The 57,671-nt window shown below is 58.8% G+C and carries 48 protein-coding genes, 3 pseudogenes and 1 riboswitch (1 of these 52 only partly in view); of the genes and pseudogenes, 20 read left to right on the top strand and 31 right to left on the bottom strand.

What is annotated here, in order from left to right; all coding sequences use genetic code 11:
- Positions 1-186: 186 nt before the first annotated feature.
- Together FJV83_RS18100 and FJV83_RS36460 are read left to right on the top strand one after the other, a co-directional pair.
- Entirely contained in the window at positions 187-2,184 is a 1,998-nt protein-coding gene (locus FJV83_RS18100; RefSeq protein ID WP_095775986.1) for a CocE/NonD family hydrolase, read from the top strand.
- A gap of 772 nt (positions 2,185-2,956) precedes the next feature.
- Entirely contained in the window at positions 2,957-3,094 is a 138-nt protein-coding gene (locus FJV83_RS36460) for a hypothetical protein (protein ID WP_179296581.1), read from the top strand.
- A gap of 120 nt (positions 3,095-3,214) precedes the next feature.
- On the opposite strand, the gene FJV83_RS18095 is transcribed toward FJV83_RS36460, so the two are convergent.
- From FJV83_RS18095 to FJV83_RS18040, 11 genes and pseudogenes are all read right to left on the bottom strand, one after another.
- Entirely contained in the window at positions 3,215-5,011 is a 1,797-nt protein-coding gene (locus tag FJV83_RS18095; protein ID WP_245318389.1) for a CocE/NonD family hydrolase, read from the bottom strand.
- 497 nt (positions 5,012-5,508) lie between these two features.
- Positions 5,509-6,510, bottom strand: coding sequence for an ABC transporter ATP-binding protein (locus FJV83_RS18090; protein ID WP_095775987.1), 1,002 nt, complete (start codon positions 6,508-6,510; stop codon positions 5,509-5,511).
- Positions 6,503-7,516: an ABC transporter ATP-binding protein gene (locus FJV83_RS18085; RefSeq protein ID WP_095775988.1), complete on the bottom strand. Its 1,014-nt coding sequence runs from the start codon at positions 7,514-7,516 to the stop codon at positions 6,503-6,505. The genes FJV83_RS18090 and FJV83_RS18085 overlap by 8 nt, the downstream gene beginning before the upstream one ends.
- Positions 7,513-8,352: an ABC transporter permease gene (locus FJV83_RS18080; RefSeq protein WP_245318391.1), complete on the bottom strand. Its 840-nt coding sequence runs from the start codon at positions 8,350-8,352 to the stop codon at positions 7,513-7,515. The genes FJV83_RS18085 and FJV83_RS18080 overlap by 4 nt, the downstream gene beginning before the upstream one ends.
- A gap of 92 nt (positions 8,353-8,444) precedes the next feature.
- Positions 8,445-9,443, bottom strand: a complete 999-nt coding sequence (locus FJV83_RS18075; RefSeq protein WP_095775990.1) for an ABC transporter permease — start codon at positions 9,441-9,443, stop codon at positions 8,445-8,447.
- A 1-nt stretch (position 9,444) separates the two neighbouring features.
- Entirely contained in the window at positions 9,445-11,115 is a 1,671-nt protein-coding gene (locus tag FJV83_RS18070) for an ABC transporter substrate-binding protein (RefSeq protein WP_095776019.1), read from the bottom strand.
- A 178-nt stretch (positions 11,116-11,293) separates the two neighbouring features.
- Positions 11,294-11,885: pseudogene (locus FJV83_RS18065) on the bottom strand (3-keto-5-aminohexanoate cleavage protein); the annotation flags it as partial.
- A 982-nt stretch (positions 11,886-12,867) separates the two neighbouring features.
- Positions 12,868-14,052, bottom strand: coding sequence for a M20 aminoacylase family protein (locus FJV83_RS18055; protein WP_095776020.1), 1,185 nt, complete (start codon positions 14,050-14,052; stop codon positions 12,868-12,870).
- Between the two features lie 40 nt (positions 14,053-14,092).
- On the bottom strand, positions 14,093-15,283 hold the full coding sequence (locus tag FJV83_RS18050; protein WP_095776021.1) for a glycine C-acetyltransferase: 1,191 nt from the start codon (positions 15,281-15,283) through the stop codon (positions 14,093-14,095).
- A gap of 95 nt (positions 15,284-15,378) precedes the next feature.
- Positions 15,379-16,338 (bottom strand): aminotransferase class IV, encoded by a 960-nt coding sequence (locus tag FJV83_RS18045; protein WP_245318394.1) that lies wholly within the window; start codon positions 16,336-16,338, stop codon positions 15,379-15,381.
- 305 nt (positions 16,339-16,643) lie between these two features.
- The gene (locus FJV83_RS18040) at positions 16,644-17,099 is read right to left on the bottom strand and encodes an Lrp/AsnC family transcriptional regulator (RefSeq protein WP_095775992.1); all 456 of its coding nucleotides are present in this window, start codon (positions 17,097-17,099) and stop codon (positions 16,644-16,646) included.
- Between the two features lie 484 nt (positions 17,100-17,583).
- Between FJV83_RS18040 and FJV83_RS37020 the strand changes: the two are divergent.
- Positions 17,584-17,811 (top strand): annotated as a pseudogene (locus tag FJV83_RS37020) (alanine racemase C-terminal domain-containing protein); the annotation flags it as partial.
- 1,369 nt (positions 17,812-19,180) lie between these two features.
- On the opposite strand, the gene FJV83_RS18030 reads toward FJV83_RS37020, so the two are convergent.
- The gene (locus FJV83_RS18030) at positions 19,181-20,089 is read right to left on the bottom strand and encodes a dihydrodipicolinate synthase family protein (protein WP_095775994.1); all 909 of its coding nucleotides are present in this window, start codon (positions 20,087-20,089) and stop codon (positions 19,181-19,183) included.
- Positions 20,090-20,252: 163 nt separating this feature from the next.
- On the opposite strand from FJV83_RS18030, the gene FJV83_RS18025 reads away from it, so the two are divergent.
- The gene (locus FJV83_RS18025; protein ID WP_245318395.1) at positions 20,253-20,960 is read left to right on the top strand and encodes a GntR family transcriptional regulator; all 708 of its coding nucleotides are present in this window, start codon (positions 20,253-20,255) and stop codon (positions 20,958-20,960) included.
- Positions 20,961-21,032: 72 nt separating this feature from the next.
- Here FJV83_RS18025 and FJV83_RS18020 read toward each other — a convergent pair whose 3' ends face one another.
- The 5 genes from FJV83_RS18020 to FJV83_RS18000 all read right to left on the bottom strand — a co-directional run bounded on the left by FJV83_RS18020 (position 21,033) and on the right by FJV83_RS18000 (position 27,429).
- A complete protein-coding gene (locus FJV83_RS18020; RefSeq protein ID WP_095775995.1) occupies positions 21,033-21,875 on the bottom strand; it encodes an ABC transporter permease in 843 nt (280 codons plus the stop codon).
- Between the two features lie 11 nt (positions 21,876-21,886).
- Positions 21,887-22,831 (bottom strand): ABC transporter permease, encoded by a 945-nt coding sequence (locus FJV83_RS18015; RefSeq protein WP_095775996.1) that lies wholly within the window; start codon positions 22,829-22,831, stop codon positions 21,887-21,889.
- A gap of 28 nt (positions 22,832-22,859) precedes the next feature.
- Positions 22,860-24,455: an ABC transporter substrate-binding protein gene (locus FJV83_RS18010; protein WP_095804194.1), complete on the bottom strand. Its 1,596-nt coding sequence runs from the start codon at positions 24,453-24,455 to the stop codon at positions 22,860-22,862.
- 36 nt (positions 24,456-24,491) lie between these two features.
- Complete coding sequence (locus FJV83_RS18005; RefSeq protein WP_095776023.1) at positions 24,492-26,342, bottom strand: ABC transporter ATP-binding protein; 1,851 nt, start codon at positions 26,340-26,342, stop codon at positions 24,492-24,494.
- Positions 26,343-26,412: 70 nt separating this feature from the next.
- The gene (locus tag FJV83_RS18000; RefSeq protein WP_095776024.1) at positions 26,413-27,429 is read right to left on the bottom strand and encodes a dipeptidase; all 1,017 of its coding nucleotides are present in this window, start codon (positions 27,427-27,429) and stop codon (positions 26,413-26,415) included.
- Between the two features lie 143 nt (positions 27,430-27,572).
- Between FJV83_RS18000 and FJV83_RS17995 the strand changes: the two genes are divergently transcribed.
- Complete coding sequence (locus tag FJV83_RS17995) at positions 27,573-28,826, top strand: FAD-binding oxidoreductase (RefSeq protein ID WP_142886645.1); 1,254 nt, start codon at positions 27,573-27,575, stop codon at positions 28,824-28,826.
- A gap of 947 nt (positions 28,827-29,773) precedes the next feature.
- On the opposite strand, the gene FJV83_RS17990 is transcribed toward FJV83_RS17995, so the two are convergent.
- Positions 29,774-30,274 (bottom strand): Mov34/MPN/PAD-1 family protein, encoded by a 501-nt coding sequence (locus tag FJV83_RS17990; protein ID WP_179296583.1) that lies wholly within the window; start codon positions 30,272-30,274, stop codon positions 29,774-29,776.
- On the bottom strand, positions 30,271-31,965 hold the full coding sequence (locus FJV83_RS17985) for a ThiF family adenylyltransferase (RefSeq protein WP_245318397.1): 1,695 nt from the start codon (positions 31,963-31,965) through the stop codon (positions 30,271-30,273). Before FJV83_RS17985 ends, FJV83_RS17990 begins: the two co-directional genes overlap by 4 nt.
- Positions 31,966-32,322: 357 nt before the next feature.
- On the opposite strand from FJV83_RS17985, the gene FJV83_RS17980 reads away from it, so the two are divergent.
- Entirely contained in the window at positions 32,323-32,661 is a 339-nt protein-coding gene (locus tag FJV83_RS17980) for a helix-turn-helix transcriptional regulator (protein ID WP_095776000.1), read from the top strand.
- Between the two features lie 675 nt (positions 32,662-33,336).
- Here FJV83_RS17980 and FJV83_RS17975 read toward each other — a convergent pair.
- The 10 genes from FJV83_RS17975 to FJV83_RS17930 form a co-directional block, all read right to left on the bottom strand.
- Positions 33,337-34,527, bottom strand: coding sequence for a serine hydrolase (locus tag FJV83_RS17975; RefSeq protein WP_095776001.1), 1,191 nt, complete (start codon positions 34,525-34,527; stop codon positions 33,337-33,339).
- Positions 34,528-34,556: 29 nt separating this feature from the next.
- A complete protein-coding gene (locus FJV83_RS17970; RefSeq protein ID WP_095776002.1) occupies positions 34,557-35,486 on the bottom strand; it encodes a MurR/RpiR family transcriptional regulator in 930 nt (309 codons plus the stop codon).
- A gap of 12 nt (positions 35,487-35,498) precedes the next feature.
- Complete coding sequence (locus FJV83_RS17965) at positions 35,499-36,857, bottom strand: amidase (RefSeq protein ID WP_245318398.1); 1,359 nt, start codon at positions 36,855-36,857, stop codon at positions 35,499-35,501.
- Between the two features lie 82 nt (positions 36,858-36,939).
- Entirely contained in the window at positions 36,940-38,604 is a 1,665-nt protein-coding gene (locus tag FJV83_RS17960) for an ABC transporter ATP-binding protein (RefSeq protein WP_095776004.1), read from the bottom strand.
- Positions 38,601-39,452 (bottom strand): ABC transporter permease, encoded by an 852-nt coding sequence (locus tag FJV83_RS17955; RefSeq protein ID WP_095776005.1) that lies wholly within the window; start codon positions 39,450-39,452, stop codon positions 38,601-38,603. Before FJV83_RS17955 ends, FJV83_RS17960 begins: the two co-directional genes overlap by 4 nt.
- Positions 39,453-39,463: 11 nt before the next feature.
- On the bottom strand, positions 39,464-40,402 hold the full coding sequence (locus tag FJV83_RS17950) for an ABC transporter permease (RefSeq protein WP_095776006.1): 939 nt from the start codon (positions 40,400-40,402) through the stop codon (positions 39,464-39,466).
- A gap of 61 nt (positions 40,403-40,463) precedes the next feature.
- A complete protein-coding gene (locus tag FJV83_RS17945; RefSeq protein WP_095776007.1) occupies positions 40,464-42,011 on the bottom strand; it encodes an ABC transporter substrate-binding protein in 1,548 nt (515 codons plus the stop codon).
- A gap of 555 nt (positions 42,012-42,566) precedes the next feature.
- Positions 42,567-42,836 carry a hypothetical protein gene (locus FJV83_RS37015; RefSeq protein WP_245318400.1) on the bottom strand — a complete coding sequence of 90 codons (270 nt, stop codon included), beginning with the start codon at positions 42,834-42,836 and terminating at the stop codon, positions 42,567-42,569.
- Positions 42,833-44,317: an NAD-dependent succinate-semialdehyde dehydrogenase gene (locus FJV83_RS17935; protein WP_142886644.1), complete on the bottom strand. Its 1,485-nt coding sequence runs from the start codon at positions 44,315-44,317 to the stop codon at positions 42,833-42,835. The genes FJV83_RS37015 and FJV83_RS17935 overlap by 4 nt, the downstream gene beginning before the upstream one ends.
- Positions 44,318-44,319: 2 nt before the next feature.
- Positions 44,320-45,600: a 4-aminobutyrate--2-oxoglutarate transaminase gene (locus FJV83_RS17930; RefSeq protein WP_095776008.1), complete on the bottom strand. Its 1,281-nt coding sequence runs from the start codon at positions 45,598-45,600 to the stop codon at positions 44,320-44,322.
- Between the two features lie 147 nt (positions 45,601-45,747).
- On the opposite strand from FJV83_RS17930, the gene FJV83_RS17925 reads away from it, so the two are divergent.
- Positions 45,748-46,560 (top strand): cupin domain-containing protein, encoded by an 813-nt coding sequence (locus FJV83_RS17925; RefSeq protein ID WP_095776009.1) that lies wholly within the window; start codon positions 45,748-45,750, stop codon positions 46,558-46,560.
- A gap of 28 nt (positions 46,561-46,588) precedes the next feature.
- Here the strand turns inward: FJV83_RS17925 and FJV83_RS17920 are convergent, their stop codons facing one another.
- Entirely contained in the window at positions 46,589-46,864 is a 276-nt protein-coding gene (locus FJV83_RS17920) for an IclR family transcriptional regulator C-terminal domain-containing protein (RefSeq protein WP_095776010.1), read from the bottom strand.
- A 176-nt stretch (positions 46,865-47,040) separates the two neighbouring features.
- Between FJV83_RS17920 and FJV83_RS17915 the strand changes: the two are divergent.
- A pseudogene (locus tag FJV83_RS17915) lies at positions 47,041-47,392 on the top strand (Tn3 family transposase); the annotation flags it as partial.
- 244 nt (positions 47,393-47,636) lie between these two features.
- The gene (locus FJV83_RS17910) at positions 47,637-48,029 is read left to right on the top strand and encodes a hypothetical protein (RefSeq protein ID WP_142886643.1); all 393 of its coding nucleotides are present in this window, start codon (positions 47,637-47,639) and stop codon (positions 48,027-48,029) included.
- Positions 48,030-48,125: 96 nt separating this feature from the next.
- Here FJV83_RS17910 and FJV83_RS17905 read toward each other — a convergent pair whose 3' ends face one another.
- Positions 48,126-48,800, bottom strand: coding sequence for a DUF309 domain-containing protein (locus tag FJV83_RS17905; protein WP_245318402.1), 675 nt, complete (start codon positions 48,798-48,800; stop codon positions 48,126-48,128).
- Between FJV83_RS17905 and FJV83_RS37010 the strand changes: the two genes are divergently transcribed.
- The 11 genes from FJV83_RS37010 to FJV83_RS17850 all read left to right on the top strand — a co-directional run.
- Entirely contained in the window at positions 48,725-49,057 is a 333-nt protein-coding gene (locus tag FJV83_RS37010) for an MFS transporter (protein WP_095776012.1), read from the top strand. The two genes, FJV83_RS17905 and FJV83_RS37010, sit on opposite strands and share 76 nt — an antisense overlap.
- Complete coding sequence (locus tag FJV83_RS17895; protein WP_095776013.1) at positions 49,050-50,705, top strand: MFS transporter; 1,656 nt, start codon at positions 49,050-49,052, stop codon at positions 50,703-50,705. Before FJV83_RS37010 ends, FJV83_RS17895 begins: the two co-directional genes overlap by 8 nt.
- 312 nt (positions 50,706-51,017) lie before the next feature.
- On the top strand, positions 51,018-51,716 hold the full coding sequence (queC, locus tag FJV83_RS17890) for a 7-cyano-7-deazaguanine synthase QueC (protein ID WP_095776014.1): 699 nt from the start codon (positions 51,018-51,020) through the stop codon (positions 51,714-51,716).
- Positions 51,716-52,072, top strand: coding sequence for a 6-carboxytetrahydropterin synthase QueD (gene queD, locus FJV83_RS17885; RefSeq protein WP_095776015.1), 357 nt, complete (start codon positions 51,716-51,718; stop codon positions 52,070-52,072). Before queC ends, queD begins: the two co-directional genes overlap by 1 nt.
- A complete protein-coding gene (queE, locus tag FJV83_RS17880) occupies positions 52,069-52,806 on the top strand; it encodes a 7-carboxy-7-deazaguanine synthase QueE (RefSeq protein WP_095776016.1) in 738 nt (245 codons plus the stop codon). The genes queD and queE overlap by 4 nt, the downstream gene beginning before the upstream one ends.
- Before the next feature lie 242 nt (positions 52,807-53,048).
- A riboswitch (TPP riboswitch) is annotated at positions 53,049-53,165 on the top strand.
- Between the two features lie 103 nt (positions 53,166-53,268).
- A complete protein-coding gene (gene thiC / locus FJV83_RS17875; RefSeq protein ID WP_142886642.1) occupies positions 53,269-55,104 on the top strand; it encodes a phosphomethylpyrimidine synthase ThiC in 1,836 nt (611 codons plus the stop codon).
- Positions 55,101-56,102, top strand: coding sequence for a glycine oxidase ThiO (gene thiO / locus FJV83_RS17870; RefSeq protein WP_095775740.1), 1,002 nt, complete (start codon positions 55,101-55,103; stop codon positions 56,100-56,102). The genes thiC and thiO overlap by 4 nt, the downstream gene beginning before the upstream one ends.
- Entirely contained in the window at positions 56,071-56,268 is a 198-nt protein-coding gene (thiS, locus tag FJV83_RS17865; RefSeq protein WP_095775739.1) for a sulfur carrier protein ThiS, read from the top strand. Before thiO ends, thiS begins: the two co-directional genes overlap by 32 nt.
- A 3-nt stretch (positions 56,269-56,271) precedes the next feature.
- On the top strand, positions 56,272-57,045 hold the full coding sequence (locus FJV83_RS17860; RefSeq protein ID WP_095775738.1) for a thiazole synthase: 774 nt from the start codon (positions 56,272-56,274) through the stop codon (positions 57,043-57,045).
- On the top strand, positions 57,042-57,647 hold the full coding sequence (locus FJV83_RS17855; RefSeq protein ID WP_095775737.1) for a thiamine phosphate synthase: 606 nt from the start codon (positions 57,042-57,044) through the stop codon (positions 57,645-57,647). Before FJV83_RS17860 ends, FJV83_RS17855 begins: the two co-directional genes overlap by 4 nt.
- Positions 57,638-57,671, top strand: partial view of a hydroxymethylpyrimidine/phosphomethylpyrimidine kinase gene (locus FJV83_RS17850; RefSeq protein ID WP_142886641.1) — the 5' portion only. The gene runs 728 nt beyond the window's last position; 34 of the gene's 762 nt are visible here — the first part of the coding sequence; its start codon is at positions 57,638-57,640; its stop codon lies off the right edge, out of view. Before FJV83_RS17855 ends, FJV83_RS17850 begins: the two co-directional genes overlap by 10 nt.

Raw genomic sequence — 57,671 nt, 5'->3', positions numbered from 1 at the left:
CTTCTGTGCGCCTTGCCTTATGGAAGTTTACGACCCATCGACTAGCTGTTTCAAAAACATTCAGACCGGCGCACTTTTTGAAACGACAATTGCGCATTCATTATCGGATTGAGCTGTTTCGACCGGAAGACCCTGCGAACAATACCGTGCAGCTTTTGTTCTGTGATTCGCAGAAAGGATCTTAAAATGGCTCTCGCGCCGACTCGGTTCACTGTCATCGAGAATGAGTGGATTCCTCTAAAGGATGGTGCTCACCTTGCCGCGCGTATCTGGCTTCCCGACGAAGCCTATAAAGTGCCGGTGCCGGCGGTTTTCGAATTCCACCCCTACCGGAAACGCCCAGCAAGTAGACGCGACGAGTCCATGTACCCTGCCTTTGCGGCCGCAGGAATTGCGGGTCTCCACGTGGATATCCGTGGGTCAGGGGAGTCAGAGGGCGCTATCGATGGAGAATATACGCCTCTCGAACTTGCTAACGCGACTGAAGTGATTGCATGGATCGCCGCACAGTCGTGGTGCAACGGCAAGGTAGGTATGATGGGACTCTCGTGGAGCGGTTTCAACGCCTTGCAGGTCGCTGTGATGAAGCCTCCCGCGCTGAAAGCTGTTATTTCCGTTGCTTCGTCAGTCGATCGGTACAACGACGACATCCACTATAAAAATGGCGTTCACCTACTCGATCGATTTTCGTGGGCGACTATCATGCTGTCTATTATGTCTCAGGCTCCTGACCCTGAGATCGTCGGAGAACGTTGGCAATCCATGTGGCTGGAGCGCCTCGAAAATGAGCCCTTTTTCATACGGGATTGGCTCTGCCACCAGCGCCGAGACGAATTCTGGAAACATGGTTCGATTTGCGAGAACTTCGATGACTTCACCGTTCCAGCTCTCGTGATTGCCGGATGGTACGACGGTTATCGCAACACGCCCTTAAAGGCGGTCGAGGGAATTCCCGGAAAGGTCAAAGCGCTGATCGGCCCTTGGGTTCACGAGTGGCCGCATTTGGCTCACCCAAGGCCGCGCATGGACTTTGTTACCGAGGCGGTCGACTGGTGGAGCCATTGGCTTCGCGATGAACCAAATGGCGCCGCGGACATATCCCAAGTGCGAGCCTTTATTCTCGATGGAGCGCGGCCAACGGTCAACTTCGACCATGCTCCCGGGTACTGGATTGCTAAAAAGAAGTGGCACGCTCCGGAAACACGTGTCCTTTCGCTCGATACTTCATGCAAGCTAACGACAACGCCTAGTCAAGGTGTCAGCGGACGCGCGCTGTTGCGGTCGCCGCTCGATACAGGGACGGCCGCCGGGCATTGGTATGTGACTAGCGCCGGTTTAGAGTTCCCGGGTGACCAGCGCATCGACGACGGTGGTTCACTGGTTTATGAGAGCAACGCTTTGAATGAGGAATTGGTCCTGCTCGGAGTGCCGAGCTTGCAGCTAGTCCTCTCAAGCGACGCACCGATGGCAAACATCGCAGTTCGCATCATCGACGTCTACCCGGACGGTACAGAGGCTCGAGTATCATTTGGTCTGCTAAATCTGGCCCATCGCCACAGCAATGAGGCTCCCTCCCTGCTTATCCCGGGCCGGGACGAAAGGCTGACCATCTGTCTGGACGCCTGCGGCTACCGTATTGCCCCAGGGCACAAAGTTCGGATAGCCCTTTCAACTGCCTATTGGCCAATGATGCTCCCTCCGCCTTATGACGCTACGCTCAACCTCGACTTGTCCAGCCTCACACTCTCGCTCCCGCTGCTCGGCGATCACGAACGAATTGACGTCCCGGAGCCGGCAAATTTCGATCCAGTTCCAGTTTCTGAAACGATAGCGCCCGGTGAATCCGGACGGCGCATTGAACGTGACCTAGAACAGGGCGTTACCCACTATCGCAAGTTCTCGAAAGGCGCCCGCAATCGCAGTCTCGTCGACAACCTTGTCACTGGTGGCGACTTCGAGGAAAGATGGACAATCGCGGCGAACAACCCATTGTCGATCACCGGCGAATGTCGGCGAACATCGATTCTTTCGCGCGAAGCATGGGAGACCGTGACAAACAGCGTATCTACCCTGTCCTGCACGAAGACTGAATGGATCGTCTCAGAGGAAATTGAGGCGTTTCACAACGGTGAGAATGTTTTTTCTCGCAAACGTAGCGAGCGTATTCCGAGGGATTTTATGTGAGTAAAACTTAAAGACAAACCATTGCGGACCTCTGATGCAGCGCCACAACAATCAAGGGTTCTTCCACTTATTTAGTGCAGGAGGACTCACGTATCCCCGAACAAGCTCATAGATTTGAATCTTAGTCTATGCAGTGGTTTTCTCGTGCTTCAGATTCTCAGCTCGTTCCGCAGAATTTCGGGATTGTGGAGATAGTGCGCAAATGCGGCGCTGTCGTCATTTCGGCGCGGTTGATTTCGGCTTCTTCCCATTGCCCCACCTGCCGCCAATCCAGCGGTCGCATTCACAGTCTACATGCGCCGGCTCGCCGTTCTGCCTTGTCAGGATCAAGTTGCGGAGCTCCGACTTCGCGCCAGGATCTGTTTCGACACAGGCCCGTCGGACCGCACGCCTTACTACGGTGCAAACAGCGATCCGTTTTACGGCAGGAGGCGAGTCCGGCGGTCGCCTATCGCAAAAGCTGGCCATGCCTGTGAGCGACGATACACTTCTGCGAATGGTTCGCTCCTCGCCGCATGAACAGAGTTGGCATCTTTGGCTGCTGGATTAGTCGAGACATCAAGGCCGTCTGCGGCGCGATCAATTATCCATGGACTGCAAGTCCCGTGAAGGTCGGGTCAACCAGCTCAAGACAATCAAGTGCCAGATGTATCGGTGCTCGGGGCACCAGCTCCTGAGGAGCAGGGTGATGCTCGCGGCGTGAAAGCCGCATGCAGGCGAGGCAGGTTGGCGAAACCCTACCGTTGCACCAAATATGCGGAAGAACCCCTGATTGCCGCTGAATTTCACCTTGATTGCCGCTACGCACTGCATCCTGCAAGTTGACGGCTATTCGGCCTATACCGATCTGGCCAAGGCGCGTGCCAAGGGCGGCGCAATGAACCGGTCCAATTCGCGGAGTGCTGAGTAGGTGGGGGGCGTTACCAAGCCCCGCACCTCACAGATCCGGACGTGCAGTAGACGCATCCTCATGACCGGCCTCGCGATCGAATCTAGTCCGACTTCACTGGGATAGCGTCTGATCGAAAGTTCATCGAATCGGCAACCCTCCGGGTACAAAGTCTGTACCCTTCCTACAAGGCTGCGCCCGCAGAGTGCCGCATGGAGGAGCGGGCGCCTGGGCCACCGCCCCCGGGACAATAGGAAGGAGGATCTTCGAGGGATATTTCTCCGAGTGATAAACCCTATTGATGGACGGAGCGCCGGCAGGAATGCTGCCGATATTGCGAAGCGGAATAGGATTTGGGGCTCCAATCGTTAACTCGAGGCTGTGCCCTTGTCGAACAACGTGAGCGATCGGTGCAAGCAACGACATCCTTATCTCATAGATGTTACCCGGGATGAGCTTCTCAAACCTCCGGCACTGGTGGACCACTTCGTCGGCGTATGTCCGAGTTTCGTCGACTGCACGGAGCGACGCACGCAACAGACCCGATTGCAAGAAAAGAACGTTGCCGTCAGGATCGACATCCTTCAGAGTTAGTTGTAGGTCGGCGTCATCTCCATTGTCGATGCTCAAGAACAAAGTCACTTCCGGGTTCCCAAGCAGCACCATGTCCGAGGTGGCTGCGGCCGTCCGGTAATTCAATACACCGTCCTTGTAGGGCTGAATCGCGAACTGCAGATTGTTTCCGTGAAGCTCGGTCCCAGTCGGATAAAGGTATGCGCGTGAGCCTTCATTCGGCTCAGCACTGGGTTTGAGAGGCGAAATCCGGGCGTCTGCTGTGAGATAGTAGGTAGCGCGCTCGACTGAAGTTTCTGGCCATGTCTTGTGCCTTGTGACCCAACCAGCAACCGAATTCTTTGGGTCGCCATCTGGCTCCGAAACCTCCCAATAGACGGTCACAGACGGGTCCTGTTCTACTCCAGTTGGAACTCCCTTGACCCATCGGTCGAGGAATTTCATCCTCTCGTCATCGACTTGGCGATAAGCTTCTGTCCCAGGTTGCCCGATCAAGTGATCGCCGTTCATCAACACGAGTTTTTTATGCTCAACATTCGGCAACAACTGAGTAAATACGCGCGCACTTTCTCTGGCCGCCCCACCGTAAGTGTCCTGCCACGCTGCGATCAGCATGGTTGGTACAGTGACTTTGCCAGCTACTTCATGGCGAGCCAGATAGGCTGAATCCCACCATTCATCCTTCAGCGGATGCTTCCGAACCTCGTCGAAAAATGAGCGCTTGATGACTTGCCGATTGCTCCCACGGATTACAGCGCACTCGGTGTCGCCCGCTCTGATCCGGTCCTCCGCTCCGCTAGCCTGACTGACGAATTCAGCGCCAAGTGACCATCCTGCTGCAGTTTGGAGCTGCAGCATCCCGCCCAAACAAAAGCAATCCTCGTAGCCATCCTCGACGCCGCTCGCTACGATCGCTTTCAAATGCGGAGGTTGCTCCGCTGCGACCCAAAATTGGAGCGTTCCAGAAGATGAATTACCGATCATCCCCACATTTCCGTTGCTCCAAGACTGCTTAGCGATCCATTCGACCACCTCCGCGCCATACAGTCCGACTTTGTGGTCAAAGCCGTCCACCCAAGACTCGATAACGCCTTCCGAGCAGCCGGTCGCTGGAAAGTTTGCACCAACAAAACCATAACCAGCTTCGAGATACGGCTTAGCGAGGCTGAAAGGTGAAGCACTTGCCGTGTAGGGGTCGTACAGGAAGACGGTCGGATAATGGCCAGTTTTCGGGTGATACGATATATAAGCAATTCGTGTTCCGTCCTTCATTGGCACGTAGCCGATGTCCCGCGCTAGGTCAGAATCAGCAAGATCGTCGCTTTCGGGCTTCATCAAATTGTGCATGTTGACCTCTTTGTTCATTCTCCAATCCCACTGTGAGTCTGCTAAGTCCATTACACGAACGTGAAGCAACCGTCGCAGTCGAGGCCGTGTCTGACCTAGGGGCGTTGAGAATACGGCCCCTGGAAGGTCGCTGTTCATCAAAATGCATCGGCTTTTGAAACGGAGACTTGAAATGTCACCGAAGATTGAAATCGCGCGCGAAATTATAACTCGATCATATCGGCGGGCCATAACCCGATCTATTGCTCATCTGTGCCTCAACTACCTTGCTGCATTTGTCCAATTGGCCTGATGAGAGAAGTAGTCTTTGCCCCTTCCACGATCGTCCGCCGCACCGAAACTTCGCCTTTCACTTTCGACAGAAGCCCTAGGCTCGACAGTGAGTGCGTGCGCTAAACAAGCATCTGGCCGTGGAAAGTTCCTGTTCCCCGGCTTGGCAATGATCCCGGCCACACGCGGTAACCTTCAGTGGCAAGGTCAAAGACCGGACAACTACTGTTGAGCAGACACTAACATCATTTTGCCAGCCAGCATGCGGAATGATGCCGCGGCCCCACTTCAATAACCGGCGGCTCTTCTTGACTGCAGCGATCAAACGACTGCGGACATCTGGGATGGAAGCGGCAACCCTTCGGTAGGCGGGCCGCACTTGGCACCTCGCCGTGCAGCACTTCAATTCCACCCCCATCTCCGATATCTCGAACCCGAGGCGTGGCATTTCGCAGGGCAATGGTATACGGGTGCTGGGGGTTCAGCGTAATGTCGTCAGCGCTGCCGATCTCAACTATCCGGCCGAGATACATCACCGCGATTCTGTCGGCAATCAACCAAGCAAGCGGCAGGTCGTGAGTGATGAAGAGTATCGCCAAATTCTGCTGATCGCGAAGATCGAGAAGCGTTTGCAGTATCTGTGCGCGGATTGATACATCGAGCATCGACACTGGCTCATCGGCAACAATGAGGTCAGGCTTGACGACAAGTGCTCCCGCGATGACCACTCGCTGGCGTTGGCCGCCTGATAATTCGTGCGGAAAGCGCGCGAAGAAATCCCCAGGAGGGTTGAGGCCCGCGCTTGATAGAGCTTCGCTCACCCGCTCGGTTAGCTGATCGTCATTCGTCGCTATCCGAAGCGCTCGCAATGGCTCTGCCACGGCATCGAACACTGTATGCCTCGGATTCAGCGCTTGATAAGCATCCTGGAATATCATCTGGACATGATGGCGGTAAGGGCGCAAGGCCGACCAGCCCTGCCGCGTTGTCATATCCTTGCCGTCGAAAAGGATCCTACCACCGGTTGGCTGAACCAGTTTTGTGATCGCTCGGCCAACCGTGGTCTTGCCGCTTCCGGATTCTCCAACCAGGGCGACAATCTCGCCGCGCCCAACAGTAAGGTCGACGCCGTCAATTGCACGCACTGCGCCCCGGGTTCGTCCCAGGACACTGTCGAATAGTCCCCCCTGGACCGGAAAGCTGACCTGGAGGTTTTCTAGTTGCAAGATCTCGGCGTTATTAGTCACTAGCTAGTACCTTGTCTGCATGCGTCAAAGAGCTGTGGAGGTGACACGCCACGCGTCCCTGTCCGCATTCCTCAAGTTCGGGAACCTGAGTTGTACAAATGGGCATGGCGGATGGGCAGCGTGTATGGAAGGCGCAGCCCAATGGGCGCCTCATCAGTGTCGGGGGATCGCCGGGGATCGGGCACAACATCCGTTTTCCCTTCGCCGGGTCTGGAATCGATTCGATCAGCAGCCGGGTATAGGGATGCTTCGGCGCAGTGAAGATATCCGCGACCGGACCATCCTCCACGATGCCCCCAGCATACATGATCATAACGCGATCACACGTCTCTGCGACCACTGACAGATCGTGTGTTATCAAGATCAGAGCAAGTTTGAACTTTGATCGCAACTCGACCAACAATTTGAGTATCTGAGCCTGATTGATGACATCGAGGGCCGTGGTCGGCTCGTCGCCTATGATAATCGATGGGCGGCATGCAAGCGCCATGGCGATCATCACCCTTTGGCGCATACCGCCCGACAGTTCGTGGGGATATGTCGAGCCCCGATCCGCTGGTATACCAACCAACTCCAGCAATTCTCTGGCCCTGGTCGTTGCCTCCTCACGCGACATGCCTAAGTTTAGTATACACGGCTCGGCAATCTGCTTAACGATGCGGTGAACGGGGTTAAGCGCGTTCATCGCACCCTGGAAAATGACCGAGGTCTCTCTCCAGCGATGTGGCCGCATTGCAGCATCATCGTCGATTGGCAATCGGGCACCGCGGTAGCACACTTGGCCGCCGCTTACTCGCGCATTGGGTGATAACAGACCCGCGATTGCCATCGCGGTCGTGGTCTTGCCGCTTCCCGATTCCCCGACAAGCGCGACGGCCTCTCCGGCGCGAAGCTCAAAGCTCGCCTTCCGGATCGCGGGCAATGAGACACCGTTCACACTATAGTCAACGGAAAGCCCTTCAACCGACAGTAGAGGATCAGTGCTCTTTTGGCACATGTTCATCATGGGATCACACGCCTGCGGGGGTTGAATGTGTCGTCTAGCGCATTGCCAAGCAGGACGAAACCGAGTGCAACGGTGAGCACGCATACACCTGGTGAACCCAGGTACCACCAGGCTCCGGCACTAGCGGCGCCAGCTCGCTGCGCCAAGGAGAGCAAAGTGCCCCATGAGGGCTGCAACGGATCCCCCAGGCCGATAAACGAGAGCGCGGTCTCGGTATAGATCGCGCCAGCTACCACCAATGCGCCATTAGCGGCGATTTGGGGTACGAGGTTGGGCAGGATATGCCGTATCATAATGCTTGCATCACTGCTGCCCCCGACCCTGGCGCGATCCACGAAAGGCCGCTCCCGAAGCGACAGTGTCTGGCTCCGAATGATGCGAGCGACAAAGGACCAACTCGTCAAACCTATTACAACAAGGATGACGAAAAGGGATGTCCGGAAGCCTAGGATCTCGCGGCCGCGCCCCACGACCTCAACGAACACGGGCGCGATCACCAGTGCCAGCACGAAGGGCGGGACGATGAAGAAGAAATCTGTCATCCGCATCAGCCAAGTATCGACCTTGCCGCCAAAGTAGCCTGACATTATGCCAACCGTGGTACCCATGATCAAACTGATCACAGTCGAAATCAAGGCGATCGTCAGGGAAATGCGCGCGCCATGGACAACGAGATTGAGAACATCCCGCCCCGCTTCGTCGGTGCCTAGCAGGTGTTGGCCATCCGGCGCCGCCAGGAAATCACCGCTTGCTGTAGCGACAGATTCGAGGGGACCAACGAGCGAACCAGGCACTGCTGCCAAAACCAGAAAGAAAGTCAGAGCCGCCACGCCCACCCAGGCGCCTCCCCGCTCGAACAGTCTCCCAAGGAAGTCCTTTATAACCCTCCGCCGGGCTCGCCGACGAGGTATCGCAATAAGTTCATTCATTATCTCACCCTCGGATCAAGTATGCCATAGGCCAAGTCAGCAACGAGATTAGCAAGAATGATCGAGGCACCGAGCAGCAAAAATACACCTTGGAGCACCGGATAGTCTCGCGCATTGAGCGCCTCGACAGTCAGACCGCCGATTCCCGGCCAAGCGAATACGGATTCGACGGTGATGGCACCCGCCACGACGTATCCGAGATTGAGCGTCACTAAGGTCACAACGGGCAGCATTGCATTACGGAAGCCATGGCGCATTAGCATCTGCCCGCTGGTCAGCCCCTTTGCCCTTGCTGTTACCATGTAGTCCTCCGCCACAACCTCGCTCATGGCAGCACGTGCTACCAGCACGTATTGTCCCATCAGGCCCAGGGCCACTGTCGAGGCAGGAAGTATTAAATGCCGTAGATAATCGGCAAACCAGTTGAGGAATTCTGTTCTGCCACCAGGGGAATATGCACCATAAGCGGGGAACCAACCCAATCCCGTGCTGAAGATTACCACCAAGAGCATGCCGAGCCAGAATGACGGCGTTGAGTAGAGCGCCAAAGAGACGCCCGTCGCGACATTGTCGAAGGCCCCTCCCCTGCGCCAACCGGCGTAGATACCGAGCATGACCCCGCACAGGATTGCGATGATTTGGGCGACACCGACCAGCGCGATTGTGGCTGGCAGCCGCTCAAGCAGGAGGTCGCCAACACGCTGCCCCCTGTATTTGAAACTGAACCCAAAGTCGCCACGGAGCGTTGACTCCATGTAGTGCAGAAGCTGGTCAGGGAACAGCGGCTGATCGAGACCCCAATCCCGTCGCTGGGCCTCTATCTGCTCGGTGGATACTGCGGTTCGAGCTCCTGCGAGCAGAAGGGTTGTCGGGTCGCCTGGAAGGATCCGGAACAATGTGAAATTCAGAACCGCCACCATCAGAAGCGTTACGGCAGCTCTAATAATGATTTGTCCTATCCGCTGACCCGTCCCACTTCCTTTGCCATTGGAAGCCATCTCACACGGACCTCAGGCGATCGAACGGAAAGTAGCCCCACATCGACATCATGTCCTTCGTCCCCCAACCTTCGAAGCAATCCTTCCGATGGGCTTCCAGCATGAAAGGGTAGCACAGGACAATGTAGGGCGCTTCGGTGTAGATGAGGCGCACCGCCTGATCGAGCAACTCCCGGCTCTTCTTAGCGTCGACGGTAACCTCAACCTGCGACACGAGACTGTCGAACTTTTCGTTCCTCCAGTACGACCGGTTGTTGGTGCCAACAGCTTTGCCGCTGCCCAAAGTGAGAAGATCGGAAGGTGCGGGTGACAGCCAGTTGCTGTCAACAAGAAGGTCCCAGCCACCACCGCCATTCTCTGGAGCTTGCCAGCGCGCGCCGAACGCACTGTCGTCAAGTTGTGTCACCGTGACCGTAACTCCGATTTGCCCCATCCAGTCGGCGATAAGCTGCAGGGCCGTGATTGGTATTACGCCGTTAGTCCCACCGGATGAGGTAATCAGCTCAAGCTGAAAGCTCTTTCCCTCCTTGTCCTCCCGAACACCGTCGCCGTCTTTATCTCGATATCCCGCAGCATCGAGCCGGCGCCCCGCCTCTGCGAGATCGAAATGGCGCTTAATATCGCCCAGGTCCGAGTAGTAATCCGTCGCCACGGGCGGGACCAGTCCCACGCCGGGCTCGGCGTGTCCACGCATTGCTCGGTCGACGATACTCTTTTCATCGATGGCATACCCGATCGCATCGCGGAACGCCGAATCCTGCAGTGCCTTGGTGGTGCCCTCTCCCTTTCCGGAGAGTGTATTGAAGGCGAGGAAAACGCGGTTTTCGGTTCGTGATTGCCCGACGGAAATGGCAGGATCCTTCGAGAGGTCCGTCCACTGTGCAGCCACGAGCCCGAGGCCATAATCGAGATCACCACTCTTCAGACCCTGAGCGATGGAATCGACCGTAGGGAAAATGTTGAAGATCATGCCGGCCGTGGCCGGTCGCCCGGTTCGGAAGTGTTGGTTGGGGGTTAGGCGGACATACTGGCTCCGCCGAAATTCTGAAACTATCATCGGTCCCGTGCCCACCAGAGGCGGGTTGTTAGGGAAGGTGCCGCGCGCATCGCCATAGCTGACGTCCTTCCAGATGTGCTCGGGGACAATCAATGTCGTGTTGTCGATTGGCCATAGGGTTGGGATCTTGGTCACTATTCGCAAAGTCTCGTCGTCGACTGGCGTGATAGACTGGATATGCTCCAAGCCGCTCGTGTTATTCCAGCCGACGTTCAACTCGTCGGGTTTGCCAAGGGAGTCGCGCAAATAGTTGTACGTGAAGGCGACATCCCTGGCCGTAGCGGGACTACCATCTGACCACTTCATCCCAGGCCATATCTTGAAGGTCCACGTCACGTTATCATCGCCAACAGACCATTCTTTGGCAAAACCTTTCCGGTCGGAATGGCGCTGCGCGTCGACTCCGACCAAACAGTCGTAGGTAAAGGCCGTCGGCCACCACGAGCCCCACGTTGCAAAGGGATTCATAGTGTCGGGGCTGGCCGTTGCGCCCAAGCGCACGACGTGATCCGCGCACGATCCTGCAAAGGCCGTTGAATTCAAAAGCCAGGGCGCTGCGGATCCCAAAAGCATCGCCTTGACCACGGAACGGCGATTAAGTGACCACTCGTTCATTCTATCCTCCCAGATTTTCCGACTTCTGCCGGCGTGCATCGGGAGCCACATTAGATTGGTCGCGAAGTGATTTCGCATCTCGATCGTACCAATTTTGAAACGCGCGCGGCATAATTCACCTCTGACTGAGGCAGTCTTACCAAAAGTCTATCGGTCGATCTGAATGGCGGTGAGCGTCACGGCCGAATGCGCAGACGCTCCAATGGAAAGACATGTGCGGCGAGAAAGGGCAAAAGATTTGCAGGCGTCGAGATCTGTCCGACGGTGTAGTGTCCTCGCACCTAGAGGACAGGCACATCATCGAATTTCAACAGACCACGTCGGCGATATTCGGCTAGGCGGATCGCCTCCGCAGGCTCATAGAGATGATCTGCGGCAGCGCTTCTTCCCGCCGCATCCAGGCAAGCAGGTCCGCGAAGGCAGTTGGATGGGGTTCACGCAGCACAAGCGACGGGGTGTGCGGGCGCACAGCCTTCACGACGGCAAGCTGTTCGGCGGGCGAGTAGATACCTACTGCCTCGCTGGTGATCTTGATCATTATTCTATCCGCCACCTCGGCGCGGGATCGCGGCAATCGCGGATCGATAGGCATTGGCATCCAGCAGATGCGTACCATCCAAATTGCGGATGTGGACATGAATCATCGACGCGCCTGCTTCCAGGCATTCGCAGGCGGCGCGCGCCAGTTCCGGATGATCTTGTTTCGTACGGCCGCCTCCATTTGGGGCCACGGCGATTGTTGTCTCCTGCACACGCCTCCTTCGATCCATCTGACCACCCTCGCGACATGGCGCTGCGATGCGCCAGCAGGCGCGACAGGGGGGGCTGCGAGCGGCAGCGATGACACGGGTTGGCCAAACTCGGCTTTGATGGTTACGAAGACATTCGGTCGGTCTATCGCGCTGCGGTTCGAGGCGACGCACCGCGGGGACGTATTGGCGAGCAGGCGCGGCACCAGAAGCTGAAGGGCGACCAGTTTCTCGCAGGCGAAATGCTGATGACCTTCAGCAAACAGGCGGCCTCACTTGCAGAGCCGGATTCGCTTACGCTTGCCAACGCTAGCGCGCATTTCAGCGGCGCGAGGTCTATTGCCTCGGCCTGCCCTCCAGCCTTGCCGCGGCTTGGCACCCGGACTACATCCTCTCGCTTATCGGAAAACGTTCGACGCTACTGGGCGGGATCGGCGGAACCGGGGCCAATCCGATTGGCCGTGCCGGACCGCAGGATGTGCTGATGGCAGTGAGCGTCCTTCCCTATACGCGCGCACTATCGAGATCGCTGGCTATCCCGAGGACGCAGAGTTTGCCCGGTCGCCATCAGCGGAAATTGTGGCGCGTTAGTTGCCGGGCAGGGCGGCGACGAGAAACCGACAGCGCCGTCGCGCCTCAGGTGCAGTCCGCCGACATACCCCTAATTGTTCAGACCGACAGTCCTTCCTTTTCCACAGCATGGTGCCGGCTTTTGCGACATCGCATTCGGCGCTGCGCGAATTCGACGAACCCGTTCCAGCTCTCGGAACAGCATCTCGATAGGCCTTAGTCATCTCCACTTCTTGAACTGAAGTGCCGTTACATAATCGTTTTTCATTCGCCGCCCCATAGGGAAGTCGAGAATTGGTTACTCCTTCCTCGAACTGTCGTGGGGTTGTCAAAGACGGTGTTAAGAGCTCCAGGCCGGCCACTACAGGGGCGCCAGAGCGCTTTTCAGGATAGCTCGTGGACCTACCCCAATACTAAGGCATCAGTGGTGATTTCACCCGGCCTCCATTCCAGACCCCAAGACGGTCTCGACCAGTTGTACCCAGTAGCCGATGCCATAGGGTAAAGCCTCGTCATCGAAATCGAATGCCGGACTATGACACGCAGCGGTTAGCCCATTGCCAAGGAAAATGTAAGCGCCGGGTCGCGCCTCGAGCATATATGCGAAATCCTCCGCCCCCATGCTGGGTTTCACCTTCTCATCAACGGATTCAGCCCCGACGAGACTGCGCGCCGCGCGGATTGCCAGATCTGTTTCCTCAATCGAGTTGAAGGTCGCCGGGACCGATCGGAGATATCTGAACTCAATTTCTGCGCCGAACCCCCGCGCAATAGCCTGGGCAGAAGCCAAAATCTCTTGCTCGGCGAAATCCCGCAGGCTGGATGCAGAGGTCCTGACGGTCCCGCCGATCTCGACTTGATCGGGAATGATATTGTAGGCCTGTGCGGCATTTAGCTTTGTGACAGAGATGACCAGCGACGCCAAGGGGTCGGTCTTGCGCGATACCAGGGTCTGCAGGCCAAGAATGATCTGGGCCGCAATAACAACGGGATCAATCGTACTTGATGGGTCGGCCGCATGACCACCCCGACCCTTGACGATGATATCGAAGTCGTCCTGGGAGCCCATAATCGAACCGTGACGGATGCCGAATTTACCGACCTCAATGCCCGGGGCGATATGCATGCCAAAAACGTGCGAGATTCCGAAGCGCTCCATGATCCCTTCCTGGACCATTTTAAAAGCGCCCGTTGGGAATGATGGCTCCTCAGCCGGCTGGAAGATCAAGGCGACGGAGCCATTAAAGTTGCGTGACCTCGCAAGATGTTTTGCAGCACCCAGCAGCATTGCCGTATGACCGTCGTGGCCGCACGCGTGCATTACGCCAGAGGTTTTCGATGCCCAAGGTTTATTTGAGGTCTCGACGATTGGAAGGGCGTCCATGTCTGCTCTCAACCCGATCGTCGGCCCATCGCCACCTTCCCCCTGAATCACTGCAACGACGCCAGTTCCCGCAATTCCCGTTTCGATGTGGTTTATGCCAAAGGAAGCAAGCTTTTCAGCAACGAACCTTGCAGTGTTGTACTCCTGGAAGTCCAACTCCGGATTCTCGTGAAGATAACGGCGCCAATCGGTGGCCTCGCCTTGCAGTTCCCTAAAAATGTCAATGTCTCTCATATTCCATAGACCCTTTTTGTCCGTTTCGAATCCAACGATCTCAAGCAACGATGCCTAGATTTCGGCCGATCTTAACAAACGCTTCGACCGCGAGATCGATGTCCTCCGTGGAATGCGCAGCCGACATCTGGGTGCGAATGCGTGCTTGATCTCTCGGCACGACTGGAAAGGAAAACGCCGTAACATAAATGCCCTGTAGCAGCATTTGACTAGCGATCTCCTGGGCCACACCTGCATCGCCCAATAACACGGGGATAATGGGGTGATGGTTGCCGAGCAACTTGAACCCTGCACTCGTCATTTTTGACCGAAATCGATCAGCATTGACGTAAAGTTTCTCGCGCAGTTTGTTGCTGTCCTGGACTATCTCGAAGACCTTCAGCGACGCCGCCGCGATCACCGGCGCCAGCGTATTGGAGAAGAGATACGGTCGCGAGCGCTGCCGCAGCCACTTGACGACCTCGGCCTTCGCCGACGTGTAGCCGCCCGAAGCGCCACCCAGCGCCTTGCCGAGCGTGCCCGTAATGATGTCGACCCGGCCCTCGACCCCGCAATGCTCGGCCGAGCCGCGTCCGTGTTTGCCGACGAAGCCGACGGCATGGCTATCATCAACCATGACCATCGCGCGGTATTTGTCGGCGAGATCGCAAACGCCCCCGAGATTGGCAATGATGCCGTCCATCGAGAAGACGCCGTCGGTGGCGATCAGCTTGAAGCGGCTGCCCTCCGCCTTCTTCAGTTCCTCCTCAAGCGCCGCCATGTCGTTGTTTGCATAGCGGAAGCGCTTGGCCTTGGAGAGACGCACGCCGTCGATGATCGAGGCATGGCTCAAGGCGTCGGAAATGATCGCGTCCTCCTCGGAGAGCAGCGTTTCGAACAGGCCGCTATTGGCGTCGAAGCAGGAGGAGTAGAGGATCGTGTCCTCCATGCCGAGGAAGGCGGAGATACACGCCTCGAGCTGCTTGTGCTCCTCCTGCGTCCCGCAGATGAAGCGCACCGATGCCATACCGTAGCCATAACGGTCGATTGCTGCCTTTGCGGCAGCGCAAATGTCATCGTCATCGGCAAGGCCAAGATAGTTATTGGCGCAGAAGTTTAGCACATCGCTTCCATCTGCCAGTCGCACCTTGGTAGATTGGCGAGAGATGATAATGCGTTCGGACCTGTAGAGCCCTGACGACTTAAGTCTCATCAGATCTTCATTTAGGTGTGCAACAAAAGAGTCGGTCATGGTCATCCAATTGGCGGAGCGATGGAAAAGTGAGACGAGCAGCACATCGTTATCGGCCGAACGAACCATTGTCGCATGGAACACGCTTGATCAGTTCACCGATAGTTTACGGCGGTAGACCATGCCGGATCCGAGTGCTTCTGCCAGTACAGATTCATCAGCTGACTTGTTAAACTGCCCACCTTACCGTTACCGATGACGGTATGGTCGATGCGCGTTACCGGCATGATACCTCCGGCCGTCGAGGTGATGAACACCTCATCCGCTTGAAGCAGTTCCTCACGAGCCAAGTCTGCTGCTTCAACAGCTAGGCCGGATTCTTGGCACAGGTCGAAGACCGTCTGACGCGTGATGCCCGGCAGTACTCCGAACGCGGGGGTTTTCAGCTGACTTTCCTTCACGGTGAACACATTGAAACCAGGGCCCTCGGCGATGTTACCGTTGGTGTCCATAATCAAGGCTGTTTCCGCGCCGAAGTCGTAGGCGTCAAAAAGTCCCTTCACCAGATCGAGCCAATGGTAATTCTTGACGGCAGGATCTACCGAGCTAGGCGGGATGCGGACAGTGTCGCTCACAGCTATATGAAGACCACGTTTCAACTGCTCACTGTTGGCGACGGAACCGTACGGTACTGCAAATGCAATAAAGCGGTTCTCAGCCTCCCTCGGGTCGCGACTGAAAGTGGAGGATCCGCCGCGGGTGCATATCATTTCGACATATGCTGACTTGTGCCCCGACAAAGCGACGCAATTAGCCAAAATCCCTTCGATTTCTTCGCGGCTATACGCAAGCCTCATCCGCAGACGCTCCATGCCCCTGAAGAAGCGATCGAGATGGAGGTTGAGCCTGAAGAAACGACCGTCCCACACGTGCACCGTATCATAGGTCGCGTCAGAGTGAAGGAAGCCCCAATCAAGGACTGAAACCTTTGCTTCTGACATGGGCAGATATTGTCCGTCCATGAAGGCAATGCCGTGAGGATAATTGCGAGAATCCTGGTGACGCGATTTGACTGCTGGAAAGTCTTCGTGCGATCCAAACGTTGCAATTGTCATGTTTTCTTTCTCCTGCTGCGCCAGGGTATTGGCCTACCCCGCGCATTGTCGATCGATGCCCACTCGTGTGCACGTGCTGCCTGGCTTAGCGGCCTGCTCCCCAAATGCCGCCTACCAGACGCTGCTTATGCAGATGACGAGCTGGGCAGCTCTTTGGGTTGTCAGCGGCAGTTCGACACAACGCCGTCTACGTATGATTCATCGCAGGAAATTTTGGGCAGGAGCGGTCAAACTCGTGCGATAAACGCAACAAAAGCTTCATAAAAAGCGCTCGGATGGCAAACACAGTCAGGCGAAGAAAAAGGTCATACCAAAACGCGGGTTTCGAACTTCACACGATCAAGTGTGATCATGCTTTTAAATTTGCGTACGTTCGCATTGGTATATAGCTTGGTCTTCACAAATACGTCGAACGCTTCCACATCTTCCACCGCAACAATCAGTACAAAATCCGCATCTCCGGTCACCATATAACACTGGGTGACTTCCTTTGCGGCCCGCATGGCGCGCTTGAAGTCATCGACGAGATCTAGCCGCTCCCGGTCGAGCTCTACGTTCACAACAACCGTGAGCGACTTTCCCAGAGTTTTCGGATTTACCAGGGCGACGTCGGCAATTATCACGCCATCTGCACGCAGCTTGTTGATTCGACGCATACAGGACGCGGCGGACGAGCCAACAACATCCGCCAGTTCAGCAAACGAGAGTCGATTGTTTACCTGAAGTGCGGCGACGAGGCGCCGATCGAGATCGTCCAGCATCTATCTCTGTATCTCCTGTGTGGACCCGGGTACCCATAAAATTTTTTACGCGAACGACGATGTCGAATGCTAATGCTTTCAACAATCGGACGCCAGATACGTTTCATTCTGCACCCACAGATGAAATAGACGTTTCAAGCCGCCGGTTTATTCGAAAGCGAATAGGGAGAATTTAAAAGTAGGAGCGACAATGCTGGGCGTAGCGACTTTTTCTGAGGCCACTTCGACGTTTCAAATTCGAGCGCTGTTTGGTGAAATCATTTCAACTCAGACTACAGTCTGACGTCAATGATCGTGTCCCAAGTATCTTAAGTTTTAATGGTGCGACTACCACCGAAGTTCGGTCGGAAGGTCACAGTTGAGTTTTGCCGACCGAAGACAGGTGCGCCGTGCGTTGCCTGACTTCCTAACGTTGTCATGCTCGATGGAAATGCCTCGAGGTCGCCTTGGTCCTAGCCCGCAAGGTCCCCGCCGTGCGCCCAAAATCGGTTACGGCGGCGCTCACGTTGCAGAAAAACAAACCCGCCTGGCGACGATCGCAGCAGGCAATGCCTATGGACTGCCAAGGAACCTGAGTGGGCGCGGTGCAGTCTATTACAACTGAACACGACTGCCGATCGTCGGCCGCGTCTCGATGGACAGCATCACCGTGGACGTCAGTGTATTGCCGGAGGGAACGTTGACCTTGGGCAGTCTCGTCGAGGTGCTTGGCCGCATCATTCCAACCGGTGTCGGTGATCGAGATGGTTTCGGTAATCTCAAAGCCCATCCACGCCGGCCGCTCAGACGGGTCGAACGACACTTTGCCCGTCGGCTCGTTGGGGATGACGTTTCAGGTTGAGCCAGACTAAGCGCTATCAGCCGAGCTGCAACGTCGAGTTTCGGGAGTGAGCGAACCATCTCCATAATTGCATCGCGATGCGCCTTTGCTCGTGCTGCCGTGCCTTGAGCCCTTGAGCGCCACGATGATCAAGTGATCAAGTGGATGAAGTGCGACATCGGGGGTTGCGATCCGGAGCCTGTTGCCCTTCATATCCAGCACAAGCAGCTCGGCCGGCGCATGACAGACAGGCTCGCAGACCAGCACCTTATCGTGCGTGTACTGCCACAACTCTTCGCAGGACCACCGACGCCCACGGATCTGGAACGCGCCTTGGATCACAGTGCGCTCGACACGGCGCGCTACAGCCGCGCGGACCTCATCCCGGCTCATGGTCATCGCTGACCAGCCGGCAGCAACGCGCTGTTGAAAAGTGGTGTTGGGCGAATGCCCCTTGAGGCCGCTCCGCTTTCCCGTAGGCATGCTGTGATACGCCAGGAGGCGATCAAACGGACTGTTGCGCCATACGGCAACTTCCGAGATTTCGTTCCGGCGTTCTTCGGTCTCCTGAAGGCCGTCGGGTCGCCAACACCCTGCCTGGATAGCTGAACGGCAAATCCGAGCTGATTGTGTTCTCGTCTGACATCCGCTTCACTGTAGCCGAGAACGAGCAGGCTCTCGCGAATGTCAGGAACTGCCCCGAGAGAATAGTACCACATGTCTAGCCGATTTTTGGGCTTACTCGGCTGGCCAGATATGCGGACACATTTTGCAGAGCTTAGGTTGTTCTTCGGGGTCTAGGACCGAGTCTAGACCAAGGCCAACATGGTCAATGCCGACCAATTGGACAACGTATTGTCGCACCAGCGTCTCCGGGGTGCAAACCTTGTCCTCGCGTATTGGTTTCATGTTGGACCAGCGATGGCTACACGTGGCGGCTCGATTTCGAGCTGGCGAAGGCTGTCGGCGTTGAATGAACCATATCTTGATCTCTGCACCTTCAGTTGCTGTCTTCCGAACGAGCGGCACTTGAGCGGACGTCATCCCCAACTGTTGTCTTTTGGGTAGCGGCAGGCCGGACGAGACTTGCACTTGTTTAACCACAGATGGCGGCTTGCTCGGCAACGCCCGCGAACACTGTTTGCTGCGGACCCAAGCTCCCGAGAATCAATGCGCTGGTCTGGCGCACGGATAACCCCAGCCCGTGGCGACTAGCCTTGCGCGATCATTGCGAGGCACCGGTTTTCTGACGATGCTAAAATCAGGCAGCTTTCTTCACCCGCTTGGCCAAAGTCTCGATTGCTAGCTGAATCGTCGATATGACGAATTCGCGCTCTTCGCCGACGAGCGGCAAGCGCGGTGCACGGGTCCATTCCGGCGCGCCGTAGACCAGGTTCTCGGCGAGCTTGATGTACTGAACCAGCTTAACGTGAGTGTCGAGATGAAAGGACGGCGTCAGGATACGGTAAAGCGCGCGCGCCTCTTCGTACTTGTTTTGGGCGCACAGGTTGAAGAGTTCGACGCATTCTGACGGCCAAACGTTGGTCATGCCCGACACCCAGCCGGTGACGCCAAGTGCGGAACTTTCGACGATCAGATCGTCCACGCCGCAGAAGACGCTGAAGCGGTCGCCAAGTTCGACGAACATGTCGGTGACGCGACGAATGTCACCGGTTTCCTCCTTGACGCAGACGATTTCCGGAGTGTCGCCGAGTTGCTTGAGAACGTTGACCGTGCAGTCTACGCCGTAGGCGATTGGATTATTGTAAATCATGATCGGCAGCGACGAAGCGCTGGCGATAGCCTTGTACCACTCGACCGTCTCGCGATCGTCGGTTTTGTAGCCGAGGCTTGGGAACACCATCAGGCCCTGGGCACCGAATGATTCATAGAGCTTGGCGTTGGACTTTGCACTTTCGAGTGTGATTTCAGCGAGCCCAGAGAGAACCGGAACACGACCGTCGACCACGTCGATCGCGCCGCGGATGATCTCTTCGCGATCCTTCAGTGACATCGAAGCGTTCTCACCAAGCATCGGAAGCACAATGACACCGGAAACGCCTGCCTTGACGAGGCGGTCAAGGCTATCCTTGGTCGCGCGAACGTCAATGTCGCCATCCCGCGTGAGCTTGGTCGTCACTGCAGGGAATACACCCGCCCACTTTGTCATGGTTCTCCATCCACTCGGTCCAACTGGATCCAATCTACACGGCTACAATTGCCATGTCTACCCTTTGATGTCACTCTTTTTTGGGGTATCTTCTCGAACGTCAATCATTCCGCAAAAAGCGAATGCGGGAGTTTCCAAATTGGCTTTTAGGATCCAACAAACGATGGACAATATGCTGGAACAGAAGAAGCAGCGCTCGAAATATCGCCTTCAGAGGCAAAGCCTACCGGAGGCGCTCTCAGAGTCTTTGCGGGAACGCATCCTCAGCGGCGAGTTCAAAGAAGGCGACCCACTGATACAAGAAGCGATCGCAGCTGAATACGAATGCAGCCGAATGCCAGTGCGCGAGGCGTTTCGCCAGTTGGAAGCTGCCGGATTGATTGTTTCCCAGATTCACAAGGGTGCAATAGTTTCGACATTGCCATCCGAACAGATCATGGAATTGTTCGAACTCCGGGCAACGCTGGAGTGCGATATCCTGAGCCGATCTCTGGAGCATCTCTCGGACCAAGACTTGGCTCACTCCGCGCAAATTCTTAAGCGACTTGAAGAGGCCTATCACAAGCGGGACATTGCCAAGGTAGGCGCATTGAACTGGGAGTATCACCGCAGTCTCTATCGGCCCGCGGGACGCGTTCAGACACTCGCCATCCTCCAAGGCATCAATGTCCAGATTGATCGATATATCAGGATTCAACTACTTTTGACTTCGGGCTTCGAAGAAGCAGAGCGCGAACATCGCCAAATTCTGAGCATGTGCAAAGGACGCGACCGTCAAGTCGTGGAGTTTATGCGAGAGCACATCATCCGCGCTGGTCATAACCTTCTGGAGGCGCTCAATAAACGCCGGGTCAGTGAAACTGCTGCCTAGCCGACCTGCCCGGAAGAAGAATAAGCGCCAAGTGACAAACTTGCTCCACAGACGTTGATTCAGCCGCGAAGCTCAATCAGGCAAGGCGAATCGCGGGTCGAGCATGTCTCGTGCACCATCGCCTATCAAATTGATCGCGAGCACGACAACAGCAATAAGTACGCTTGGATAGAGAATCATATGTGGGGCGATCAAGGCAAAGGACCGGCCCTCGGCAACGATGTTGCCCCAACTCGGATGCTCGGGTGGAACGCCAACGCCCACAAAGCTGAGGTAAGCCTCATAAAGGATCGCCACGCCGCAGATATAGGTGGCCTGCACTGCGATCGGCGCCAACGCGTTCGGCAGGATGTACCTGAACAGAATACGCAGCGGCCCAGCGCCGTAGGATCGAGCAGCCTCAACAAAAACTTGCTCACGTAGGGTCAGCGTCAAGCTTCGAGCCAGGCGCGCGACACCCGGCACTTCGGGGATCGCCAAAGCTACGATCACAGTCAAGATCCCGCCACCAAAGATCGTCGCCAAGGCAATCGCAAGCAGGATTCCCGGTATGGCCATCATGCCGTCCATGATCCGCATCAGGATCTTGTCCGAAAGTTGCCCGGCTCCGGCGACAAGGCCCAGTATCGTTCCAATCGTTGTCGCTAGAGCCGCTGTGGCCACCCCGATGACAAGCGAAATCTGCCCGCCGTAAAGCACACGCGCGAGAATGTCGCGCCCGAACATGTCGGTGCCCAGTAAATGACTATAGCTAGGCGGTTTTAGCCTTGCATCTGGGCTCATGGACAAGGGGTTAACGCTCGTCAGGATCGGCGCTAAAAAAGAGACCAGCAAAATCACAAGCATGAAAATTAAAGCCGCCACCAAAGGTGTTGGCAGGCGCTTCTTCTGTCGCAACGAAAGAGACATCGCCATGGCCTAACCTCCTAGCTATATTTAATGCGTGGGTCGATAAACAGGTATGACAGGTCTACCAGCAAATTTATCAGAACATACACAACAGAACTAAGTAGCAAGACGCCCTGGATTAGGGGGACATCCTTGTGTTGAATGGCGTCAACAAGGAGACGTCCAACCCCTGGGATGGCAAACACTGTCTCGGTGATCACCACGCCACCAAGCATGTAGGCAAACGACATTCCAACTATGGTGACAAGAGGCACGGCGATAAGCCTAAGGCAATGCCGCATGATAATCGTAAGTTCATCCAGGCCTTTCGCTCGCGCGACCCGAATGAAGTCCTGGCCAAGGACCTCGATCGCACTCGCTCTCGTGATCCGAGTGATAAGTGCGGTCTGCGCGAATCCCAACATAGTCGCCGGCAGAAGCACATGCCTCAAGACTTCCCATGCTCCGCTTTCGAGCCCGGGAAACCCTGAGATGGGCATCGATCCGAAGTGCACCCCGAACGCAAATATCAGCAAATACCCAATCAGGAAGGCAGGTATTGCCGTTCCAGCGATACCGAAGAACGAAACCAGTTGATCAGCGAGGCCTCCCCTCTTCCGGGCAGCCAGCAGTCCCAATGGCACCGCGATCATAACTGAGACCAGAGTTGCTGCGATTGCCAGAATGATTGTCGGTTCCACTCGCGAGAGAATGAGGCTCAATACTGGCTGTTCAGAAAAAATCGAATTTCCGAGATCGCCCCGCAAGACGTTGCCCAGCCAATGAAAGTACTGGGACAAAATTGGAGCGTCCAAGTGAAGCCGCTCTCGAATAGCGTCGATCTGAGCGGGCGACGCGTAGTCGCCCGCCAGCACAACCGCGGCATCTCCAGGACTCAAATAAGTCAGCCCGAATACAACAGCGGTTACCACCCCCATCACCGGGATGATGGAAAGCATTCTGGTGATGAGATATCTGATCATAACAAACTCACGGCCACAGATCGACGCTCTACTTGCTCTTACGCCGGATGTTCCAGAAATACATTTCGGCCGTCTCAGGGTTAAACCCTTCGAGCTCGGCTCTGTAGACGACCGCCCCGGTATTCTCTCCTGTCATGATGAACGGCAGGTAGACCGACGCACGCGCCTGCAGTTCGCCGGCGATCTTCTTTTTTTCGTTCTGGTCCGCTGCGCTAATGAATGCCGCCCGCAAGTCCTCGATCTGCTTGTCGCAAGGCCAACCGAACCAAGCCTTGTCGCAGTTAGAGGCGAGCATCAGATGTGTCAGCGGAGAGGAGGCTGGCTGGCCTTCCATGATGTTGGGGAAGAGGTTCCAGCCGCCTTCCGAAGCCGGCGCCTTGGAGGTACGGCGCGACGTGAGCGTTGACCAGTCCATTGCCTGAAGGTCGACCTGCGCGCCGGCCTTTCTCAGTTGCTGCCCCAAATACAGCGCCCTTGCATGGGCTTCAGACCAATCAGTCGGGTCGAGAATGACGATCGGCTCTCCATCGTAACCGGCTTCTTTGAGGAGTTCTTTCGCCTTGTCTAAATCGGCTGCCCCTCGATGGCCCTTATAAGCTGACTCGTCTCCATACGTCCCCTTGCAAGTCAAATAAGCATAGCAGGTCTGCCAGAATTCCTGGTCACCGACCGCCGCGCGGCTGATCTCTGTCTGGTCAATCAGATAGGTAAGCGCCTCACGTGCTTTATTGTTATCGAACGGAGGCACTACGTGATTAATCACGACCAGACCCTGGTTCAAAAACCCTTTCGCTACAACGAGATCGGGATTACCCCGCAAAGCCAGAGCGTTATCCAGCGGAGGAGCTGCCCAGATATCTTGCTGTCCAGTCAGCATCTCCGCCATTGCGGTGTTGGCATCCGGCACGTAAGCCATTTCAATTTTGTCAAACGTTGCCTCCTTCCTGCCGGCAAAGAAGCTCGGCGGATCGGTCCTGGGGATGTAATTGGGATTTTTGGTATAGGTGCGCGTTTGCCCTGGTTTCCATGATGAAATATCGAACTGATAAGGCCCAGATCCGGTGGTATCGGTGAGTTGGTCTGTTGGCGGCAGGGAAGCAATTCGCTTCGGCATGATGAAAGCAGGGTTTCCCGTGATACCGGCAAGCGCAGCGGGGACGTCGAACGGCTGGTTCAGCTCAATGCGAAATGTCAGATCATCGACTTTCGTAATCTCCTTGAGCCTGGCAGCCAGTAATTGCCCAGTCTGGTCGCGGGAGGCCCAACGCTTCAGCGACTGGATAACGTCCTCAGTCGTAATTGAGCCTCCGTCGGAGAATTTCAGACCTTTCCGAAGCGCGATCGTATAGCTTTTTTTGTCGGCACTGATGTCGACTTTATCCGCAAGCTGGGGACGGGCGACGCCGTCCTTGTCAAACTCAAACAATTTGTCATAGATCAGATAGGCATGAACCAAAGTTGTGCCCGACGTTGTTACAATGGGATCGATGGTTTTTAGATCTCCGTCGGCGATGACGCGGAGCGTGTCTGCCATGGCTGTGCTGGCGAAAAAGATCCCTGCAAATATCGACGAAAGCATTGCCTTCTTAGCCATGCTCTTGCTACTGTTGGTGCTTCTCTTCATTTTAGTTCCCCTTTTATCTGGCCGTTCACAACGACGTCAGGCAGCGACGGCTGGCGCTTCCTTCTTGTCCCATTCCGGGTCCCAGATCATGACGGTGTGGCCGGGCGAGACCTCGCGATACTGCCGCACGGGCGGGACATAGTTTGTGGATCGTACCGGGCTTTTGATTTCGTCATTGATGAGCGGACGCTTATGTAGGCGCCGTGCCGGATCGGCGATCGGCACTGCTGCGAGCAGCCGTTTCGTGTACGGATGCTGCGGATTCTGGAAAATCGCTTCGCGCGGGCCGATCTCAACGATCTCTCCGAGATACATCACAGCGACGCGGTGGCTGACGCGCTCGACAACCGCCATGTCATGCGAGATGAAAAGATAGGCGAGCCCCATACGGGCCTGCAGATCCAACATCAGATTGACGACCTGGGCCTTGATGGAAACATCGAGCGCCGAGACTGCCTCGTCTGCCACTATGAGCCGGGGCTCAAGCGCAAGCGCACGCGCAATGCAGATGCGCTGGCGTTGCCCTCCCGAGAATTCATGCGGAAAGCGGTTGACCATGTCGGGCGAAAGACCAACCTGCTGCAGGAGGTCGACGACCTTGTCGCGTGCTTCCGAGCGGCTGGCGAGATTATTGATCAGCAGCGGTTCGATTACCGCCGTGCCGACATTCATGCGCGGATTGAGTGATGCGAACGGATCCTGGAAGATCATCTGCATGCGATTACGCTTCTTGCGCAATTCATGTTGGTTAAGATTGAGAAGATCGACGCCGTCGAGCAAAATCGAACCCGAGAGCGGCTCGGTCAATCGCATCACCGTGCGGCCGGTCGTCGACTTACCACAGCCTGACTCGCCGACCAGCGCCAAGGTTTCGCCGCTCTTGACGCTGAAAGATACATTCTCAACCGCGTAGACGCGCCCCTTGACCGAAGAAAACAGACCCGAACGAATCTCGAAGCGTTTGGTCAAGCCGGCGACCTCCAGCACTGGGCGCTCGGTCTCCTTGATGGTGTCCGGCACCTCCGCCGGCACGTCGGATTGGCCAGTCCCACGGTCGACAACCGGGAAGCGCATCGGCCGCTTATGACCTTCCATCGAGCCGAGTTTCGGAACGGCCGAAAGCAGCGATCGCGTATAGGGGTGTTCGGGGCTGGTGAAGATCGCCTCAGTGGCCGCGGCCTCGACCACTTGGCCGTTATACATGACCACAGTGCGGTCGGCGATCTCGGCGACGACGCCCATGTCGTGCGTGATGAAGAGGACTGACATGCCCTCCTCGTCCTGCAACTCCTTGATCAGCTCCAGGATCTGCGCCTGTATCGTCACGTCAAGCGCCGTCGTCGGCTCGTCAGCGATCAACAGCTTCGGCTGACAGGCTAGCGCCATCGCAATCATCACGCGTTGACGCATGCCGCCCGAGAAGCGGTCTGGATATTCATGTAAGCGCGCCTTCGCGGCGGGGATGCGCACCTTCTCCAGGAGTCGTATCGTCTCCGCCTCAGCCTCGGATCGTGACAGGCCACGATGCAGGATCAGCGCCTCGGCGATCTGAAAGCCAATGGTCAGCACCGGGTTCAGTGAAGTCATCGGTTCCTGGAAGATCATGGCAATTTCATTGCCGCGGATACGGCGCATTTCGGCATCCGGCAGCGTGAGCAGTTCCTTCCCCTCGAGCTTGATTGATCCTTTGACCTCGCTCGCGCGCTCGGAGTTTAGCCGCATTATCGAGAGCGCAGTCACGCTCTTGCCGGATCCGGATTCGCCAACGACAGCGACAGTCTCCCTCGCGCCGATCTCGAACGACACGTCATTCACAACGGGATTCCAGCGGCCTCCCGCCCGGAAAGAGGTGACCAAATGAGATACTGAAAGGATGGAAGGAGTCATCTGCTGTTCGGGCACCGCAAGAAGTTTAGGTCCCGGCCTCCGAAAATCTTCCAGGTTGAAAGCCACAAGGTCACCCTCCCCAGACTTCCCGGAAGACACGCAGCCAGTTCAGTCCCAATATCTTGCGGATGTCGTCCTCATTGTACCCGCGTCGGATAAGCCCCTCCGTCATTCCGAGGAACATCTCGGGCGTTTCAATTTCGGGCGGGTTGTAATGGGGTGGGCGTGGGTAGGCGTCCGGGCTCCAAGCCCCCCCGCTGATAGCGTGCTCCCACTGGCTGATCACTGTATCGAGGTCGGAGAACGGAAGAGTCCCCCACCAGTAATCGAGTCCCAGGCCGACGTGGTCGATGCCGATAAGCGAGACGAAATGATCGATATGCGCTATCAGATCGTCAAGCGACGGACGCGCCGCGGCACCGTTGGCAGGCACAACGAACTGCGGGACAGCGGTGACGCCGACAAGCCCTCCCGTGGCCGCCGCAGCCTTGGCTTGATCGTCTTTGATATTTCGTTTGCTAGGAAAGACGGCGGCAGAATTGGAGTGCGAGAATACCGCAGGTCTTGTCGTCAGCGACAACGCATCCATCGTCGTCTTGTAGCCAGTATGGGTGCAGTCGACGATAACTCTGTTCTCATTCAGCCTCTGCACGAGAGCCCTGCCAAACCTACTAAGCCCCCCGTCGATCTCTTCTTCGCATCCGTCTCCGACGTAATCTTTCCTGTTGTAAGTCAACTGAACGATCCGGACGCCAAGCGCTTGGAAAGCCTCTACGAGGTTAAGATCTGTCTCGAAGGGTCCCGTGCCCTGAAAATGGAACAGGATTCCGATCTGACCATCGCGCTTGGCAGCTTCGATGTCAGATGCTTTCTGCACCAGCTTGAGATCTTTTCTAGACCGTATGAAGTGCAACCAGCTGCCGATCGTCTTAAGGGCAGTTGCGGGCGTGTCGGTATTCCCCGCAACGGTCGGAGCCACGCAGGTAGCACCGCCCACTTTATATGAGTCCACGTATTGCTTCTTATCGAGAAGCGGGGCTACGGCATCGATTATGACCGCATCGCGGTGAATTCTTTCGGCGTCCAAGCCATTCCTCCCAAAAGTGCGCAAGCCGGCCATCAGGGCATCTGAATCAAACCACTTGGATCCAGAATTGTCAAGGCATTGTAGATTGGATACAGTTGCCAACGTTTCACATTTCGGGAAAGAGAGCAAATTAGATGGCTAGGATGAGCGTCATTGTCATCGGCGCCGGCATTGTCGGATTGAGTGTCGCCTACGAGGCGCTACAAAGCGGAGCGGCTGTAACAATAATCGATCGCGACCCTGAGGGTGACAAAGCGTCATTCGGCAACGCCGGCGGCATCGCCGTAACCGAAGTGATACCCTTATCCGTCCCAGGATTGTGGAAGAAAGTGCCCTTCTGGGTTCTGGATCCGCTCGGCCCACTAGCGATCCGGGTTAGACATGCGCCTCATCTATTGCCGTGGCTTTGGGGTTTCGCAAAAGTTGGCACCCCATCCGAAGTGCGACGGATTTCTGGGGCGCTCGCGTCGATCAACAGCCACGTCTATGACGATCTCGTGCCGCTCTTCAACAAGGTCGGCCTTGCGAACGACCTGTATCGTAACGGGGCGCTGACGGTATACGAAAGCGAGAGCGGGCTGAGACGCGACCAGCCCGAGTGGGACGCAAAGCGTTCGCTGGGCATTGAGGCTCAAGAGCTGTCGGGATCGCAAGTCAGAGGCATGGAACCAGCGCTCGGTCCTATAGTGAAAAATGGGGTGTTCATGCCCCAATGGTCGCATGTCTCGGATCCGAAAAAGGTTGTGGATGTTTTGCGAAATTGGCTTGCCGCAAACGGCGTGCAAATCATGAGAGGCCAGGTTGACCGCGTAGATCCAACAACCGACGGTGCGGAAATCACGCTAAACGGCGGAAGGACGCTGAGTGCCGCAAAGATCGTCATCGCGGCAGGTGCATGGTCGGCACAACTTGCCAATCGTTTGGGGGACCACGTACTTCTTGAGAGCGAGCGTGGGTACAACACGACGATCCCCTCTCCCGGCATCTCCCTTGAACGCGAAGTGATATTCGCAGACCGGAAATTGGTGGCAACGCCGCTTTCGATCGGTTTGCGGATCGGCGGGGCGGCCGAGTTCGGTGGTTTGAAGGCTGCACCGAACTTCAAGCGCTCGAAAGCCCTCACGACGCTCGCCAAGCTCTATCTTCCGGGCATCAAGGAAGAGGGAGGCGTGGAGTGGAGTGGTCACCGGCCTGCCACGCCAGATAGCCTGCCAGTCATAGGCCTGTCTGGTCCGAGCCGGCATATCCTTTATGCGTTCGGTCACGGTCATCTTGGACTGACTCTAGGTCCAACAACCGGCAAAATCGTCGGAGACCTCCTGCTTGGACGACAGCCATGCCTTGATGCGGCGCCTTTCTCAGTCGCCCGATTCTCTCAAAAAGGGAGGCGTCTATGACTAGCCGGCGTTGAACTCAGCCTCGTGTCCACGTGAAGAAAGCTGTCCCGGGTCGTATGGCTGATTCCGCCATCTATGCTGAAAACGGTTCCCCACTGTGCCGTCCAGAATTATCTGTCTCTGTCCGGAATTAAGCCGAGCTTAGTAGATCGTGTGCGGTATAGTGCGCGCCTGGCCAAACCTGTCGAGCTGCGGCGTGGCCGACGTGTCTCACGCTAGGCGGCGTCGCACACTGGTCCCGATCTCGTTGATCAATCCCGATGGCGCCACCAGCCCGCCATCGTGAAGCAGCCGGGAAACTCCACCTTCCGGCGGTCCAAAGAACGGTATCGGATCAAAACGGTCGAGGCTCTAATCGCCGCTGGACGAATGTTCAGTGGCAGGTCAGAATCGGTAATCCTACCCTCAGTCAGAAAACTCTCCTGTTTCAATCGCATAGGCCACCCACCAGTGACCCTGGTAAACCCCGTGAAATGCCGAATAATATGGACATCATACCGTTCTCGGCGATGAGCGAGTTTACCAACTAGGGTACAATATCTTGCGTGAACTCAAATACTTGATGCCAATCCAGAATAAGCCGTTATTCAAGCCGTTGGTAAACTCGTTCGCAGGGGCGGAAACCCCTACCCTCAGCCCAGAAAAATAGTCTGCTTTCAATTTCATAGGCCACCCAGCAGCGACCCATAATTACGGACTCCTAAACCCTGTAAAATGCCAATATTTCCGGACATCACATCTCCATCACAATTAGACAACTTTCGAAGCACCAATGGTGAACATAGAAACGCGCGCTGGCACGTTTTGACGTCGATCTCCGGGAAAAGTTCTTGGAGTGGCCATCCCTGCTGTGCCGCGATAAGACTTTGCCGCCTTTGTTGAGGTGGTCAATCCTCCCATCCGGCCCTGATAGTCAGCGTAGAATGCTAACACCCGTGCAGATCAGATCACTGCTCCGAATCTTCGAAATACGACGGCCAAGCTTCTGGCGGGTCTAACAATCGTATCGTTTCCAGATTGGGCGATAACCGTCTCCAGAAACTTGACCGCGAGCCCAACCACCCGTTGATCGTCCAGGTGCTTCCGCCTCCAGCCGCGATCATCATGAGCGGGGACTTCACTCGTCGTGCGATCTTCGAGAGCGTTCTGCAATCCAGGTCACTCATAGAGGCAACGCCGTCAGGGTGAGTGTGCCAATCTCCTAAGTAGTCCAGGTCGCCAGAAGAGCCTTCGAACGCCTCTCGAATATGGATCATCTGCCAAGCGTGATCCGGAAGAAATGCATGGCGTCCATGCAGCGCTTTGGGGCCCGAACCTAACAAGCCCGTAACGATTCTGTCGGCGCCGTCGCGCCAGCCGAGCAGAACGCCCCCGGTCTCGACGGGATAGTAGCGGATGCCGAGCTTTTGAATCTTACCCAAGACAGGACGCGACAACCAGATCGTCATCGAGGGCAGCAACCGGTGCAGCGGGCGTGCGGCTCCAAATGTCCCGATACCCATGTAGGAAGGCAGCGACGTTCGCCTTCGACCAACTTCAACGAAGCCCAGTCCCAGTCACCCGGATCATATGCCGAGGGCGCCAGCAGTCCGATCCCGCTTCGAACCACCTCGAGCGAAACTTCCTGCAGATCGAATGAACCACCGGTAAATGTAGGCGCGTTGCATCCAACAGGGAGCACTGTGGCCGTTGGATTCTGTGGGGGAAGATCGATGCTCTTGTCATTCCAATGTTCATTCAGGCAGACCCAGCAGGCCTCGAGATCCGGCCGCAAACGAACGACGATTCCGCCCGCAACGCCTTCGGTTGCATACCCTACGACCAGGGGTTTACCGAGGGCGCGGCATTCATGCGCAATTGAGGCTTGGCACTCGGTCGAAGCGGTCGCATCGATTATGAGATCGGCTTCCTCGACTAGTTGCCTGAACTGGCAACGCGGACTGCGGTCTGCTTTTCGGGCATCTTCAATCCTGGTCGTCGCTGCGCCTAGGCGATTGAATATTGGCTGGACATTGGTCGAAGGGTAGTTCTGCAGCAGAACCTCACGAAGAGCAGCGACTTTCGGAACACCCCAATAGGCCCTTCCCAACGGCCACCGCACGCTGTTGCCAGGCTCGACAATGTCATGATCGACGATGGTCAATTTGCCGACGCCGGCGCGAGCAAACTCCATTGCCGCGAAACTTCCGATTGCTCCACATCCAATGAGAAGGATTTTCTTACCGCGAAGCGCCGCTGCAGCCGGCACGCGCGAGAACATGTTCTCCGAAATGCCGAAACCGCGAACCAATGTAACCGACCGCTTACCCTTCCCCATCGAACGGTTGGCAAGAAATAGCCATCCATCCCCTCGCCTATGTGGTCCATAGTCGACCTCTTCGTCAAATAGGATAGCGGTCAGAGCCAAATCTACTTCGCCCAATTGCTTAAGCTTCCACACCGACTGATTGAGCACCGGCTGCTTAGCAATTTCGGTCTCAGCGGCTGCCCAAAGCTCCTCAGGGCTTCGTGGTAAGGGTCTCTTTAAGCGAACCCACCGGCCGACCACACTCTGCCACGCACCGACCCATCCGGGTTCAAATGGAGGCGCAAACCAAGACCCGCTGACAGGTTTAGCGCAATGCATAATCGCTTCGAAATTGTTGATCGCGCCATTTTTGCCACGCGGATTGACTGAAAACTCCGCAATGCCACAGCTCTGGTTCGGAACCTTGGTTAGCTCTGAGAAAAACACCGCCGAAATAGGTTCGGCATCGTGCCCGTAATAGGCCGCGAGAGGATCGGGCGCCTGCTCTTCGAGTTGTGCTGCGTCACTCCAGTTCTCATCCTCGCGTAGCTTAATGACGCGCAGAATCTTGTTCAGTTGCTCGTCGATGAGATCCGCGACCCGCTGATGTGGGTGCCATTGACAGCCATCGGCAATTAGCAGGCACAATCCCCCATCGAAGGGATGTTGATGACGAGGTAGCCGAAGATCGCTGGAGGAGACTACAGGCCTACAAAAGGGATGAAGCGAAGAATAGCCGACCTGAAGAGTGATGTGCTTGTCGTTCAGAGGCCAAACGACCTCAAGGATCAGCAATCCATGCCGCTCGTTCAGCGTTTTGACGGTTGCTCCTTTGGCCTTGAACGCAGCCATCTCTGCTTCATGCAGAGATGGCCAACACTTCCACCAATCGGTTTCCCCGAGCGCATTTGACACCATTACGGTCGTTGGCCGACCGGGCGATGCGAAGGGGGGTTCGACGGGATCGGCGGACCGTCAGGGCCACCCGGTGTATGACTCGGAGGTCCCTTCGGGACGTCAGGGTGTTGCGGGTGACTGGGATGTGCCGGATGGTCCGGCTTATTTTCGTTAGACATGTATACCTCATTGACGGGAACCAGACTCTCGGTTCGGAGTTCCGGTACTGACAGGTGGGTAGCCGATGTTCGTAGTTCAAGAACAAAACTTCTTGTTTCGGCGGCCAAACATGCTCGATCGGACGGTGTCCCTATGCCTTCAACGCTAGGCCGCAAAGTGCATTCGCTCCGCCGTCAAAAGGGCCTTACGCTTGAGCAGTTGGCGCACGCGACCGGCAGCAGCAAAAGCTATATGTGGGAGATTGAGAACAAGCCCGTAGCACGTCCCTCGGCCGAGAAATTGACGCGCGTCGCTGCAGTTTTGGGTGTTACACCGGAGTTTCTCCTCAATGAGGAAGAGCGCGACCCAACTGTCAGCGAACTCGACATTGCGTTCTTTCGAAAATATCAGGCGGCTGATCCCGCTCTTAAAGCTAAGCTCAAGCGCATTCTCGACGTCCTTGACAACGATGAGGAGCGCCATGACGGCTGATCTTAGTGATCGTCACTGCGGCAGGTTGGCTCGCTCCCATCCTGGCGCATGGAGTGTCCGAAAATCCGGCGACTTCGCCGATCTCGGCGCGCGTCGCCGTGGACAAGACCCCTGCAGCGCCTGGCAGCCGCCGGGGAGCTGCGCCGGATCGACCGAGGCCTCTATGACCGGCCGCGCACGAACCCCCTGACTCAAAGGCGAGCTTGGCGGCAGACAGGTAGTCATCCGCCAAGAGGAAAATGCCGTACGGAGTGGCTCCGGCCGATTCAGGAATCATCGTCACACGCTTTCTGCATTGGTGCACCGGGCCTCCGCTCATCATACTGCGGCCGGTCTGGCGCCGCGAAAAGAACTGAACGGGCGAAACCGGCCCCTCGGGAGGCGATCCGCGGTAGCATTCGGCTTGTATCGTTGCGTTTCACCCGTTCCATATAGGACATGGACGAAGCTTGGGTCGGGGCGTTCAACGCAAACTCCATCAGCAACGCAAGGCAAATTCCGACGTAACCTGGCGCGATCTTTTGGAGGTGGTTTACAGACGCCCGCATAGTCCGTCAGCCGCGCCAGCACGAACTGGCCATAGCCGACCGCATCGGCGTCTCCGATCTCTCACGCTCCGCGTCTGGACGATCCCGGCCAGCCGGCTGCGGACCCGAACAGGGAATAGCCCGCTCGCTACGACGACAGCGCCCCTCGGATAGCCCTGACCGCCGCCAGCGCTGTCCGCAGCCGCGCCGTGCTGACGAATTCCGGCCAGCTCGACAGGACAACCGCCGCGAAATCCGCCACCGGATCGATGTAGATCAGTTGGCCGAAGACCCCGCGGGCCATATAGACGCCGCGTGCGGTATCCTCGATCCAGAACTGGTTGTGATATGCGCCGGCGGGCAGAACCTCTTGATAGATGCCGCCGAAGAGTCTCGGATCAGCACCGAACCGTGTCCCGGCAATCCACTCGGTCGGCACGATACGCCGGCCGTCGATCTCGCCGCCGCGAAGATGCAGCAGGGCGAGACGTCCATAGTCGCGAAGAGTCGCATTGAACCCGCCGTCACCCAGAGCATAGCCGGCAGCGTCCACGGTGAAATAGGCGTCTTCCTCCGCACCCATCGGCGCCCACAGTTCACGGCTGACGAGTTCTGCAAGCGGGGTAGCGGCGGCGCGCTGTAGAACGAACGACAGGACATCCGTCTCGATCGAGCGGTATCGGAACGAGGTACCGTGCGGGCACTCCAGATCCTTCAAAGACAGGATCAAGTTCCAGACATCTGTCGGCCAGTTCGGGTTCCGACGATCTTTCCAGCCGCTGGCGGCGTCCAACTGTGCCATGTGGGAATCGAGCGCGGTATAGGTCTCGTCGAAGGCCACGCCGCTGGTCATGTCGAGCACGTGCTGGACGGTCGCGCCGCGATAGGCCGTCGCCTCCAGCTCTGGCAGATAGTGCGTCAGGGACGCGGCCGGGTCGACCACTCCGCGTGCGATCAGGATGCCCGCCACGGTGCCGACGACCGACTTGGCGACCGATTGCGACAGGTGCTGGGTATGCGGTGTCATGCCGTTCAGGTAGCGCTCGGTGACGATCTTGCCGCCATGGAGCACCAGGAGGCCATCGGCATAGCTCGTCTCGAGGAAGCTGCCAATGGTATAGGCCTGCCCCTCCGCCGCGAAGGGAATGGCGTCGATATCCCGCAGATCGGCCGGCAGCAGGCTTGCCGGCCCTGCTCCGCGCCAGACCTGCGTGGTCGGCAGCAGGTCCCGGACATGCTGGAAGGTCCAGCGGTTCCAGGGCGCGCGGTCCCAGTCTTGCCTTGGAATGAGAGAATGGCCGGGTGCAGTCGGATCACGGAATGGCGGAATACTGCTCATGCATGCTCTCGTTTGCGGTTTGGAATGGATCAATCGTTACGGCGCAGATAGCTGCCGCCGACGAATTCTCCGAAGAGGGTGCCCATGTCGCTCATCATGGCGAAGTTGCGCTTAGCCTTTGGCCCGAGTTTGGTGGCAACGGCGTCGATGAGCAGATTGAGCACGACACTGAGGCTTGCCGTAGAATCCCAGAAGGTTTTCACATGCGTATGCGCCTCGAAGACGAAGCGCGTATAGGCAAAGGCCCAGTGACTGAACTTGTCGGTGACGATGACCAGCGGCACGTCCATCGACTTCAGCTTCTCTACCAGCTTGATGCCGCGCGTCGCGTAAGAGGCCGTGTCAACGAGGACGACGGCGCTCTGCTTGGGATCTGCATTGATGATCTCGCCGAACGTGCCCGACGCGTTGTCGATGAAAATGACGTTGGAACGCGCCCAGAGCAGGCGGCTGGCGAAATCCAGCGCCAGGCCCTTCGAGGCCTGGAAACCGACGACATAGATGGTGCGCGCCTTTGCCAGCAAGCTCGCCGCCTCGTCCCACACTTCGGACGTGGTCAAGGCATAGGCCTTCACGATGGCATCCAGCTCCAGCCGCAGGCTTTCCTGCAGCATCTGCTGCCGGCCTTCGCGCATCTGAAAGCGGGCCATGTAGTCATCGATTTCGCTGTCCTTCTCCGTGACCGCCACGCGCAATCGTTTCTTGAGGTCGCGCAGATTCTCGAAGCCGAGGCCGCGAACGAACCGCGTGACCGTCATCTCGCTGACGCCGACCGCCTGCGCTATGCTGCTGCCGGTCTCGAAGGGCAAAATCTGGATATTGTCCAAGATATAGGCCGCAAGGCTTTGCTCCGAGGGCGAAAACCCAGACATGCGGTCGCGCAGGATCGCTTCGATGTCCATCTTCTCCTCAACGCCGTTCGATCCCTTGGCATCCTTGCCGCTTCGTGCTTTCGCCACAATGACAGACTCCTAGAAATTGCCGGCGTAAATGGCCGGACGCCCCTGTCCCCAGATGCCGGGAGCGCTTTCTACCTCTTCCTCGATTTGCCGCGCAGCCGCAAGCAGCAGGTCTTCCCGTCCAAAGCGGGCCACGAGCTGGATGCCGATGGGCAGGCCGTCCCAGCTGCGCCCGAGCGGCAGGGATATCGCGGGCTGTCCTGTCGCATTGAACAGCGCCGTGAACGTCTCCTTCGGCGCCAGATCGTCGAACACGCCCTCCGCGTCGATGCCGGCGCGATTGGGATCGAAGGTGCCGATCGGTTCCGGCAAAATGCCGCTGGTCGGCGTCAGCAAGAGATCATATCCGGCAAGAAAGCGCCCGACCTGCCGGGTCACGCGATCATAGACGGCAAGCGCGTCGATAAGCTGTGCGCCGCTGATGCAGAGCCCCCAGCGATAAAGAGCATATACGCTTGTGCCAAGCGCTTCCTCCAGCGAGCGGTTCATATGCCGCGCCATTGCCGGCATATGCGCGGCGGCGTCCGCGGCCCAGATAACCTTCTGCGCCTGGAGGAAGACCGGATAATCGAAGTCCGGCGACGCCTCCTCCACATGGTGGCCAAGGGATGAAAACCGCTCCGCCGCCGATCTTGCCGCGGCAGCAACCTCCGGGTCGATCTGTACGCCGGACCACGAGCGCGTGCACAGGGCGATGCGCAGCCCGTGGGGCCTGTGCTCGATGGCGTCGAGATAGGTGCCCACTGGCGGTGCGATCTCATAGCCGTCGCCGGCATCCGGGCCATGGCACAGGTCGAGCAGGGCTGCAGTATCGCGGACGGAGCGTGTGAGCATAAAGGCCGTTGCCAGGCCCAGAAGCCGGGCATTTGCATTCGGCGCGCCGGTTACACGCCCGCGTGAGGGTTTAAGACCGATTAAGCCGCAGAACGCCGCCGGATTGCGGATTGATCCACCACCGTCGCTGCCCTGCGCGAAAGGCACGATACCCGCAGCAACGGCGGCCGCTGCCCCGCCGCTGGAGCCGGCAACGCCACGTTCCGGGTTCCACGGATTGCGGGTTGCGCCATACAAGGGCGATTCCGTCGCCGCTGGGACGCCAAATTCGGAACTTGTCGTGCGGCCGACATTGTTCAGGCCGCCGGCGCGCAGCCGTGTCCAGTAGACGGCATCATGGCCGGCGCGGAAACCTTGCGCGAGACGGCTGCCGAACTCGGCCGGGCGGCCCGCCTCGATCGGGAAGTCTTTGGTGAGGGTGGCAATGCCGCCGAAGGGGGTGGCGGACGCCGCCTCCGGCAGGGACTCGAGCGCGTCCGGGTAAAGTTCAATGACGGCGTTCAGCGCAGGGTTCACGGCCGCGACGGCCTGTTCCACGCACCGGCCGATCTCCCTCGGAGTGACCTCGCCTTTCGCCAGCAGGCGTGCGAGGCCGGTTCCATCACGGGCTGCATATTCATCAAGTCGCATGGCCCGCTACCGGTTGTGAATGAGGGATTGTCTGGGTCGTCGGCAGCCGGGCCAGCGAACCGACCAGCGCCTGCGTATAGGGATCCTGCGGTGTGGACAGAACCTGCTGTGCCACGCCTTGCTCGACGACGCGCCCGGCCTTGAAGACATAGACGCGCTGGCAAAGGCTGCTGACCACGGCAAGATCGTGCGAAATGTAGAGCAGCGTCAGCGAGCGCTGGCGCTGGAGCCGCACGAGCAGTTCCAGGATCTGCGCCTGCGTCGTGACATCGAGGGCCGAGGTGATTTCGTCCGCGATGAGAAGCTGCGGCTTCAGCGCCAGCGCCCGTGCTAGGCCAACGCGCTGGCATTGGCCGCCGGAAAGCTGCTGCGGCTTGCGATCGCGCAGGCTGCTCGGCAATTCCACCATCTCCAGCAATGCATCGGCTTCTTTCCGCGCCGTTTTTCGGTCCGCGATGCCGTGCCGCCAGATCGGCTCCGCGACGGCCTCGGCAATCGTCAGGCGCGGATTGAGTGAATCGTACGGGTTCTGGAACACCATCTGCACGCGGCGGCGGAAGGCAGTCAGCGCCTCGCCGCCGAGCGCCCCGACATCCTGTCCGTCCAGGCGGATCGCGCCGCCGCTCGGCGTGTTCAGGCGAATGATCGACCGGGCGAGCGTGCTCTTGCCCGAACCGCTTTCGCCGACGATGCCGACCGTTTCGCCCGTATTGATCTCCAGATCGACGCCATCGAGGGCGCGGAAGGAATTGCTGCTTCCGAAGCCGCCGAGCAAGCCCTGCCCGGTGGGGAATGTCACCGAAAGATTTTCGACGCGAAGCAGCGATGTTCCCCGATCCGGGCTGCCGACCGTGCCATAGCTCTTGCGGCCGGGCTGGGATTCGATCAGCAGTCTTGTATAGGCATGGCGCGGCCGGTTGATGACGTCGTCGATCGGCCCCTGCTCCACCACCTCGCCATTGCGCATGACCACGACGCGCGAGCAGATATCCGTGACGACGCCGAGATCGTGCGATATGAGGATCATCGCCAGCCCGGTCTTGCGGTTTAGCTCCTTGAGTAACTCAAGAATGCGGGCCTGCACGGTGACGTCGAGGGCGGTCGTCGGCTCGTCGGCGATCAGCAGCTTCGGTTGGCAGCCGATGGCGGCGGCGATCATCGCTCGCTGTTTCATACCGCCGGAAAATTCGTGCGGATAGGAGCGCGCACGCTTTTCCGGTTCGTGGATACCGACGTCTTCCAGCAGCTTGACCGCCCGCAGCAGACCTTCGCGTTTGCCGATGCCGAGATGCCGGATCATCGGCGCCGCGACCTGCTGGCCAATGCGGCGCAGCGGGTTGAGATGCGATGCCGGGTTCTGGAAAATCATGCCGATGTCGCGGCCGCGAATGGCGCACAGTTCTTCCTCCCCGAGCGCCAGAAGATCCTGCCCGTCGAGCGCCACCGTACCCTCGGCGCGCGCCGCGCCGGTCAGCAGCCGCATCACGGCACGGCAGGTCACGGACTTGCCCGAGCCGCTTTCGCCGACGATGCCGAGGACCTCTCCCGCCTGGAGCGTGAACGAAACGTTCTTGACCGCCGCAAAGCCGCCGAAGCTGACGGAGAGGTCCTTGACGTCAAGCAGCGGCGGCTTGCCGGTCTCCAGCCGGCTCATGCCGTAACTCCCCTACGATGTATCTGTCCCAGCCCATCACCGAGCAAAGCAAAGCCGAGGCCGAGCGAAATCGCGGCCAGACCGGGGAACAGGCATATCCACCAGGCTTGCTGCACGAATGCCTGTCCGTCGGCGATCATGACGCCCCACTCGGCAACTGGCGGCTGCGCACCCAGGCCGAGGAAGCCGAAGCTCGCGCCGGCCAGCATGACGAGCACCGCATCACTGACCGCGTAGGCGATGACGGGCCCTATGGCGTTCGGCAGCACATGATGGCCCAGGATGGCGGCCGGCGAATAGCCGAGGCACTTGGCCGCCTGGATATACTCGCTTTCCCGGATCGTCAGCACCTGCGCCCGCACCAGGCGCGCGTAGCTGACCCAGCCGACAAGCGTCAGCGCCAGGATGAAGTTGAGGAGCCCCGGCCCGAGCACGCCGACGATGGCCAGCACCAGTACGAAGAAGGGGAACGCAACAGTGAGGTCGTAGATGCGCATGAACACATTATCGACCACACCTCCGAAATAGCCGCTCAGCAGCCCGATGGTCGTGCCGATCAGCAGCGGTGGAAGCACACCGGCCACGCACAGCAGCAGATCGACGCGGCTTGCGAAGAGAACCCGCGAGAAGACGTCGCGGCCGACCTGGTCCGTGCCGAACAAATGGGCGGCACTCGGCGGCGAGAGCATGTTCATGATGTCGATGGCATCTGGGTCATAGGGCGCGATCATCGGGGCCGCCAGCGCCAGCACCAGCCATGCGAACAGGACGACGAGCGCAACCAGCATGGTGGGCGTGATGCGGCGGACGGAGGGTGCGGTCCGCGCCAGAACGGGGCTTTCAGCCATGTGCGATCTCCTCAGAGCCGGACGCGCGGATCGATGAAGGCGCTGAGCAAATCCACGAGCAGCGTGATCAGGACGGTCGAGATCGCGAAGACCAGAGTCAGCCCCTGCACGACGTAGTAGTCGCGGCCAAGCAGCGCGTTGACCATCAGCGTGCCGAGGCCCGGCACCGCATAGACGGTTTCGACGATGATCGCGCCACCGATCATGAAGGCCACCATGACGCCGAGCAGGTTAAGTGTCGGCAGCACGGCGTTCGGCAGCATGGTCTGCCAGAAGATCTGCCGTTCCGTGGCGCCCTGCGCCCGCGCGGCCGTGACGAAATCGGCCGTCGTCTTCTCGATGAGGGCGGCGCGCAGGCTCTGCGTCAGAACCGGCACCAGCCAGATGGCCGTCGACACCGCGGGCAGGAAGAGGTGGTAGAGATGCCCGGTGAAACCCGTGCCGTAGCCCGACACAGGGAACCAGCCGAGGCTAACGCCGAAGAAGCGCGACATCATGATGCCCAGCCAGAACACCGGAATGGTGAGGCCCGCAATGCCCACCAGACGAATGATCTGGTCGGCGACGCCGCCGGGCCGGCGCGCACCGAGGATGGCGAGCGCGACCGTCGGCGGGACGGCGAGGCAAATGACATAGACGGTCAGGAACAACGTCGGCCACATGAACTGTTCGATAAGCTGGCTGACCGGCCGCTGAAAGCGCAGCGACAAGCCGATATCACCCGAAAGCAAGTTTGCGAGATAGGTCAGGAACTGCCGCCAGAGCGGCAGGTCCAGCCCATATTGCGAGCGGATCGCCGCGATGGTCTCGGCGCTCGCCCTCTCTCCGGCAAGAAGCCGCGCGGGATCGCCGGGGGCCATGTGCACGAGCAGGAACGTCACGAGGCTGATACCGGCAAGCACACCAATCAATTGCAGCAGGCGCCGCGCAATGAGTTGCAGAAGGGGCAATCCGGTTCTCCGGTTCGAGCGTCAAGGGCGCGCCCCTGTCGCGGGGCGCGCTTGAGGCGGCTCAATGGCCGAGGGACGTTTCTTCCAGCGTCCATTGAAGCGCGGGCGTCAGCTTGAGACCCTGGAGACGCTTGGAATAGGCAACCGCATTCGGCGCATAATAGAGGGGGATCTGCGCGACCTCTTCGGTGGTGATCTTCTGAATCTCCTTGTATATTTCCGCGCGCTTGGCCTGATCGGCCTCCTTGGTGCCCTGCTCCACGAGCGTGTCCACCTTCGGGTTCGCATAGAAGGTGCTGTAGGAGTTCGAGCCGCAGGATCCGCACACGGCCCAGCGCACGGCAAGGTCAGGATCGGTGGTCTCGTTGTACCACCAGTTGGCAGCGGCGTCGTAATCGCCCTTGCCGGTGGCATCCCACCAGGCGCCGGTATCGACATTGACGATCACCGGCTTCAACCCGATCGCCTGCCATTGGGCCTGGATCAGCAGTGCCGTCTGCTGCGACGGCGCATCGGCGGTCGCTAGGATCTTTACCTCGCGCCCTGCCATGCCGGATTCGGCCAGTAATTCCTTTGCCTTGGCGGGGTCGTGCGGAATGCCCGGATAATGCTTGTCATGGAAATCGATGCTGCCCGGCAGCGTGGTGTTCGCCGGTTCGGCATAGCCACGCGTGATGGCCGCGGCCATGGCCTTGTTGTCGATCGCCGTGCCGGCCGCCTGACGCGCCTTCAGATTGGAGAAGGGCTCGCGCTTGTGATTGAGCAGGATCATGTAGATGGTGGTCGAAGGCTCGAGCCGCATATCCACCGTCCCGGTCGCCTTCAGCTCGTCGATCTGCGCCCACGGCACCGCGCGCGCCACGTCGATCTCGCCGGCCTTCAGCATGGCGATGCGGGTTTCGGGCGATGCGATCTCGATCAGTTCGACCGTGGCGTCCGACTTCGGATAGCCGTTGCGCCAGTAGTGCGGATTGGGTTCGAGAACGAGCTTCTCGTTCGGCTTCCACTGTTTGACTTCATACGGGCCGGACGTAACCGGGACCGTGGCGAAAGCCGCCTCCTCGCCGCGCTTCCCCACATCGGCCTTCGAGACGATGCCCATGTTCCAGATCTCCGCATTGCCGAGGAACGGCGCGAAGGCCGACTTGAGCGTGATCACCACGGTTTTCGCATCAGCCGCGGTCACCGATTCCACGGGGCCCAGCGGCGCAGGATAAGCCGATTTCTTGTCGCTTCGGATACGGTCGAGGCTGAAGGCCACGTCGGCAGCCGTGATCGGCGAACCGTCCGAGAACTGTGCATCGCGCAGATGGAAGGTGTAAGTCTTGCCGTCCGGCGAGATCTCCCATTTCTCGGCGAGCCCAGGCTCCAGCGCGCCGGTTTCGGAGTTGCGGCGCAGCAGGCGCGAATAAAGCTGGCCGTAGGTTTCGATGTTGCCAGCTGCCGCGGAGCGCATCGGATCGAGCGTCGTAGTCTGGTAAGGCGAAACGACGCGGATGACATCGTTGGCGAAGGCCGGAACGGCCCAACACAAACCCATCGCGACGAGGACAGCCCCGTGCAACACCGCGCCCGCAACCCGCTTGCGGGATCCGCTCAAGGAATTCATCTTGTTCTCCTCCCGAACATTTTCTCTTGTGCCTTTCGGCATGAGGCAGAGGTTTATGTGATATTGCTAACTTATGTCAACAAGATAGTTGAAAATCTAACACACAACACGCTCGTGGATCGCAAGCCCGGCACCTAGGCCAGCGATGGCGACGCAACGGACGAAGAAATCGGCGACGATTCTTCGAATTTCCGCCACTCGAGCGTCACCTGCATGGCGAACTTTGTGCTGATCGCGAGTTCGAACGAACTCCAAACGCGTGGATCGCGATACGTTATGGGCATGGCGCGTAGCACGAGTGCTCCTAGGCCGTTGGCTGCGGAATGTTAGTCAGCTTGCGCGCCCCGCCCACGAGCATCCGCCAGCGTATTGCGGGCGATCCGGTCATAGAGCCTGCGCCGTGGCATTGTGCCTCTGGATCAGCCAATAGAGGTTGGCTATGCCAAGTTCGTCGGCTTTGCATAGACCGTTTCGATGAGGGCCCGCCCGACGCCCGTGCTTCAGCTCTCGGGATCGGCATAGAGGTCGTGCAGATAACAATTTGTTCTTGGTCGATCAGGCCGTGCGATGCTGGATATACTGCACAAGGCCGACCGGCTTTTCATTCACCATGGCGATGAAGCCGTTGGGCTTGAACTCGCCCTCCGAAACAAAGCGGCTGAAGGTGGTCTGGTTTCGTAGAAGTGCGGTCCACAGCCGCCGCCATTCCTGTTCATCGCTGGCTGCGATTGGCCGAATGACGAGGTTTCCATGCCATTTAAGATCCATTTCGGTGTCGGCCGTTGCCGTGTTCAGGAGGTGAGCAATGAGCGCGTCAGCCCTCATCCTTCGATCGAGAGGCAAAGATATTTGATCTCCAGATAGTCCTCCAGACCATATTTCGAGCCTTCGCGGCCCTGGCCGGATTGCTTGATGCCGCCGAAAGGCGCCGTCTCGTTGGAGATCAGGCCGGTATTGATGCCGACCATTCCGTATTCGAGCGCCTCGGCGACGCGGAACACCTTCGACAGGTCCTTGGCATAAAAATAGGAGGCAAGCCCGAATTGGGTGTTGTTCGCCATTTCGATCACCTCTTCCTCGGTCTCGAACTTGAACAGCGGCGCAACCGGTCCGAAGGTTTCCTCGCGGGCAACCTTCATGTCTGACGTCACACCGGTCAGGATGGTCGGCTGGAAGAACAACCCCGCTCTGTCGGCGGGCTTGCCGCCCAGCGTGATGCTGGCGCCTTTGGAAAGGGCATCGGCGATATGCTCTTCCACCTTCTCCACGGCCTTCTGGGTGATGAGCGGGCCGGCATTGACGCCGTCCTCGAAACCGTCTCCGACTTTGAGTGCCGCAACCTTCGCCGCCAGCTTTTCGGCAAAGACGTCGTAGACGCCAGCCTGCACGTAGAGCCGGTTGGCGCAGACGCAGGTCTGGCCGTTGTTGCGGTATTTCGACACCATCGCACCTTCGACCGCCGCATCGAGATCGGCATCGTCGAACACGATGAACGGCGCATTGCCGCCGAGCTCGAGACCAAGTTTCATGATCTGCTCTGCACCCTGACGCATCAGGATCTTGCCGACGCCGGTCGAGCCGGTGAAGGTCAGTTTGCGCACCTTGGCGTTCTCGGTGAATTCCTTGCCGATGGAGGAGGAATCGGTCGAGGTGACGACGCTGAAGACGCCGGACGGCAGTCCGGCGCGTTCCGCCAGTAGCGCCAGCGACAGCGCCGAAAGCGGCGTCTCGGCCGCAGGCTTCGACACCATGGCGCAGCCGGCAGCGACAGCGGGCGCGAACTTGCGCGCCAGCATCGCGTTCGGGAAATTCCACGGCGTGATCGCCGCAACGACGCCAACCGGCTGCTTGAGGACGATGATCCGCTTGTCCTGCTGGTGGCCCGGGATAGTATCGCCATAAACGCGCTTGGCCTCTTCGCCGAACCATTCGACATAAGAGGCGCCATAGAGGATTTCTCCCCGGGCTTCGGCCAGCGGCTTGCCCATTTCCATGGTCAGGATGGCGGCAAGATCGTCGGTATTGGCGAGCATCAGATCGTAGAGGCTGCGAAGGATCGCGGCTCTATCCTTGGCCGTCTTTTTTGCCCAGTCCTTCTGCGCCTTGTAGGCGGCATCGACAGCGCGGGCCGCCTCGGCGCGACCCATGTCCGGCAGGGTCGCGATAACTTCACCGGTCGACGGGTTGGTAATGTCGAAAGTCTTGCCGCCATCGGCCGCCGACAGCCATTCACCGGCGATCAAGGCCTTGTCAGTAACAAGCGACGGATCCTTCAAACGTGCAAGCAAAGCGTTGGAAATGCTCACTGTCATGCCTCCTTGGCGCATTCGCGCAGGGTTTCCTCCAGGATGTCGAGCGCTTCGGAAAACACCTCGTCCTGGATGGTCAGCGGCGCGAGGAAACGGATGACGTTGCCGTAAACGCCGCAGGTCAGCAGGATCAGACCCTTGGCCAGCGCCTTTTCGCGCACCTTGTTGGTGAACTCGGCATTTGGCGTTTTGCTTCCTGGCACGTTGAATTCGACGGCGTTCATGAAACCCGGCCCGCGAATGTCGGCGATCTGCGGCACGGCGTCGGCAAGCGACTGCAGGCGCTGTTTCAGCCGGTTGCCAAGCAACGTCGCCCGGTCGTTGAGGCCCTCTTCCTCGATCACGTCGAGAACGGCATTGCCGGCGGCGACGCCGATGGGATTGCCACCATAGGTGCCACCGAGCCCGCCCGGCCCCGGAGCGTCCATCAGATCGGCGCGGCCCGTCACGGCTGCGATGGGGAAGCCGCCGCCAAGGCCCTTGGCCATGGTGGTGATGTCTGCCACCACGCCATGATGTTCCATGGCAAACAGCTTGCCGGTGCGCGAGAAGCCGGTCTGCACCTCATCGGCGATCAGCAGGATGCCGTGTTTGTCGGCGATCTCGCGCAGCTTCTGCATGAACGCCTTCGGCACTTCGTAAAAGCCGCCCTCGCCCTGAACGGGTTCGACGATAAACGCCGCCACACGGTTCGGATCGACATCCGCCTTGAACAGCTTGTCGAGCACGGTGAGCGAATCGTCGACCGTGTAGCCATGCAGTTCGACCGGGAAAGGCACATGATAGACATCCGGCAGCATAGCGCCGAAACCGACCTTGTAAGGAACCACTTTGCCGGTCAGCGCCATGCCCATGAACGTGCGGCCGTGGAAGGCGCCGGTGAAGGCGATGATCGCCGAGCGGTTGGTTGCGGCGCGGGCGATCTTGATCGCATTTTCTACAGCTTCCGCACCTGTCGTGACGAAGACGGTCTTCTTTTTGAAGTTGCCCGGAACGGCCTTGTTCAGCCGCTCTGCGAGGCGCACATAATTCTCGTAGGGAACCACTTGATGGCAGGTATGGGTGAAATGGTCGAGCTGGTCCTTGACCGCAGCGATGACCTTCGGGTGCCGATGTCCCGTGTTGACCACCGCGATGCCAGCGGCGAAATCGATATAGCGGCGGCCTTCGACATCCCAGATCTCCGCATTTTCGGCGCGCTCCGCATAGACCTGCGTGGTGACGCCGACGCCGCGCGAAATGGCGTCGGAGCGGCGGTCTGCGAGTTCGATATTCTGCATGGAAGCAATCCCTGAAAAACGGAAGACTGGTGGTGAGGAGGCGAAACGTCTCAGTCAAAAAAATGTCTACATTTTTTCTGTAGAGTTGCAAGATGCATCTTGTAACCGCTAGAAAAATTTCACCCTGCGAGAACCTGCCCGCGGCATATGCAAAAGAACCCTCTGAAAATTGCCGAAGCGGCGCGCAGCGCCGGCGTTTCCCCGTCGACACTCAGGCTGTGGGAACAGCAGGGGCTGGTCGAACCGATCCGCACGCCCTCGGGGCAGCGACTTTATGATTCCGAACTCATCGAACGGCTGCAGACGATTGCCTGGATGCGAAGCGAAAAAGGTCTCAATCCGGCAGCCATCAAGGAAGGGCTGAAGGACGAGCAGGAATCGCGCCTCGCCATGCAGGGCAATGTCGCTGGCGACGACATGCCGATCGGGATGAAGGTCAGGAGCCTGCGACGGCAGGCACGGCAGACGCTGCAAACAGTAGCGCGTGCGACGGGGACCTCCATGTCGCAGCTATCGACTTTCGAGCGGACGTCGCAGGGAATCTCGATCACCGCGCTGCACGATGTGGCAAAACACCTTGGGACGACGGTCGCCGATCTCAGCGGGCAGCAGTGGCAGGACGAAAGCGCATCGCTCGTACGCAGCGGCGAATGGGTGACGTGGCCTACGACCTCGTCGGGCGTCACCATCCATGCGCTCGTCCCGGGTCGGAGGCAGATGGAATGTCATCGTTTCGACCTTGCGCCCGGTGCCTCCAGCGAAGGCTCCTACCGTCACGAGGGAGAGGAATTCATCTTCGTCCTGGCGGGAACGCTGCAGGTCGTGCTCGACGGCGACCAGTTCTTCGAACTGCGCACCGGAGACAGCTTCTATTTCGAGAGCAACAGGCCGCATTCCTGGCGCAATCTCTCGGACAGTCAGACAATGCTGATCTGGATCAATACACCGGCGACGTTCTGACGCCGGCGCCCGCAGATCCCCGCCGGGATCAGGACCTGTTGGAAATCATCCGCGCGGCCGAAATCGCCAGCGGCGCATGTTTGCGGCAGAAGGAGTCGGCATCCCAGTCCGACAGCGAACCGACGATATGCACCGCGCCGATCGGCGTGTTGCGTTCTTCGAAAATCGCCGATGCCAGCACGATTTCGCCAATCAGCATCTGCTCTACGCATAATGCATAACCGAGTTCGCGGGCTTTATCGATCTCCGCAAGTATCTCGCTTCGCGCCGTGACAGTCTTCGGCGATTGCGGGACAGTGCCGATTTGAGGCCATTGGTAAACTCGGTCTTAGGATCGGAAACCCCTACCCTCAGTCAAAAACTCTTCTGTTTTCAGTCGCATAGGCCACCCGCCAGCGACGCAAAATTTCGGACTGGTAAGCCCCGTGAAATGCCAAATTTTTCCGGATATCACACCACTTTGTCGTTCGAATTATCTGTCGCTGTACGGAATTAAGCCGATCTTCAGTCTTCTTTCATGAGCGTGGCGAACTCCGCGACCGGTCATTCGAAAGTCAGGCATTCCGCGCATCGGGCCTCAATCTTGTCGTTAGCGCGATCGTCCACTGGAACACTGTCTATCTCGACCGCGCGGTCACAGAGCTCAAACGAGCGGGAAGGAACGTCCCAGATACGCTTGAAGCATATCTCGCCGCCGAATTGGGAGCACATCAACCTGACGGGCATCTACACCTGGCATAGCGAGCAACGTCTCCCGGAAGGCTCCAGGTCGCTTCGCCTCCCGGCAGGGCTACGCCGTGCCGCACAACGTTCCTGCTCCCTTCGCCCTTAGCCTACGATTCCGCACTGCTCTTGTTCCGACCCGGATTGGCCGGCGCAAGCGATCCTCGAACATGTGAAGCAAGTCGCACCTCGATGGGCGGCGGCTCCGGACCCGCTGAAACTGTCGCATTCGTCACCTTGAAGTCAGCTTCGCACCGACGCCGCCGTTGTGCCGCAGTCAGGCTAGGTGGTCGCGTGAGTGGGGCCCTGCAAAGCGTCGGGATACCGAACCTGGACAAGCGTTCACATCATCGTTGCAACCCAACGGCCTCGTGAAGCGGCCACAGTCGATCTGGGGCGGCATCGACCTCGCTGCCATCGCCAACGAAGTCGCTGAAGTGAAGACGGAAGGTGCGATCGCCAAAGCGACGCCGCCGCTGCTTTTTTCCGAAGATCTTCGTCCTCAGCCAATGCTCACCACCGGTGAAGCAGTATCCGACGCCAAGGGCGTGATCGTTCCGGAGGGATCGATTCCTAAGCCGCCGACGGTTGAGGAAATGCCGATGGCGGAAGCATCGAACGCACAGACCGGAGGCAGACGAACCCGCAAGTTAAAGCGGTGGCAGAAAGATGTTCCTTTGCCGAGAGGTGAACGATGGAAGCGGCGCCTTCCATGGGTGCTCCGCCAGAGCCGGGGTCAGCGGTAGGCCCACTGCTCCAGGATTGAAGCTGCCCTTGTCAAACTCACAGACCGGCAGTGCATCCAGTTAACGAAGAAGTTTGAACCGCACGCTAGGTGACGCCTATCGGCCGTCCCCGGATTTCGGTGCAAGAATGAAATTGAAAACGGGCTCAGGCAGGCCAGGCATCGGCTCTCGCAAAACAACCGGGAGAGTTGTGGCCGCTTCGGCTTCGACCGCGAGGGCGGCGGGTGTCATTCCGATTGCCGCCTCGAAGAGCCGGCTCTGCAGAAGCGCCACCTGACGAAAGAGCGCTGCAGCCCTTGCGGCATGGCGCGCGGCAGCGACCCTCTTTCCCTCGCGGATCTTCACCCCGGCCGCCGCCAACAGGATCAATCCCTTGAAGAAAAGGCGATGCTGGGCGCTTTGTTTCGCAGCATGCCATAGAGGCTCCCAAGCCTCATGAGCTTCCCAGTAATAGCCGTGGTTGAAAAGGTCGATTCCCCATCGGAACACGTTTGAGGTGAGTGATTCCTCGACCGTAACAACGGTCACCGGGTCGCTTTGATAACTGTGACCCAACGGATCACGAATCGGATGTGGATGTTTGCCAGGCAGGTATGCGTAGCCCGGGAAACTCTTTTCGGGCAGCAGGCGAGGACGTGACATAGACCCAGCAATCACGAAAGCATGTTGGTGGCAATTCCAGATGAAGTAATCGCTTGCGCCAGAGTGCCAGCGGTAAAGAAATATCTTGCGCTGCCCCGACAAAATGCGCTCATGGGGCCATTCCTCCACGGGCACGTGCGCCGGGAGCGCCGCTCGAGAATGCGACCTTTCGTTCGATCTGGCTTACCACGCAGGTCGCCAGCCTTGGCTGGCTGATTCAAACCGTCGCCATCAGCTGGCCGATGGCGACTATTTCGACTTCGGACGTGATGGTCGCCTCATCGGAGCAAAACAGTTTCTCTCAATTTGCCAGCCGCCACGGTTCAGTCGAGATTACATGCGAGACGGCCGATACCGGAAAGCAAAGGTTCGCAAAAAATGAGTAGAGTGGCTGGATCAGTTGAAGATTTGGCTGCGCCGACGACCTTTGCGCCACTCATGCAGCCGACCTTTCGTTCGATCTGGCTCGCCACGCAGGTCTCAAGCCTCGGCTGGTTGATGCAGACTGTTGCCATCAGCTGGCTGATGGCAACGATCTCGACTTCCGATCTGATGGTTGCGCTGGTACAGGCTTCATCGAACCTGCCCGCGTTCATTTTATCTGTCTTCGCCGGGGTGCTCGCCGACAATTTCAGCCGTCGCAGGGTCATGTTCGCCGGCCGCTGCCTTATGGTGATAGCCTCTGCGATGCTGACCGCTGTTGTCGCGCTGGGCTTTGTTAGTCCGTGGATGATCCTCGGCTTCAGCTTCTTGATCGCAAGCGGCGGTGCTCTCAACGATCCCGCCTGGCAAGCGTCTGTCGGCGATATCGTGGATCGACGCGACGTTCCCGCTGCCGTCACTCTGCTCTCCGTCGGCTTCAACACTGTGCGGACGGTGGGCCCGGCGCTCGGCGGCATCGTGGTTGCCTCGTTCGGGCTTATGGCGGCCTTCTGTGTGACCACCCTCACCTATTTGGTACCCCTGGCCACCATATGGCGCTGCAAGTGGAAGGTTCGCTCCTCACCTCTTCCACGCGAGTCGATGAGGACGGCCATCTATGATGGGCTGCGGTTCACGGCGATGTCATCGGAAATCAAGGCGGCGATCGCTCGTGGAACCCTCTTTGGTCTGGCGAGCATCGCCATACTCGCGCTGCTGCCGCTGGTTGTCCGCGATCATTTGGGCGGAGGACCGCTCGCCTATGGCACGCTCATGGCCGGCTTCGGAACGGGCGCCGTCTTTGCCGGCCTCTCCAACGGCACATTCAGACGGAGCTTATCGCAGGAACGGTTGATGAGGCTCGCGTGCGTCGCCTGCGCGGCGTGCTCTCTTTCCCTTGCACTGACCTCTTCCATTGCGGTGGCGGCACTTGCGCTCGCCCTGGGCGGCGCGGGCTGGGTCACCGCCTGGTCCGGGGTTGGTGTGAGCGTGCAGCTGGCGAGCCCGCGCTGGGTCGTGGGGCGCACCATCTCGATCTATTATGCATTAATCGATGGCGGCATCGCGGCCGGCAGCTGGGTATGGGGCACGGTTTCCCAGAACCATTCGCTGACTTTGGCACTGGAGGGCTCCGCTGGTGCTCTGCTGCTGGTTGCCGCCGCGGGAGTCCTGTTTCCCCTTCGCGAGCGCCGCGAGTCCGAGCCCGATCCTTTGGACGAATTCGACGCCCCGGCTGTCGCTCTCAATTTGAAGCCGAGAAGCGGCCCGATCGTGGTCAAGGTCAAATATCTGATAGCCGAGAAGAATCTCGAGGCCTTCCTCGACCTCATGCGGCAGCGGCGTCATGTCCACAGCCGCGTCGGTGCGCGGAACTGGACCCTTCAGCGCAACCTGCAGAAGCCCATCCAATGGACAGAAACGTTCCGTACGCCGACCTGGACGGACTATCTTCGCTTAAACCATCGTCTCACGGAAGTAGACAAGGAACTGGACGAGCGTATCTTCCAGTTGCATGGGGGAGAGGAAGCGCCTCAAATGACGCTTTCGATTGAGCGGCCGACAAGCTCGGCCCGCAAACCCTATCAGTCAATCCTTCACCTTCCCCGTCATTGAAGCGAGACTGCCGAGGACCTTTTCCGTCCGTCGATCACACTCGCCGCATGGATCGCTTCCGGTCTGTGGAGTCGGGCGCGCGTTTGCGGCGGGACCATATTGCCGAGGAGGTCGGGGCCAGTCGCGTTCAGGTGCGAGCTCTTTTCGCCGCCTGCGCGTCAAATTGCGTGCAAGTCGTGTTGGGCCCCTGGCACCAGGGTGCGTGCGCCTCAATTGCGTCCACCCCATTCACAAAAGCGGCTCCGTGGAGTACTGGGCACGCAGAGAAATCTCCGGTCGCAGCCTTACCCGGTCAAAACAAGGAATCAAACCATGAATGCCCTCGTCATCTGCTCCGGCGGATTGGACTCTGTTTCGCTCGCTCACAAGGTGGCGACCGAACAGAAACTCATTGGCCTGCTTTCGTTCGATTACGGCCAGAGGCACAAAAAGGAACTTGGCTTTGCCTCTATCTGCGCCAAACGGCTGGGTGTTCGGCACCAGATCGTCGATATCCGCGATGTCGGCCGGAACCTGAGCGGCTCGGCGCTGACTGATAGTGTGGACGTGCCCGACGGGCACTATGCCGAAGACTCCATGAGGATCACGGTGGTGCCGAACAGGAACGCCATCATGCTGGCTATTGCCTTCGGGGTTGCCGCCGCGCAGAAGGCCGATGCGGTGGCCACTGCCGTCCACGGCGGAGATCATTTCATCTATCCCGATTGCCGGCCCGCTTTTATCGATGCCTTTCAGACGATGCAAAACCATGCGCTCGCAGGCTACGCCGATATCCGCCTTTACGCTCCCTATGTGAATATGTCGAAGGCCGACATCGTCAGCGAGGGGACAAAGTACGCCACACCGTTCGAAGCGACGTGGTCCTGCTACAAGGGCGGCGCACGTCATTGCGGTCGCTGCGGGACATGCATCGAACGGCGTGAGGCATTCGACCTGGCCGGCATTGCCGACCCGACAGATTATGAGGACGCGGACTTCTGGCACCACGCTATCCAGACAAGGAGCGCGTGATGTTCCGCATTACCAAAGAGTTCCATTTCTCGGCCTCACATCAGCTCACCTCCTTGCCACCCGATCATCAGTGCGCGCGCCTACACGGCCACAATTACATCGTCGTAGTGGAGCTTTCAGGTGGCGAACTGGACGAACATGGCTTTGTGCGCGACTACCAAGACGTGGCGGCGCTCAAGCACTACATCGATGGGACGTTCGACCATCGGCATCTTAACGACGTCCTGGGGCATGACCGTGTCACGGCGGAATGTCTGGCCAGGCACTTCTACGACTGGTGCAAAGTGCGGCTCCCACAAACCTCCGCCGTGCGGGTGAGCGAGACGCCGAAAACCTGGGCGGAATACCGGCCATGACTTACGCAATGCAGCCCGGAATCCGCGTGAGCGAGATTTTTGGGCCGACCATTCAGGGCGAAGGCATGCTGATCGGCTTGCCCACGGTGTTCGTAAGAACAGGCGGGTGCGATTATCGCTGTTCCTGGTGCGACAGCCTGCATGCGGTAGACAGTCGCTTCCGCCATGATTGGGAGATGATGTCAACCGGTGCAGTCTGGCAAAAGGTCATTGCGCTTTCCGGCGGTCAGCCCGTGATGGTGTCGCTGTCGGGCGGCAATCCGGCCATTCAACCGCTTGGCGCGCTGATCGACCACGGGCATAGTGAGGGCTACCGCTTTGCATTGGAAACCCAAGGCTCGGTGCCTAAGGAATGGTTCGCGGATCTCGACGTGCTGGTGCTCAGCCCCAAGCCACCCTCAAGCGAAATGACGACAGATTGGGCCGCGTTCGACACCTGCGTCGAGGCGGCGCTGGATAAGCCGCGGATGGCGCTCAAGCTCGTCGTCTTCGACGATGACGACTATGCCTATGCCAAAGACGCCGCGGCGCGCTATCCGCAACTACCCGTCTATCTGCAGCCTGGCAATCACACGCCGCCGCGTCCCGGTAACGAAGACGCGTTGATCGACATGGCCGGTGTGATGAAACGCATGGAATGGCTGGTCGAAAAGGTGACCCGTGACAGGTGGTTCGAGGCTCGTGTACTGCCGCAACTTCATGTTCTGCTTTGGGGAAACAAACGGGGCGTCTAGCCCACGCGGCCGATGACGTAAGACGGACATCCAGTTGTCGGCAGCAACGTCGGTCCAAGAAAGCCCGAAAATGCCGTGCTGGAAAAGGTTTCGAATCCGCATGCCTGTCGTGGGTGCTTCGCGCTCCTCTAGGCGTGACTTGCTCTCGACACGTGCGCGCGCTTCCCCAGGGTTGATTGGTCGCCGATCGCCGCCTCGGGCCGAATGCGCTTGACAAGATAGCGCAGGCCCGTTCAACCTAGGGCATTCACCAGGGGAGTCCCGGCAAGGGGCTGAGATACTGCTGGCTTTCGCGGCGCAGTGACCCGTTGAACCTGATCCAGTTCATACTGGCGTAGGGACGGTGCAAGCGCTTTGCGGGAGTTTACGCCCGAGGTCCTGTTTCGGCAGGTCGAGCAAAGCGTCTTTTCATCCTTCCGGCACAGAACTGGGTCTCCAATGCATGAGCAAAGGAGCCTCACGATGAATGCCCTCACCCCCGCCGTGTCGACGGGACCACTGCCCGCCTCGCGGAAAATCCACAAGCCCGGCGTCCTCTACCCGCAGATCAGGGTGCCGATGCGCGAGATTTCCGTCCATCCGACGGCCGGCGAACCGCCCGTCACCGTCTACGATCCGTCCGGCCCCTACACCGATCCATCAGTCGAAACCAGCATCGAAAAAGGCCTTGCCCGGCTTCGCCACGAATGGGTCACGGCGCGTGGCGATGTCGAAGCCTATGACGGCCGCCACGTCCGGCCGGAAGACAATGGATTCGCCACCGGCGAGCGCCTGACACCGGAATTTCCGATACGCAATCGGCCGCTCAAGGCCAAGCAGGGCAAGGCGGTGACCCAACTTGCCTATGCGCGCGCCGGCATCATCACGCCAGAAATGGAGTTCGTAGCCATCCGCGAGAATCTCGGCCGCGAGGTGATGCGCGGCAAGCTGCAACGCGACGGCGAAGCCTTCGGCGCGGCGATCCCAGATTTCGTCACACCCGAATTCGTGCGCGACGAGGTGGCGCGCGGACGCGCAATCATTCCCGCCAACATCAATCATCCCGAGAGCGAGCCGATGATCATCGGTCGCAATTTTCTGGTCAAGATCAACGCCAACATCGGCAACTCGGCTGTCACATCATCGATGGCCGAAGAGGTCGAAAAAATGGTCTGGGCGATCCGCTGGGGCGCGGACACGGTGATGGACCTGTCGACCGGCCGCAACATCCACAACATCCGCGACTGGATCGTGCGCAATGCGCCGGTGCCGATCGGTACGGTGCCGCTCTATCAGGCGCTGGAAAAGGTCAACGGCATCGCCGAGGACCTGAACTGGGAGGTCTACCGCGACACGCTGATCGAGCAGGCCGAGCAAGGCGTCGACTATTTCACCATCCACGCCGGCGTGCGGCTGCACTACATACCGCTGACCGTCGACCGGGTCACGGGCATCGTCTCGCGCGGCGGCTCGATCATGGCCAAATGGTGCCTGCACCATCACCGGGAGAGCTTCCTCTACGAGCATTTCGAGGAGATCTGCGACATCGCCAGAGCCTATGACGTCTCCTTCTCGCTCGGCGACGGCCTTCGTCCCGGTTCAATCGCCGATGCGAACGACGCGGCGCAATTCGCCGAACTGGAAACACTTGGAGAACTCACCAAGATTGCCTGGGCAAAGGACTGCCAGGTGATGATCGAAGGCCCGGGCCATGTCCCCATGCACAAGATCAAGCAGAACATGGACAAGCAGCTCGCAGTGTGCGGCGAGGCGCCCTTCTATACGCTTGGACCGCTGACGACCGACATTGCGCCGGGCTATGACCACATCACCTCAGGCATCGGCGCTGCCATGATCGGCTGGTTCGGCACCGCAATGCTCTGCTATGTCACGCCCAAGGAACATCTTGGCCTTCCTGATCGCAACGATGTCAAGATTGGCGTGATCACCTACAAGATCGCCGCCCATGCCGCCGACCTGGCGAAGGGCCATCCGGCAGCAAAAGTCAGGGATGATGCCCTTTCCCGCGCGCGCTTCGAGTTCCGCTGGGAGGACCAGTTCAACCTGTCGCTCGATCCCGAAACGGCTCGATCCTTCCACGACCAGACCTTGCCCAAGGTGGCACACAAGGTGGCACATTTCTGCTCGATGTGCGGGCCGAAATTCTGCTCCATGCGTATCTCTCACGACATCCGCGCCGAGGCACAGAAAGAGGGCATGGCGGCAATGGCGGCGAAATATCGCGAAGGCGGCGATCTCTATATGCCTGCTGACGAGACCGGCATCCCGCTCATGCCGCAGGCGCCGGAACCGTCATGAGGGTGCTGGTCAAAGGGGCCGGCGTCGCCGGCCTCACCGCCGCCTTCGAACTCGCCGCCCGCGGCGCGACGGTCACTGTTTTCGAGACAGGGCCTACCCTTGGCGGCAGTGCGTCGTGGTTCGCCGGCGGCATGCTGGCGCCATGGTGCGAGCGCGAAAGCGCCGAGCAGTCCGTGCTCGACCTCGGGCGCAACGCCGCGGACTGGTGGGATGCGGCGACGCCTGACCAGGTGACACGGGCAGGAACACTGGTCGTGGCCGCGCCGCGCGATGCGGGCGAGCTCGACCGGTTCGCCAGCCGCACCTCGGGTCATCGTTGGATCAATGAAGAGGAAATCGCGCAGCTGGAGGCCGACTTCGCCGGTCGATTCCGGCGCGGGCTGTTCTTCCCCGATGAGGCTCATCTCGACCCACGCCACGCGATCGCAGCCCTTCATGACAAGCTCGCCGCCATGGGTGTCGAATTCCACTTCGGCACCGACGCCCAGCATGTTTCCGGTTTCGATCGTCAGATCGACTGCACGGGGATGGCAGCAGCCGATGACAGGCTGCGCGGCGTTCGCGGCGAGATGCTGGTCCTGCGCACGCCTGAGATCGCGCTGTCGCGCCCGGTCCGGCTGCTGCATCCGCGCTTTCCGCTCTACGTGGTGCCGCGCACCGACCACCGTTTCATGGTTGGCGCGACGATGATTGAAAGCCAGTCCGCCGGGCCGGTCACGGCGCGCTCCATGATGGAGCTTCTGAGCGCCGCCTATGCCCTCCATCCGGCCTTTGGCGAGGCCGAGATCGTTGAAACCGGTGTCGGCGTCCGTCCAGCCTTTCCCGACAATCTGCCGCGTGTAGAGGCGTGCGGAAGAACCGTCGCAATCAACGGGCTTTATCGCCATGGCTTTCTTCTTGCGCCCGCCATGGCGCGGCTGGCGGCCGAAATTGTCTTCAGTCACCACAAACCCGTGGAGCTTGCTCATGAAACTGATGGTCAACGGCAAAGCGCATGAGGTTGCCGCCACCACGCTGGCGGAGCTGCTTGCTGCGCTCGACTATGAGGGCGATTGGCTCGCCACTGCCGTCAACAGCGACCTCGTGCACAAAGCCAACCGGGCGGAATTCCAGTTGAGCGACGGCGACCGGATCGAAATCCTCTCACCCATGCAGGGAGGCTAGACCATGTTCGAGCTTTATGGAACCGAGCTTCCGTCGCGTCTGCTTCTCGGCACCGCTCAATATCCTTCGCCGACCATCCTTGCCGAGGCAGTCAAGGCGTCGGGCACGTCGGTGGTGACCGTCTCCTTGCGGCGTGAGATGGCGGGCGGCAGGGCTGGCGAAAAATTCTGGTCGCTGATTCGCGCACTCGGCACGAGAATCCTGCCCAACACCGGCGGCTGCCACTCCGTCAAGGAAGCGGTCACCACCGCGAAGATGGCGCGCGAAGTGTTCGGCACGAGCTGGATCAAGCTCGAAGTGATCGGCAACCACGACACGCTGCAGCCGGACGTGTTCGGCCTGGTCGAAGCGGCGCGCATCCTGTGCGAGGACGGTTTTGCGGTATTCCCCTATACCACCGACGACCTTGTTGTCGCCGAGCGGCTGCTTGCGGCGGGCTGCAAGGTCTTGATGCCGTGGTGCGCACCGATCGGTTCCGCCCTCGGGCCGATCAACATCATGGCGCTGCGCTCGATGCGCGGACATTTCCCAGGCATCCCGCTGATTGTGGATGCAGGGCTCGGACGGCCGTCGCACGCGGCGACCGTGATGGAATTGGGCTTCGACGCAGTGCTCCTGAACACGGCGGTCGCCAAGGCGGCCGACCCCGTCGGCATGGCGCGTGCGTTCGGCAAGGCGGTCGAAGCCGGCCGTGAAGCCTTCCTTTCCGGAATGCTCGAACCGCGCGACGTCGCGGTGCCATCGACGCCGACCATCGGCAGAGCAGTTTTTTCATGAAGCTCGATCCCTTCTACCTGATCGTCGACAGCGCCGCCTGGATCGAAAGGTTGGCGCCGCTCGGCGTCAAGCTGGTTCAGCTTCGCATCAAGACCATGGACGAAGCCGGATTGCGCGCTGAGATCCGCACAGCGAAGGCCTTGTGCGCTCGATACCGGTGCCAGCTCATCGTCAACGACCATTGGGGCCTGGCAATCGAGGAAGGCTGCGATTTCGTGCATCTCGGCCAGGAGGATTTGCAGACCGCCGACCTCTCGCGGATACGGGCAGCCGGCGTGAGGCTCGGACTGAGCACCCATGATGATATCGAACTGGAAACGGCCATGGCCGCCGAGCCCGAGTACATCGCGCTCGGCCCCATCTACCCAACCATCCTGAAGACGATGAAATGGGCCCCGCAAGGGCTCGAACGGATCAGCGCGTGGAAGCGCCGCGTCGCACCGATTCCATTGGTCGCCATTGGTGGGCTCAACCCTGACCGGCTCGACGGTGTCTTTGCGGCCGGTGCGGACAGCGCGGCGGTGGTCACCGACATCACGCTCAACGACGACCCCGAAGCGCGCACGCGGGAATGGATCGAAAAGACAGGCCGATGGCGCTGAGGCGAGACCCTTATGTGCTTGTCG

Origin of the sequence: Mesorhizobium sp. WSM4307, assembly GCF_007003945.1 — a bacterium.
Taxonomy (GTDB): domain Bacteria; phylum Pseudomonadota; class Alphaproteobacteria; order Rhizobiales; family Rhizobiaceae; genus Mesorhizobium.
The sequence above is the reverse complement of the archived record's forward strand: the minus strand, read 5'-3'. Positions and strand labels throughout refer to the sequence as shown.

What these genes read in the sequence shown, in the direction of transcription:
- FJV83_RS18100 (WP_095775986.1), top strand. Translation starts at nt 187, where the DNA reads ATGGCTCTCGCGCCGACTCGGTTCACTGTCATCGAGAATGAGTGGATT.
- FJV83_RS18095 (WP_245318389.1), bottom strand. Translation starts at nt 5,011, where the DNA reads ATGAACAAAGAGGTCAACATGCACAATTTGATGAAGCCCGAAAGCGAC.
- FJV83_RS18085 (WP_095775988.1), bottom strand. Translation starts at nt 7,516, where the DNA reads ATGATGAACATGTGCCAAAAGAGCACTGATCCTCTACTGTCGGTTGAA.
- FJV83_RS18075 (WP_095775990.1), bottom strand. Translation starts at nt 9,443, where the DNA reads ATGGCTTCCAATGGCAAAGGAAGTGGGACGGGTCAGCGGATAGGACAA.
- FJV83_RS18070 (WP_095776019.1), bottom strand. Translation starts at nt 11,115, where the DNA reads ATGAACGAGTGGTCACTTAATCGCCGTTCCGTGGTCAAGGCGATGCTT.
- FJV83_RS18055 (WP_095776020.1), bottom strand. Translation starts at nt 14,052, where the DNA reads ATGAGAGACATTGACATTTTTAGGGAACTGCAAGGCGAGGCCACCGAT.
- FJV83_RS18050 (WP_095776021.1), bottom strand. Translation starts at nt 15,283, where the DNA reads ATGACCGACTCTTTTGTTGCACACCTAAATGAAGATCTGATGAGACTT.
- FJV83_RS18045 (WP_245318394.1), bottom strand. Translation starts at nt 16,338, where the DNA reads ATGACAATTGCAACGTTTGGATCGCACGAAGACTTTCCAGCAGTCAAA.
- FJV83_RS18040 (WP_095775992.1), bottom strand. Translation starts at nt 17,099, where the DNA reads ATGCTGGACGATCTCGATCGGCGCCTCGTCGCCGCACTTCAGGTAAAC.
- FJV83_RS18030 (WP_095775994.1), bottom strand. Translation starts at nt 20,089, where the DNA reads ATGACAAAGTGGGCGGGTGTATTCCCTGCAGTGACGACCAAGCTCACG.
- FJV83_RS18025 (WP_245318395.1), top strand. Translation starts at nt 20,253, where the DNA reads ATGGACAATATGCTGGAACAGAAGAAGCAGCGCTCGAAATATCGCCTT.
- FJV83_RS18020 (WP_095775995.1), bottom strand. Translation starts at nt 21,875, where the DNA reads ATGGCGATGTCTCTTTCGTTGCGACAGAAGAAGCGCCTGCCAACACCT.
- FJV83_RS18015 (WP_095775996.1), bottom strand. Translation starts at nt 22,831, where the DNA reads ATGATCAGATATCTCATCACCAGAATGCTTTCCATCATCCCGGTGATG.
- FJV83_RS18010 (WP_095804194.1), bottom strand. Translation starts at nt 24,455, where the DNA reads ATGAAGAGAAGCACCAACAGTAGCAAGAGCATGGCTAAGAAGGCAATG.
- FJV83_RS18005 (WP_095776023.1), bottom strand. Translation starts at nt 26,342, where the DNA reads ATGACTCCTTCCATCCTTTCAGTATCTCATTTGGTCACCTCTTTCCGG.
- FJV83_RS17995 (WP_142886645.1), top strand. Translation starts at nt 27,573, where the DNA reads ATGAGCGTCATTGTCATCGGCGCCGGCATTGTCGGATTGAGTGTCGCC.
- FJV83_RS17990 (WP_179296583.1), bottom strand. Translation starts at nt 30,274, where the DNA reads ATGACGATCTGGTTGTCGCGTCCTGTCTTGGGTAAGATTCAAAAGCTC.
- FJV83_RS17985 (WP_245318397.1), bottom strand. Translation starts at nt 31,965, where the DNA reads ATGGCTGCGTTCAAGGCCAAAGGAGCAACCGTCAAAACGCTGAACGAG.
- FJV83_RS17980 (WP_095776000.1), top strand. Translation starts at nt 32,323, where the DNA reads ATGCCTTCAACGCTAGGCCGCAAAGTGCATTCGCTCCGCCGTCAAAAG.
- FJV83_RS17975 (WP_095776001.1), bottom strand. Translation starts at nt 34,527, where the DNA reads ATGAGCAGTATTCCGCCATTCCGTGATCCGACTGCACCCGGCCATTCT.
- FJV83_RS17960 (WP_095776004.1), bottom strand. Translation starts at nt 38,604, where the DNA reads ATGAGCCGGCTGGAGACCGGCAAGCCGCCGCTGCTTGACGTCAAGGAC.
- FJV83_RS17955 (WP_095776005.1), bottom strand. Translation starts at nt 39,452, where the DNA reads ATGGCTGAAAGCCCCGTTCTGGCGCGGACCGCACCCTCCGTCCGCCGC.
- FJV83_RS17945 (WP_095776007.1), bottom strand. Translation starts at nt 42,011, where the DNA reads ATGAATTCCTTGAGCGGATCCCGCAAGCGGGTTGCGGGCGCGGTGTTG.
- FJV83_RS37015 (WP_245318400.1), bottom strand. Translation starts at nt 42,836, where the DNA reads ATGAGGGCTGACGCGCTCATTGCTCACCTCCTGAACACGGCAACGGCC.
- FJV83_RS17930 (WP_095776008.1), bottom strand. Translation starts at nt 45,600, where the DNA reads ATGCAGAATATCGAACTCGCAGACCGCCGCTCCGACGCCATTTCGCGC.
- FJV83_RS17925 (WP_095776009.1), top strand. Translation starts at nt 45,748, where the DNA reads ATGCAAAAGAACCCTCTGAAAATTGCCGAAGCGGCGCGCAGCGCCGGC.
- FJV83_RS17895 (WP_095776013.1), top strand. Translation starts at nt 49,050, where the DNA reads ATGAGTAGAGTGGCTGGATCAGTTGAAGATTTGGCTGCGCCGACGACC.
- queC (WP_095776014.1), top strand. Translation starts at nt 51,018, where the DNA reads ATGAATGCCCTCGTCATCTGCTCCGGCGGATTGGACTCTGTTTCGCTC.
- queD (WP_095776015.1), top strand. Translation starts at nt 51,716, where the DNA reads ATGTTCCGCATTACCAAAGAGTTCCATTTCTCGGCCTCACATCAGCTC.
- queE (WP_095776016.1), top strand. Translation starts at nt 52,069, where the DNA reads ATGACTTACGCAATGCAGCCCGGAATCCGCGTGAGCGAGATTTTTGGG.
- thiC (WP_142886642.1), top strand. Translation starts at nt 53,269, where the DNA reads ATGAATGCCCTCACCCCCGCCGTGTCGACGGGACCACTGCCCGCCTCG.
- thiO (WP_095775740.1), top strand. Translation starts at nt 55,101, where the DNA reads ATGAGGGTGCTGGTCAAAGGGGCCGGCGTCGCCGGCCTCACCGCCGCC.
- thiS (WP_095775739.1), top strand. Translation starts at nt 56,071, where the DNA reads ATGAAACTGATGGTCAACGGCAAAGCGCATGAGGTTGCCGCCACCACG.
- FJV83_RS17860 (WP_095775738.1), top strand. Translation starts at nt 56,272, where the DNA reads ATGTTCGAGCTTTATGGAACCGAGCTTCCGTCGCGTCTGCTTCTCGGC.
- FJV83_RS17855 (WP_095775737.1), top strand. Translation starts at nt 57,042, where the DNA reads ATGAAGCTCGATCCCTTCTACCTGATCGTCGACAGCGCCGCCTGGATC.